This is a genomic window from Paenibacillus solani (assembly GCF_001277345.1).
Lineage (GTDB): Bacteria > Bacillota > Bacilli > Paenibacillales > Paenibacillaceae > Paenibacillus_AQ > Paenibacillus_AQ solani.
Genome location: NZ_LIUT01000006.1, coordinates 145,058 through 202,728, shown reverse-complemented (window position 1 = coordinate 202,728; position 57,671 = coordinate 145,058). Strand labels below are relative to the sequence as shown.

The following is a 57,671-nucleotide window of genomic DNA, read 5'->3' as shown; positions in this document are numbered from 1 at the left end:
CCAATACACAGGTATTCCCTATCCAGAAAGATGGCATTGACAGCGTGAGCCTGCAGTCATTCGATCAATCCGATGGAAATGTCCTGCTCCGAACGGCCATTACGTATACGGATCCTGAGATGAGCAGTAAAGGCTGGGTGCGAGTACAGGCCATCAATGACAAGGGTGAGAGTATCAAGGAAACCGAGCCTTCCTTTAATGGAGCCCCAGGTGCAGCCGGAGAATTTATAAATCAGCAAAAATTCAAGTCCGACCATTTGCTTGCAAAAGGAACTGCCTTCCAGCTTACTTATGATCGCACACTTGAAACCGCAGAGGGTACTTGGAGCTTAAATATGGCCCTGTCCAAGAAACAAATGGACAATGGAACGTTTAAGGAAACGCTGAATATCCCTGTTGATCAGCTGCCTGGTGGAACGAAGATCCATGAAATGATCATTACGCCAACCCAAGTCCGGCTGATCCTGAACCATGAAGAAAAATACACACAGGTTCCTTACATGGAATACCAACTGGATATAGGTGGAACACTACTGGGCGGAAATATAGGGTATGTTCAGGGACAACACAATAAAACGGAACTGCGCTTTGAAGTGGCCGGACTGAATGCAGCCTCCCTGTTGAACCAGCCGGTGTCCCTGGTCGCCAAGCATCGTGTTGATGACTATGAAGGAGACAACAATCCGATCCGCTTAACCGGCATTTCGGCTGAGCATCAAAGCGTAACGTCCAGCATTGCGGGTTATCCGATCACATGGACCTATTATATGAAGGACAACAATCTCTATGTGGAATCTTCGAGCTCGGACAACAAATTTGGCGGGGTTAACCGAACCTACTATCTTAACGATCAAGAACGTAACTATGGGAAGCCTGCCATGATGGGTATGCTTGGCGATGACAACAATAAACGTATGGACGTGTATGAAAATTTCGACAAGACTGAACTTGAGGTGTATATTTCGAAATATACCACCCATAAGCGAGACGATATCCTGCGCGTTCCGCTTAAGGCTGGACAATAACATATAACGCGTAATAAACGACAAAGAAACCCTCACGATGGACATGAACGGTAACCCGGAGCGGCGCTTCTACCAAGAAGCGCCGTTTCTTTTTTTAGCCTTTCCTCCCCCTCCTTTTAAGGGTTTCTTTCTTTTTTTCTCTGAAACATGTCACAATTCTGTATGGCAGACTGTCATATGGGTGAACTTCAAAAACTCACCGTAAAGGGGCAATGAACATGAAACTTCGAATGAATTACCGGTCGGCCAATCCCGATGCCTTCAAAACGCTACTTGCCTTAGAGCAAGCGGCCCAGAAAAGCGGACTCGACCACAAGCTATACGAGATCATTAAGCTCAGGGCATCACAGATTAACGGCTGCTCCTTCTGCGCAGATATGCATTCCAAGGACTTGCTCTCCATCGGCGAGAGTGTGGACCGCCTCCTCCTGCTGCCAATGTGGCGGGAAGTCCCGATCTATTCGGACGAGGAAAGGGCCGTTATCGAACTGACAGAGCATGTGACCAAGTTGTCCGAAGCCGGCGTTCCTGCAGAGGTATACGAACGTGTGCGCAAGCATTTTGACGAGAAGCAATTCGTCGATCTGATCTTGGCCATCACGACGATCAATGCCTGGAACCGGATCGCCGTCGCTACAGGGATGTTCCCTGGCTGTTTCGATTAAACATCTGCAATTTATCCGGATTCACTACAAGATAAATATGTCGGATACGGGATAAGTCAGGTTCCCACTCCACCGTCAGCACTTTCGAAACCCTGCCGTCCCGCTTCAGTAATAAACCGGGCTCTCCGTTTACGGATACAGGTTCAAAGCCTTCTCGAAACGAGCCTTTAGCAGACAATCCTTCAAAGAAAGCACGTACCCGCTCTACGCCCAGGATCGGGTTGATGGCCGCTCTCACTTTGCCGCCGCCATCCGATAGCAGCGTAACCTCTTCCTTCAAGAAAGACAGCAGCGGCTTGAAATTACCCATATCGGACGCCCGCAGGAAAGCTTCAACAAAGCGTTCCTGCTGTTCCGTCCGGGTCCCTTCCCCCACTGGCCTCTCCGAATGATGGCCCATTTTCTGCTTAGCACGGCTGAAAGTCTTGCGGCAGCTGATCTCTGTCTTACCAAGCATCTCTGCTATGGCCTGATATTCAAGACCAAGCGTATCCTTGGCGATATAAATAGCGCGCTCCAGCGGCGTTAGCCGTTGAAGCAGCACCAGATAGGCATAACCAATCGTTTCGCGGCGTTCCGCAGGATCGGACCGCGACAACATTTCAACATCCGGCAATGGCTCCGGGAGCCAGGGACCGGTGTATGTTTCGCGCTGACGTCTGGACGATTTCAACAGGTTGATGCAGCGGTTCGTTGTCATTTTGACCAAATATGCTTTCTCGTTCAAAACTTCTCCCCGATCCTTCTGCAAGTATTGAGAAAATACATCCTGCACAATGTCCTCCGCATCCGCTGCAATTCCCAGCATCCGGTAGGCCAGCCCGAACATCATCGGCTTATATTTGCTATACATTTGATCCAATCGCATCAGATACACCTTCTTGCTCTGTATATTTTCGGCATGAAAGCTGCGCCACTTATAAGACAAACGAACAATATCTACTGTGACATCTAAAGTTGTTAATCTCTACTATCTACCATATCTCCGTTCCCCAAAACCCCCTTAAAAGGGAAATACCAGGGTTAAAGAACATAAAATTTGTTATTCACTAGACAAAATTTGACAACGTTCGATAAATCTATCGACAATTGGGTAATTTTTAAATAACATATGGAATGTCCTCACTACAGCATAATAGGTTTACGAGCTTAGAAAGTAGGGAAAACATGAAAAAACCCACCCCTTTACGTCGCGTCGAACTCGGTTATTTTCTGCTGATTGCTCTCGCCATGTTCCAGCAGCTGTTTATATTTTGGAACATCTATGTAAACCAACATTTTAGCTTCACGGAATTGTTGTTCAGCGTTGGTACGCTGGCCGCGTTATTGATCGGCTTTTTTCTTCCGGTAGGCGTTTCGACGGTTGCCATTTTTGTGTACCTGGTCACTTATTTCGTATGGTTATCCACGCTGGCTCCGATCAACGCGCTCACGCTGTCCTGGATTCTGCTGCTGCCCGCCAATACCGCCGTTTCCATCTTCATTAAGCTGGCACTCGTGCGAAGTCGAAGATTCATTCGTCGTCTTGAGCAATTAAGGAAAACCAACCCGGATATCGACATCGATACCTCGCTAGGCAGCAAAGACGCATTCGAAGATACGCTGACCAAACAAGCCAATCTGGCCAATCGTTATTCCGATCAGTACAGCTTCTGCATCATGATGTTTAAGCTCGATTTTCTTCCACTGACCAGAGAATCTGTCGGCTCCCACCGTTTTGCCAAGCTAATTATGGAATTGTCTAACACGATTCAGAAGCAGATTCGTTATGAAGATTATAAATTTTCTATTGGAGAAGGACGCTTCATCATTCTATGCCCACTCACCAAGCCGGAATATCTCAAAAGCCTGATGGATCGCATCAAAGTCGCCATGATGAATGTCCCCTTCCGCGATAAAAGGGGCATGTCCCTCAAGCTTGTCGTCCGCGCCGGCGGTCTTGTGTTCCAAAAGGAACAATTCAGCCGATACGAAAATATCGATGATGTTATCTCGGCATTAGAACGGAATACCGAAACCGACCTGATCGGGGAGTATATTTAACCCATGAAACATCATGATTACACAAGGGGGCTGCTATCCTATGTCGTACACCACTTGGTTTATCCCTTTATGCATCGGGGTTAGTATCGTTTTCTTCATCGTTATTATTATTCTGACGGCTTCCACCCTAAGCTTCCGTGCGAAAGTCAAACAAAAATATGATCGGGGGAGATTCAGTGACTGACTTTCTGTTGGTTGTCTCCATCGTCAGTATATGGATTGCCGTCCTGGAATCGATCATTATTATGGCAGGCGCCATTCTGTTCATTCATAAACAAAACCGTCAGAAGCTGGTGAATCCCAGCAATCTGGAGGATTTCCCCACCGTAACGGTCATGGTTCCTGCTCATAACGAGGAATTGGTTATTCAGGCAACGGTCGAGCACATTCTGCAGATGAACTACCCGCATCACAAAATGCAGGTGATTGTCATCGCTGACAATTGCAAGGATCGTACCGCCGAGCGTCTGCGAGCACTAAAAGCCAATGAACGTTACCAGGGCCGCGATTTTCTTATTCTGGAGCGAACGGGAACTGGCGGTAAGTCGGGCGCGCTGAATGACGCGCTCAAGCAGGCAACGGGGGAATGGATCTGTGTCTACGATGCTGATGCCGCCCCGGAGAAGAATGCACTGCTGTTTTTGACCCAGAAAGCCATGGAGGAGCCTGAGCGCTACGGAGCGGTCTTCGGACGCAACAAAGCCCGTAACCGTGGGCGAAACTTCCTCTCCCAATGTATCAATCTGGAGCTGGTGACCATCCAGCGTGTGCACCATACCGGTTTGTGGCAGCTATTTAAGCTGGGCACCATACCGGGCACGAATTTCATCGTGAAAACCGCACTCATTCGGGATATCGGAGGCTGGGACGAGCAGGCGATCACGGAGGATACCGCGATTTCATTCGAAATTCTGACGCGGGGACAGCTTATTGCCCTGGCACCGCAAGCCGAGGCATATCAGCAGGAGCCCGAGGACTTGAAGGTATATATGAAGCAGCGAGAGCGTTGGGCCAAAGGAAACTACAGCGTCGTTACCGATAATATTCACCATCTGTTTGACCATTCAAGCTGGCGGATCAAGCTGCATGTGCTGTATTACGCGGCCAGTTATTTCTGGTTCATGATTGCTATCATTATTTCAGATATTATCTTTATCGCCAATATTGTATATCAAATCATCGCGCTGTTTAATCCGGCAGTCGTCTCCCCTTTTCAATTTCAAGGCGATGTGTATGTGTATCTTATTATTGCTTGGGCACTCATGTATTACATTTACGTGCTGCAGATTAATCTGGCGCTTGCGACCGATATTGGCCAGAGCAACACCCGCAATTTTATTCTATCCTGCGTATCCTACTTCACCTACGCCCAGCTGTTCCTTGTCATATCCGTTAAGGCCTTCTACTCCATGATTATGGACAAGATTACAGGCAGGGAATCCAAATGGTATAAGACGGAGCGGTTTGGATAGAAGAGCTGTGCATTTTGATTGAATAGCGATTAAGAGCGAGCAGGATTGGTCAGCCATGCGGCCACCATCACAACTCGCTCTTTTTTTCATGCATATTTACCTATGACCTGCTTATTCTTCTACAGTTATATGGAATTCTAGTTCCGGTATATACATTTTATCTCCAGAATTCTGCACATAAGGTTTAATGGTAATCGACTTCGGCTTGGTTGGGAAAGGTTCGTACATGTAGGTATTTCTAAGCACGCCATCCGATCCGTAGCCGCTTCCACCGAGTGATTGAGCCAAGTCTCCTTTTTCATTCACCACCTCGTAATCGATGTTAAGAAACCCGGTTATTTTATATTTATCAGGAACGGATTGCTCGAACTCTTTAAGGTCCTGTCCTGCTTTACCTGAGATGCTTACGATTATTTGCATGGTAGCCGGAGTGATGGTTAAGCTGTCAATGTTCATATGGATATTATCATGGATTTTAGATTCTTCAGACTTTAAACTCACACGATCTGCGGCACTGATCTTGACCGGAATGTTGAAGGTGAACGGCTCCTGCTCCTCTATATGCCACACAACAACACCTAAATCGAATGCATCTGGCAAGCCTTGCGGAGAGAAGGTCAAGATAACCGAATTCTTCTCTTCTCCCATGGCTCTGGACATTCCATAACCAAAATTCAGCTCTTCGCCGTCCGCATAGAAACGAATGGTATTCACCTCATTGTTCTTGCCCATCTGGTCCCACCAGCTTCGAAAGGCTTTACTCTTGCCATCCTTCGTTTCCAGGGACAACACCATGGATAAACGGCTTCCGTCATACATTAACTCGGAGATGCTCAGCGTTGTTTTATTCAGCGTCACGCTCTGATCAATGTCCATGGTCATACCCTGTCGGCTGGCTGTTTTGAGGCCCTCATCCCCGCTATTTAAGAAGATGCTTCCTATAAACGGTATATTTTTTAAAGCCTCCGCCATGACGGGGGAAATGTAACCTGAACCGATAATCAGCAAGACCGAGGCCACGACCGCGATCAATGCAGCAGGTAAACGCAGCTTCTTCCGAACGGGAGGCGTGTTCTCCAGAAACTCATACGTAAGATCTAATCGCGTTCGAATCGTATTCGGCAATTGCTTCGCTTCCTCCACTTCGTCCTTGGCCTGTTCAAGTTCATAATTAAGGTCATGTTTCATAGGTTAACCTTCCTTTCCCTGTGATTGGCCAGCCATTCCGACAGCGTGACCCTGGCCCGGTGAAGACGCGTCTTTACGGCACCTTCGTTCAAATCAAGCATTTCCGCAATCTGCCGCAATGGCAAGTCTCGAAAATAATGCAAAATCACAATGGTACGGGACACTTCCTCCAATCTATACACCGCTTCCCGTAAATCGATATGGACATCGATGCTCGGTGTAACGTGCCTGGCTTCCTCCTGATTATGTAACGGGACCACGTTGCTCTTTTTGCGGAGGATCCTGTTGCATTCATTAATCAGGATGCGAAACAGCCATGTTTTGAAGAACGATGCCTCTCTTAAGCTCGGAAGTGATTTATATGCTTGTAATATGGCTTCCTGCAAGGCATCTGCGCAATCCTCATCATGTCTTAGGATGGCCTTCGCTATGTTGTACATTTGCAATTCCAATGGCCTGATCAAATTGATGAATGCTTCATGGTTTCCTTTCTTGGCGAGCTTAACCTCTAATTCTTGCTCTGTCTCCGGTGCCAAAGAATAACCTCCCTTCACGCCGCGCTTTCTTATAAAATCAATCTCACTAATTAGATATCCATGACTTCCAAAAGGTTACAAACTGTATGTATTATAACGGGCTATATAAAAAAACTCCCGCAAGTTCGTAAGAACTTACGGGAGTTAATTGTTTGGATCTATATTTAGGGTGAGATACCCTGCCTAATATGATTGCGTTTATCCTTAGCTTCAGGCATCCACTGCCGTCACTAAATATCTGCATTCCTTGCTTCATCTTCTCTCAGCTTCTTCTGCTCAAGACGAAGTTTCTCAGGTGTTACATCGTTCCCGTCAGGATCGACGATGCTTAATCCGGAAAAGGTGCTCAGTACCTGTCCGCGAATCTCACGGAGATATTCCTTGCGCAACGCTTGTTGTTCTTCTTTTTCCGCAGCAGTGAGGGCTCCATCCCGCTGTTTCTGGGCCAATTCATTAATTCGGGTCAAGCTGTTGATCATGATATCCCTCTTTTCATTATTCCTGTTGTGGAATTTTATCTTAATATAAAGATACAACAATCTAAGATATTTGTCAATACTCGCCAAATTTCATCTCCCGCAGGATGAATTTGTGAGATTTGCCCTATCTAAAGTCTCTTCATTTCTTTAAACTTAGCATTTATGGTTTATTGGTTTGCAAATCTTGGTTAATGTAAGTATGGAAAACCTTGTATTTACAGCATAATAATAATGCAGTTCTTCCTCCCTTAGGAAAAAATACTTATGCCTTTCTGACAGAACTTGAAATATAATATAGGAACTTAACTTTAAACGCAACTGGGGGAACATCTATGAAGTCTCAGAACAGCAACACAGCTTCACCGGGGAAACAGGACCGTTTCTCCTCAGCCGGTTTTATTCTGGCTGCGATCGGCAGCTCCGTCGGTCTCGGAAATATGTGGAAATTCCCTTATATTACGGGGGAAAATGGCGGAGCAGCTTTCTTTCTACTTTTTATCATCTGTCTCATTGTGATCGGTTTGCCCTTACTACTAGCAGAACTGGCCATTGGACGAGCTGGACGGGGAAGCGCAGCGACTTCCTTCGTTAAAGCGGGCGGGCCCAAAGTGTTTGGTCATCTTGGGTTACTCCAGGTTATCGCACCGTTTCTCATTCTGACTTTCTATGTCATTGTGGCAGGCTGGACGCTTCATTACGCGGTCCTGTCGTTTAGCGGAAATCTGTACAACAACACCGATTTTAACGGTCAATTCACGACATTTACGGACGGGTACATGCCTGTCATATGGCAAGTCGTCGCGATTGCGATTACAGGATGGGTGGTAGCCAAAGGCATCTCGGGAGGCATCGAGAAGTTCAACAAGGTGTTAATTCCGAGTCTGATTGTTCTGCTGATCGTGTTAATGATTCGTGCGGTAACCTTGCCAGGAGCCGGCGAAGGCGTCTCCTTCTTCTTGAATCCTGACTTTTCCAAGCTCAGTCCGGAAGCGGCGTTAGTAGCGCTGGGGCATGCCTTCTTCTCACTCTCGCTGGGAATGGGTATTCTATTGACCTACGGCGCTTATGTAGATAAGCGGCAATCGCTAGGTCAGGCAACTATCGCCATTGGAGCAGGTGATCTGATCTATGCATTTATTGCCGGACTTATCATCTTCCCGACAACAGCTTCCTTCGGCATTCAGCCGGATGCTGGTCCAAGCTTGGTCTTCATAGCTCTGCCAGCTGCCTTCTCGGCCATGCCGCTGGGTGCTCTGTTCGGAGGTTTGTTCTTCGTACTGCTAGCCATCGCTGCCTTAACTTCTGCAGTCTCCATATTAGAGGTCCCTACCTCGTATATTATGGACCGCTGGCATTGGGGGCGAACAAAATCAGTGATGTTCATCAGCGTGCTGACTTTACTCGTCGGTCTGCCCTCCGTGCTGTCCTTCGGCATTGTACCTGGTCTTGAGGATATCGGCGGCAAGAGCTTCTTCGATTGGCTGGATTTCATCACATCTAACATTCTGCTTCCGATCGGTGGTCTCATCACTACCATCTTCGCAGGCTACTTCTGGAAAAAGGCAGCAGACTCGGCTGGCCTGAAAGCCGGCTGGTTCCGGATCTGGCTGTTCATGCTCCGTTATGTTGCACCAGTTCTCGTAGTGCTGGTGCTGCTCCATACCACAGGTGTAATCAAGTTCGAATAACCTGAGCAAGGCAATCCCATCGTCACACGGAGACGGTTGGGATTGCCTTTTTCTCATGCCCGCTCCTATTAAAAAAGCAGGCGATAGAATTACGAACATGATCGGCATTCCCATCACCATCTTGCAGTTTTACTGTACTCATCTGTTTGATATCCCTTAGGATGTTAATATAACATCCCTATTTAAATGGAATTATTTAGCGCAAATAACTAAATACTTCAGACAATTCGCTGAGATCAGCTATTTCCCGAGAAATAATGACACGTTATTTAGACGGTAATCGATGATTATATGTAAGTATTTATATACTGAAAACTCATTCTAACAATGAGCTGCTAGGGGCTCTGTATACAATGGAAGTAGGACATTGATAGAATGCTTAAATTATCAATAATGAAAATGGGAAAAAACAGACCTTCAGGGCGAAGATCTGTTATAGGGCACCACAAGCAAGCATGGCTCAGTTTCTAAGAGTGCCTTGCCACACTTTCCCTCTTCCGCTTCTATTTAGCGATGATTATCCTTATTGAAATGATCCTACATCTCGTGGAATGGAGGAGTCTTCAGCAAATAGCCATGTTGTCCTGGAACCTAAATATTTTTGAAGTAACAGTAGAGGTGGTACCTGAAATTACGAAGAAGACTTGGGAGGACTTTCGGGTTTGTCCTTGTCTTTGGGAGCTTCCCTTAAAAATTTATTGATGTCAATTCCAAGCTGAACACACACGACTTCTATTTCCAGACGAATAGACATACATCACCTCATGCCGATATCCTTTCCTCAGACGGACCCTCTTAAGATTATGTTTCACGTTCAATGTTATGAGACCTATCTTTTTCTATCTTAAACGTAATTTTAACCCAGGAAACATCAGAATTTGTCATCATCTACCCCGTTTCATCACAAGCTGCAGCGAATACATCGTTTTGTCCTATCAGAACGCATCATCTTCTGTCGGCATAAGCACAGCGGACACCTCACGTGCCCGCTATCGCTTAAATTCGTTATGTCACTTCCACTTTTTTGTCCTCAAAGAATCCTGTCTCTTCTACCTTATGTTCATGCTCGTATATCCAGATATCGATCTCATGAATATCCATTGGCTTGCCATAAAAGTACCCTTGCATAACATGGCACCCCAGTTCGGTTAAAAAATCGATATGCTCCTTGTTCTCCACACCTTCAGCAATGACGTCGAGGTTCAGGTTCTCTGCCATGAGCACAATGGCGTTGATGATCGCACGCTTACTGGGTGTATCCAAATCATTCGTGAACAGACGATCCAGCTTTAACGCATCAATCGGGATCCGATCAAGGAGTCCTATCGAAGAATAGCCTGTGCCAAAATCGTCCATGGAAACCTTGACCCCCAAGGCACGGATGCTACCAAGCTGACGGATGACTTCATTCACATCATGCAGTACCATGGACTCTGTAATCTCAAGCTCTAACAGATGCGGCTTCAGATTCGCCATTTCCAGCACATGCTGTACGAGCTCGATCAGATTATCGCTTTGAAATAACCGGATCGATAAATTGACCGAGACCGGCTGAATGATACCTCTCTCCTGCCAAGCTTTGGACTGTTTGCACGCTTCCTCCAGCATCCATCGGGTTATCGGGATGATGAGTCCGGTTTCCTCGGCAATCGGAATGAACTCAAGCGGAGATACCACACCTAATCGCGGGTGCCTCCAGCGGATCAATGCCTCAAACCCAACCAAGCGATCCGTCCGCACATTCCATTTGGGCTGGTATACAATGAAGAACTCCCTTAACTCCAGCGCTCTTTGCAGATCCTTCTCCAACTCCATCTTACGAACCTCTTGAATCCCCATCTCCTCGCTGTAGAGGCATTGCTGGTTCTTGCCAAGCCTTTTTGCTTTGTACATGGCAGTATCCGCATTCTTGAGCAGGGTAGTACGGTCAGAACTATGAACGCAGCCAATGCTGACTCCGATGCTGGCCGTCACATATAGTTCGTTACCGTCGATATGATATACGTTTTTTATTTTCTCGAGTACGTCCTCGGCTACTTGCTGGGCATACACGGGATCGCTCTGCTGGAGAATGATCAGGAACTCATCCCCTCCAATACGAAAGACCTGCTGCCCGTTGTGAATGAAGCGGCTCAGACGCTTACCTACTTCCTGGACCAGCAAATCCCCCACATTATGCCCCAGCGTATCATTAATCGCCTTAAATTGGTCCAAATCCACGAATAAGATACTGATCTCTTCCGTTCCGGAATGGGTCTCAAAGAATCGATTCATCTCATTTCTATTGGGTAATCCCGTAATCGTATCCTGAAAGGCCAGCTTCTCCAGCACATGCCGATCGAAGAACATAGCCCCCCAAGAGACCAGCAAAATAACAAAAATCGTTACAGTCACACTGTACAAAAGAAAGAATTCCATTGACTGTGACTGTTCCATGATCATTCCGGCATGAGATTCAAATCTCGCGGCCTTCATGCCTGTATAATGCATTCCGCAGACAGCAAAACCCATAATGACGGCCGATCCCCACTTACCAAAACTGGTCTTGCCGCGATGCCGAAAACGCAGAAACAATAATAATGCTGCGTAGGAAGCAACCAAGGCGATGATGGCGGACAACACCCAAAGACCGGGATCATACCGGATGTCTGCGGACATGATCATCGCATTCATTCCTATGTAATGCATGGTCACAATACCGCTTCCCATCACGAGCCCGCCAATAGCAATTTTGAACCAATTAATATCCTTGGGCATCGTAATATAAAATGCGATAAAGGAGGAGATAACGCTAGCCAGCATCGATATGATGGTCAGAGGAACATCGTACTTCACTTCCATATTCATGTGCATTGCCAGCATACCGACAAAATGCATGGACCAAATGCCGCTTCCCATGACCAAGGCACCGCCTAACAGCCAGAAGAACTTGGACTTTCCGTTCGCCTCCCAGATTTGAGACGTAATATTCAATGCAGAGTATGATGCAAGAATTGCAATCACGACCGAAAGCGCAACGATATATAAGTTATAAGTGCCATCCATCTGAGCTGTGTCCACTCCCTTTTGTCTGTCATTCTTAGGTCCTATTAAGTTCATACGTTTTCTATCTGTTAACGGTTCAAAAATGAAGGTTTTTTCATATTATACGTCAGCAAACTAGTCAATTTCTCAACAATCTTTATCTTAAGACGTGCCAACGAAGCGGAAATAGGGCTTGAGAACCATATAATCTATCGACGGCTGAACCGTTCTTTCTCGCAGTAAAAAGTCCTTACCGTTATTACAAAAAAGCTGCGACCCTAAATGCAGGATCTGCAGCTATACATCATTATAATTGCTCTTCTCAAGTTGAACAGGCGGTTATTATATGAAGAAATTACTCCCCTGTCATCTCTCGCAGCTCCTCGTACAACTCTTTGGTCTTCGCAGGGTCCTCTTCGTTATAAAAAATATACCCGTCATCCAGCTTGAACTGGATATAGGGAGGATTATTCTTGTACAGATACAGTCTCGATTTACCGATATCCTTCAGACGAAAATGTCCGCGGGCGTACTTATTGGTGGACTCGCCATTGGTTTTGGAGCCGGAGGGCACGCTATCCACGAGTGACAGCTGCCGAATGTCCACCATATCGAAGCTGTAGGAATACATCGGGTATTGAATCTCAACCTGATGGTCCGTATTAACGGTTAACTCAGGCGAAGTTAACTCCGAACGAATCATTAAGAACGAAGTCCCAAAGATGACTGCCGCCAATAGCGCAACTGTCCCCCATGCGATTATTTTTCCAACGAGGGTTCCTGTATTTATGGTCTCTCCGATGCCCACCCGCTTCGTTACCAAAATGCTCTTGTCGTTCGGATTATGGTAGGTAATACCGCTTGCCCAATACTCATCTTCGTCCGTATAAATGGTTTTGCCGTCACTTTCCAGGATCTCCCGCTCCCGGGATTGTATTCGGTGATAGACCGCAATCACCAGCCCTACCGGAATGGCTGTAAACAAGAGTGTGATCGTAAGCCAGACCCCATTCATGGATGGATTCTCGTTCATTATGGATAGAAACACAAGCAGGAAAAAGACATTCTCAAGGATAGCCATGAATAGCCATAGGTAAGAGACAGCCCGGCGTTTTGCCTGATTTAATACGAGATTGACTTCGCTGTCCATGCTGTATACTTTAGCTTTCGTCCTCCGCATCGCAAGTAAAATGAGGAAGAAAAGGACCGTCATCGCCATGCCGGCAACCGCTAGGCCCCACAGCTGGGAGTCTTTGGACACGGCCCAACGCATCAGCGCAATCGACATCACTGCAGGAATGAGAAACAGCCATGGCGAGGCAGAGCGCTGATTCTTCATCTGCGCAACGCGCAGGTCTCCCAGAATCATCCGCTTGGACCCGACAAACCAATCTTCCTCACGTTTTAACGCCATCGTCTGCCGGAATGCTTTCCGGAACGGGAGGACCATCATGACCATAAAGACCATGAGCCATAGCAAAAAATAGATCGTCTGATACGCAAACCATGGACGGAGAACGAAGAATGGGATATATGTGAGCAGCACTCCTAAACTCGTCTGGTTCATTCTTTTATTAAATTGTGTTTGTATGTTACGAATCCCCTCATGCTCCATCGCATGCTCCGGCAAGGTAACCGAGAATAACATGCCATTCTTGTATTTAGCCTGCGGTTTATACGTCGCAAGCAAGGCTACGTAACAGATGATGGCGTTAATGGTTAGAATTACGGTTAGCAAGTCAATCCCCTCTCTTTCTCATGATTCAGACTGCGGATAAGCCATCGTGGAGAAAATGCTGGAGCACAGCTCCTGGAAACGGGCAAGGCCGATTCCTTGAATCGATGCCTGGGCAATGATCAATTGAAGCTCTTCCATCATTTCCCGCGAAGGTTCGGAACGATGATGTGGAAGCGGGCTTACCTTAGCACCGTGACGGCGATCAATCACAATATAGCCCTCCTGTTTAAGCAGCGAGTACGCTTTGTTTACCGTCATCGTATTGATTCCCAAATCATCTGCCAGCTGGCGAACTGTGGGAAGCCTTTCCTCCGGTGCAAGGTCACCTGTAGCAATACCGATAACAATCTGGTTGCGAAGCTGCTCATACAGAGAGACATCACTATCCAATTGCAATGAAATAATCATCGTAAGATCCGCTCCTCTCCCCATAATGTTTATGAATACGTATCCTTCTCTTTATGTTCATGTATTAAGTATTATTCATTGTAATACAAATAATACTTAAATCATAGAGATATTCCAAAATTTGAAACATTTTGATGATCTTTGCCGTATATAAGCAATAAAAGAATAACGGACAGGAGGAGTGCCTTCCATGATGCCCCAGGGGCCGTCTTTTGGCGGAGGTTTTGATTTTATGTTCACGCTGGTCCCCATTATAATTGGAATCGGATTCGTGGTTGTGATTGGAGGCTTGATCTTCAATGGCGCCCGCTATGTTAAGAATGCCAAATCACCGCGCACGTCCGAGTATGCCCGGGTTGTCTCCAAACGCATGGACGTCCGGCACAATACCAATCATCACAACGACAACAATGGTATGATGCATTCCAGCAATTCATCCCGCACGTATTACTACATTACGCTCGAATTTGATAATGGAGAGCGAAAAGAGTTCCTCGATGTCAAGAATCTATACGGTCTGGTGGTAGAGGGAGACACCGGCTATGCCGCCATTCAAGGGGATTGGATTGTCGCCTTTGAGCGGGAAATGCAGCAGCCATTGTAACCATCCCTTAACAGAGAATCCATGTGGCTGCGCACGTACTCCGCATACACGGCATGATCTCTTAAGAACAACAGCCTTAGCTCCGCGGGTCCAAGCGGGACTAAGGCTGTTGTTCATTTATTGACGTGTAGGATCACCATACTAACTATCAAATAAGTTTGAGTCTGCTATTACGCTTAATTATTCGTTTTCAACGGGCTCATTCGCTTCTGTCAGTTCAACGACGGCTCCGTTTCTCAGTGTATTGCCGATAGTGCATGCACGCTCTACAACCGATTTCAGCTTCTCCTTGTAAGCGGGCTCCAGCGATGACGGCAGTGTAACAAGCACGTTGAAATGCGAGAATTTATTCGTTTTATCCTCTGCCTTTACCGATGACACTTCAATATGTATGGAAGACTTATCATAATCCACGCCGTCGTACGCCATTATTTTTTGGAGTGAGATGGACACACACAGCGCCAAGGACGCTTCCAGCAGCTCTCTCGGAGACAGGCCGCCTTCCAGATTCGGGTCATGATTTCCAGCGATCTGAAACCCAGCCTCATTGAATATTTGATCCTGGCCCGCTACGATTTTTAACGTTGTCATGGTCATGCTCTCCTTTATGGTTTAAGATGGTGCAACTCTAATCAACAAGATGACAGGCTACTTTATGACCCGGCCTTACTTCCCTCACAGCCGGTATGTCTGTCTTGCAGACATCCGTTGCATATGGGCAGCGCGTATGGAACACGCAGCCGCTAGGCGGCGATATCGGCGACGGGATCTCTCCCCGCAGTATAATCCGTTCTTTCAATCGGCTGCGATTGAAATCAGGTACAGCCGAGAACAGTGCTTTCGTATAAGGATGCAGGGGCTCATGGAATAGATCATCCGTCAATGCTTCCTCCATGATTTTCCCTAGATACATAATGCCGATCCGATCCGATATATACCGGACCACGCTGATATCATGCGTAATGAACAGCAAGGTTAGTTTCAGTTCCTGCTGGAGCCGCTTGAGCATGTTCAGAATTTGCGACTGGATGGATACGTCCAGGGCGGAGACTGGCTCGTCACACACGATAATCTTTGGATTCATGATCAGTGCGCGCGCCAATCCCAGCCGCTGGCGCTGACCGCCTGAGAATTCATGGGGAAACCGAAAAGCATGCTCCGGCTGCAATCCTACCGTCTTCAGGATACGAAATACTTGTTCCTGACGCTCCGCCTTGTCCCCCATCTTATGAATGATCAAGGGCTCCTCCAGCATCCGGCCGATCCTTTTCCTTGGATTGAGGGAAGAGAACGGATCTTGGAAAACAAGCTGAACATCCTTGCGGAATTTCCGCATCTCCTCCCTCGACATGGCCGCCACATCGCGATTCCGATATAAGACGTTCCCTTGGCTTGCCGGGGTTAACCCGAGGATGGCGCGTCCTGTCGTGCTTTTGCCCGAACCTGATTCGCCGACCAGGCCGTAGGTTTCTCCTTCGTACAATTGGATCGAAACATCCGTTACGGCGTTCACGTACGCCTTTGCACCCCATAGCTTGCCGAATGATCCATACACCGGAAACTGCTTGTGAAGGGAGCTTACTGTTAAGATGGATTGCTCATTTGCTTGTTCCAACGGTCGTCTCCCTCCCTTCCAGCTCGTTTATGGCTTCGTAATGCCAGCACTTCACGCGATGCTCTGTAGTAGCTATTCGCATGGGTGGCTCTGAGGTACGGCATAGCTCATCGGCATAAGGGCATCGTGTAGAAAAGCCGCAGCCCTGCGGAATATCCGTCAGAGACGGCACCGTTCCCTCAATGACATGAAGCGGCTCATTCCTGTCCCCTTCCAGCTTGGGGATGGATTGGATCAGCCCTTGCGTGTATGGATGCAGCGGCGTTTGAAACAGCTGATCCGTAGGAGCCTCCTCGACGATCTGTCCCAGATACATCACCTTCACGCCTGTACAGATTTCGGAGACAACGCCCAGGTCATGCGTAATAAACAGCACGCCCATACCCATTTTGCGGTTCAGGTCAGCAATCAATTCTAAAATCTGCGCCTGAATCGTAACATCTAGCGCGGTTGTCGGCTCATCCGCAATCAGCAATCGCGGCTCACAGGAAAGCGCCATGGCGATCATCGCCCGCTGCTGCATTCCTCCGGACAGCTGATGAGGATATTCGTTCACCCTCACTTCCGGGGAGGGAATGCCGGTCAACCGCAGAATCTCGACAGCTTGCTGATGGGCTTCCTTCTTGGACTTCTTCTGATGGAGCCGTATGGCTTCGCCAATTTGGTTTCCAATCGTATATACAGGACTCAGGGAGGTAAGCGGGTCCTGAAATATCATGGAGATTTGGTCTCCGCGGATCGCTCGTAATCGAGACTGTGAGAGGGAGAGCAGGTTCTCCTTCTCAAAAATAACCTCGCCCTCGTATTCGACCGCATCCGTATGATCCAGCAATCGCATGATGGATTGCGACATTACGCTCTTACCGCTGCCCGATTCCCCGACAATACCGATAATATCACCGCTGTTCATGGAGAAGCTGACGCCGTTCACGGCCGTCACTACTCCTCGCTCGGTGTGAAAATGCGTTTTTAGATTGTTCACTTTCAGTAGAGGCTCTTTACTCATGGAACACCCTCCAGCCTTTCTTAAGACTTTCTCGACTTATGCTTCACGCGGGGATCCAGCAAGTCGCGCAGCCCGTCCCCCATCAGATTTAAGCTTAGGACGGACAGAACAAGCGCAGTGCCGGGGAATACGACCATCCACCATGCTTTGTAAATCACAAGCTTGCTAGCTTGCAAAATATTCCCCCAGCTGGCTTCCGGTGCGGGAATCCCTGCACCCAAAAAGCTAAGTGCAGCCTCTGAGATAATCGCTTCAGCAAATACGAATGTCGCCTGCACCAACAGAGGAGACAGCGTATTGGGCACGATGTGCTGCCATATAATGCGCGTTGCGCTTGCTCCTTGCACATGCATCGCCTCAATGTAGGTCTGCTCGCGCACCACCAGCGCCGCGGAGCGGACAACCCGGGCAATATTCGGCGTGAATACAATCGTCAACGCCATGATGACGTTCAGGGCGGATGCGCCGAGCGCGGCCATTAAGGCGATGGCGAGCAAGATGCCCGGAATCGCAATCAATCCGTCACAAATGCGCATGAGAATATGATCCAGTGTTTTGAAGTATGTGGCATAAACGCCGATAATAAGTCCCAAGGCTGAGGACAGCAGGGCAACGGCAAGTCCGACGCTGATCGACACCCTGGCACCATACAGAAGCCGGGTTAACAAATCCCGGCCAAATTCGTCGGTTCCCAGCCAATGCTGGGCCCCTGGCGCAGTTAACCGATCCACCACCTTCATGTCATACGGACCATAGCTTGTGAAAAGCGGTCCGATTAGCGCCAGCAGTACTAAGATTGCAAAGATGGTCGCTCCGATCAACAGCCCATAGTTGGATCTCAGGCGGCGGTAGCCTAACGCACGCTGTTCCTTTTTCAGCTTCTTGCTGATTTGTGCGACATATTCTTTTTCCTGAACAGTAGCCATCCTGTTACACCTCTTCTTATTTGCGTTCCAAACGAACACGCGGATCAACCGCACCATATAGCAAGTCAATGACCAGGTTGATGGTGACGTACATGAGTGTGACGACAAGCACGACCCCTTGGATCACTGCGAAATCTCTTCTGGCGATGGAATTCAATATCAATTGACCGAGGCCGGGAATATTGAAAATCGCCTCCACGACTACCGCCCCCGTCACCAATGTGCCGAACGTTTGGCCAATGACGGTCAGAATGGGCAAAAATGCGCTGCGAAAAGCATGCTTGAACAGCACTTTCATCTCGTGCAAGCCTTTGGATCTGGCTGTTTTGATAAAATTCAAATTCAGTACTTCGAGCATCGATGAACGGGTCATCCTCGTGATAAGCGCCGCTTGGATCGTCCCAAGCGATATGCCCGGAAGGATAAGATACTTCATATGTTCCCAGAGACCGCTGCTTAGCGGCTCATATCCCGCCACAGGCAGCCACTGCAGCTTAACGCCAACAAACAGCATCAGGAATAACCCCAGCAGAAAGCTTGGCACTGCCATGCCCAGCAAGGATAGCCCCATTAACGAATAATCCGCCACGGACCCTCTCTTGTAGGCTGCGATCATCCCGAAGGGAATCGCCAATATAATCGCGATCACCTGCGCCAGAATAGCCAGTGATAGCGTGGGGCTGATATGCTCTGCAATGGCTTCGCTAACCGGCTGATCCATGAAGATTGAATCTCCCAGATCCCCCTTGAATACATGGGCTACCCAGCTTGTATATTGTTCGAGTAACGGTCGATCCAAGCCAAGGTCCTGATTCAGCTGCTCTATTTCCTCCTGCGATGCTTCGATACCGAGTATCGCAGCCGCCGGATTCCCTGGCGTTATGTGGATGATCAGAAAAATAGCGATCGTAACAACAGCCAATACGGGAATCAGCGACAATATTCTTTTGATAATATAAGCCAGCACGACAAACCCCTCATTTTTGTACATGGTCTATGAATCGAATTTCAAGAAAGGAGGGTGTTATCGAAGTTACATCGGTAACTTGCAACACCCTCCACATAGGCTTACTTCGCTACTTTCGCATTCCACACGACCGGCGCTTCGAACAGCTCAAAGCCTTCGAGCTTCTTCGTGGTAGCAATAACGCCATTGTAATGGCCGATTACGGTGGAGGAAGCATATTCATACAGGAAGCCCTGCAGCTTCTCCCATTCCTGCTTGGCGGCTTCCGGCGTAGATGCGCCGCGAATATCGATCAGCGCTTGCTTGACCGTTTCATTATCGAGTCCAGCCCAATCAGGATTTACCGCGAGCAGCTGAGGCGGCGTAAGCTGGTACCCTGTGCTGGCTACAAAGATATCCCACTTGGAGCGGTCGTTCTTCGCTTCCAGGAATGTTGGGAAATCGAAGTTTTCCACTTTTACATTCATGCCGATCTGACGAAGCTGCTCCTGAATAACCAATGTAGCGGTGTACATCTCGTTATAATCCTTGGTTGTCAGCAGCGTGATTTCTTCACCGTTATAACCAGCCTCTTGCAAGAGCTGCTTGGCCTTCTCGGGATTCGACTGGTTGTAATACTCCGCTCCGGCGTCGGTTGACCATTGAACTTGGTTCGTATTCAGGTAACCTGGCGCCAAAGAATATAACTCGGGTTTGGCAAAGCTGGCCAACATAATCTCCTCATTGTTAAACGCAGCAAGAATGGCTTGGCGAATCTTCACGTCCTTCAGCAAGCCCTCGCTGGTATTGAAGAAAGCCGTCAGCGCGCCGCCTGGGAATGACAGCAGATTAATGTTCTTGTCGGCTGCCAACTCATCATAGCTTTCGATCGGAATGCTGTCCGCGACATCATACTGTCCGGTCTTGACGCCAGCAATACGCGTGGAATGGTCCGTGACAAAATGGAAATATAGATCCTTGGCAGGAGCTTCTTTACGCCCGTCAAATCCGCTTGGCTCCGTATCTATCAATTGGTGATAGTCGTCATTTCGCACCAAATGTATGTATTGATCCTGCTTCCATTCCTGGAATTTGTAAGGCCCTGTGCCGATGTACTCCTTGACTCCGTCAGCCGGTGCAGATTCTACAATCTCTTTAGGCATGATCGAACCGAACTGCGCTTGTGATGCAATAAGAATCAACACATCCGATGTCGGCTTCTCGGTGGTCAGCTTCACGGTATACGGATCGACGGCTTCGAATTTGGCATTCGTCAGCAGCACCTTCGCACGGGACGAAGTTACCAGCCAGCGGTTCATCGAAGCTACAACATCCTCGGATGTCATCTCTTTCCCGTTATGGAACTTCACGCCTTGGCGAAGGTTGAATGTATACGTTAAACCATCCTCGCTTATTTCTACAGATTCAGCGAGAGCCGGTACAGGCTCATAGTTTGCATTCAGTGTATATAACTGCTCGAATATATTTCCTGCCGTATCCAGCGCAACGGCCGATACCGTCAAAGCGGTATCCAATGTAGGCGGCTGGGCCGTAAGCGCAATGTTCAGCTCGTCTTTATACTCCTTTTGCTCGGCCTGTTTCTCACTTCCTGTATTTTCTGCTGCACCTTCTTTCGCCTTTCCGGCGTCATTGCCGCATGCCACGATCAACATCATTAGCACGATCGACGATAAGAACAAACCTAGCTTTCTAGCATTCATTGGTATCCCCCCATGTAGTAGACAAATGCATAAGGAACTTCATACATCATGTCCTGTCCCAAACTGTGAAACGACCACTCTCTTAAAATCTTAGTTATTTGGTAGGTTTAATAAGTTATGAACATACTAATGGATTCGTTTGGGGCTGTCAATGCAATATTTGATCGTGTTAGCATTAATTTCCTGTTTGAGAAAACGATTTTTTTCGACACATTCCTACACTGCTTATTACAAACGAAGCTTTCATTCTTGAGCCAAATAAAAAAGAGTGTACGGTATGATAACCGCACACTCTTATCTCTTCTCTTACAGTCCCAGCTTCTGCCCGCGCTCCAGGCGCTGAATCTGCTCCTCACCCGTTACCGCCAGCTCACTGAACTGATTAATCGTCTCACGCATCCGCGGAAGTGCCTCCTGCTTGTAGGTGCTGATGGAATCCAGAGCGGACAGCACATCCGTGAACGCTTGCTTCATAGTGTCGACAGAAATGCTCGTTTCCAGCGCCTGCTTGTGAATAGCTGCTCCTTGATCCTTCAGCATTTTGGAGGTAGCACTGATCAGATTGTTCGTGGTTTCATTCAGCAGCTCAATTTTCTTCAGGACAATCTTCTGGTTGTAGAGAGCACTGGCCACCGTAACCGAGATTTTCAGCGCTGTGACGGTTACGTTTCTCGCCCGATCCACACCGCGAATCAGCTCCTTGTTGTTCCGGATGACCACTTCAATCGCCATGATTCCCTGCTGGTTCACGACCAGCATCTGCTGCAGATCCATCACCCGCTGACGCAGCGGAAACAGCACCTCTTCGGTAATAAACCGGACTTTGTCCTCCGACTCCTGACGGATTTTGGCGGCTTCAACCTGGGACTCGATTTCGGAGTCCATCAGCATACCTAGCTGTATTTCTTTTTGCAACTTTTTGGTGAGCTCACGGAGGGCTTGCTGCTCAATCTCCAGCGTCGTGTTGTCGTTTCTTAATACGGTTTTTCCCTTATCCAAAGAAACAATGATATCCGAAATGACGGCATCCGCCTTCTGGAACTTGGCAAAATATCGGCGCAGCGGGTTAAACACCATGCCCAGCAGCCCACTTTTCGCAAAATCCATAACGCTTGGATCCAGGTCCTTCAGCTGCAGCTGCAGCTCCGTTAACCCTTTGGCGACTTGACCGCCCTCGTCTCCGGTTTTTGATAATCTTCCCACCTGCACCTGCAGGAGCGCATTCTTCTCCGAGGAGGATCTCATCGTGTTAATGCCAAAATTGTCAATGGATTGGAGCACCTGTCTTCGCTTCTCGAGCGATTCGATATCCAGCTCCATGATCGCCTGCACATTGTTCGCCGCCAGCTCCTTCAGCTGTGTGACTTCCTCCGGCTCCGGCTTCACCTGCTCCTCAATCGCAGTCTTAATCTCTTCAGGACTAATAACTTCCATCGTAAATGACAATATAACCCCTCCTACCAGATTCTATTGAAATTAACCGTATCTATATAGAAAAATGCCCAAGATGATGCTACATCTGCACATTCAGCAGCTGGCCGATTTTGTAGACAACATCATCGGTATCCGCATTAATGCTGGCTGCTTCATTGATGCTGGAAATGCTTTGGAGCGCCTGGATATCGGCATTATAGCCAATGGTATATACCGGAATCTTATAGGCTTCGATCAATCCCCTGACCTCATCAAGGGAATGTCCCACATTCGTCTCACCATCACTCAGCACGAATATGAGCGGCTTAACATCCGGATTTACATCCATCTCATCCTGAAGCATCTTCAGTGCCACCACGATGCCGTCAAAGGTTGCGGTATGCCCGCTGGCGTTGAGACTGTTAATCGCTCCGACAAACATTGACTGCTGATTCAAATCGTACTTCCCGATAGGAAGATGGATCGTAACATCCGTGGAATACGATACAAAACCGATGCTGTTCTCCCTGCCTAAGTATTTCTGTCCCGTCAGCAGCGATTCTTTGAGACGGCTTAACGGCTCACCGTCCATGCTTCCTGACACGTCCGCTACAAACACAGCTGTAACCGGCTTATTGCTGTCCTTCTTCTCTTTCCACAGCTTCTGTGCGGACGGCAGCAGACTGCTGTCCACCATGCCAACCTCGGACTGATAATCATTTAGGCCGTTAAACCCTTTTTTCTCAGCTAACTTCTGGTATTTATCCTGCTCCACAAACGCTGCGAATTGTTTGATAATGTCCAGCTTCTCCTGCGGCAATTTTCCAAGCGCATACAGCGGGCTGTCATGTCTTACGCCAAACGGCGTAAAGACGTAGCCGCTCTTCATATCTGCTGCATTGACGTAAGTCTGGTATTCCAGAACGAAGGCGTCCAGCATGCCTGACTTAGCCGCATCGCGCATCTGAATCGTAGTGGAAGCCGTGAAGGGAACATTGGCCTGGAATTTCTCAAAACCCTGCACCGCTTTTTCACTAAGCAGATCATGGCTGTCAAATGTTTCGAGGGCCGTAATCAGGAAGTTCAAGCCCGTCGAACTTGCAAAAGGATCTGTGTAACCCATTGCCAACTCATTATTCGATATAGCATCCGTCAGCGTTTTGACATTCAGGGAACCATATTTCTGCACCAGTTCGTCATATTTCGCCTTTTTCGTTACGACTCCTGTCACGTTTCCGGTCAGACGCTTGGACACAAGCTCGGCTTTGACGCCATATACCTTGACCATCTCCCCCCATAGCTCGTTGGAAGGCGTAAAGGCATCCGGCACATATTTTCCAGAGGTTATGTAATCGGTTGCGGTTCCGGAAGCAATATTACGGATCTTCACGGATACCGGTTTACCATTCACACTCGGATTCGATTTATTAAACTCAGCTGCCACCTCGTTCAGCCATCCGTCAATGCCCGTGCCTGCTTTCTCGGGCGAGGAGAAGATTTCAACATATAAGTCCGTTGTATTCTCAACCGAGATCGGGAATTTGGATATATCCGGCAGGGAATCTGCAACCGCAACCGGGTCCAGATCAACTTGACCTTTGACGGGGTCCGCCGACGTAACCGTAATATTTTTATAAATTTTGTTTAATTTCTTCGCTGCATCTTCCGAATTAACCTCGGTCTGGCTTTTGCCCAGATTCGAGGTCAAAGTAATCCCCGCGTAGACAAGAACAAACACAACCACTGCAATCGCCACTAATACAACAAAGGCACTACCTTTGCTTCTTCGCATGCTCATCTCCCTCTCTTATTGCTTGTATAATTTAGTTTGCTTGATTAGACTATCGATTTCCTTCATGCAGGGCATCTCCTCAACTTCCCGGTAGTCGGTACTATCGAGTAACGAGATTTCCAGCAGCAGCTGATCGAGCTTGAGCATAATCTCCTCATTGGCCTCCAGATAACCCCGCACATAGGTTAGATACTCTTGATATAAAGCTGCCTTTTTCTGTGCGACTTTACTTAAGGATGAAGGAGAATCCTTGGGCTGATCGGCAATACGGGCAAAATCGGATGCGGCGAAGACGCCAAGCTTGTTCAGAATCCCTCTAATATTCAGATAGAACAGCTTCTCAACCTCATCGATGACCGCTATGAATTTCTTGTAACTGAGCTCAGTTTGTTCGAAACGTTGGGCCAGAACATTCAGCAGTGCGTCCCTCTTGATCTCAATTCGGTCCAATTGATCTAGTCCCAGAGCAATATCCTTCTTCAGCACTTTCACATTGCGGTAATGATGAAGCGCTTCTATATAATCGTCCCGAGTCTGAATCGTTTGAATCGATCTCACAGCCGGAGACTTGAATAACAATATATAGCTGCCATAAAAGAGGGCTAGTATGCTGATTACCCATACCGTGATGACCGACGCGGTCTGAAAGGCGTTGTCTCCGCCGATCTGAAATCCAAGCAGTCCTGGCGAGAGCAGCACGATATTCATAATCACGATAACCACCATGAGCAGAAATAATTTCACGAATTTCGAGCCATTCAAGAATTAACACCTCCCCTGCTCCCAAAGAGCGAAAACGGATTCGTCCTAGACAATTGGTAGGGCAATCATCCATAAATACCAGAAAAAACAAAGGACATAACACATACTACGTTTCATCTCGAAGTTAGATGCATTTTCCTCTTGTGTTAAGCTTGCCGATTCAACATTTTATTCTTCTGTTTCGGGTCATCACCTGGCTAATATGAGGCGCGCATGATCATTTCTTGTTTCCGAAAAACCATGGCGGAATGCAGAGAATCGCTGTAATAACAGAGGAGCCGAGCCGAGGCAAGCAAGATATAGAGGTAGGGTAACTATATCAAAATTACATAAATAATCCAATGGTTATGCGACAAAAGGCACAAAAAAAGTCCTTCAGAACATGGCTGAAAGACTTCTATTATATTTTGATAGGGGCTCTATCATCCGAATCGGCCACTGATATAATCCTGCGTACGCGAATCGGCTGGATTAGCGAACAGCCGCTGGGTAGGTGCATATTCAACAACCTCACCGTTCAGAAAAAACACCGTCTGCTGCGACACGCGTGCCGCTTGCTGCATGTTATGCGTGACCATGACGATAGTGTATCGGTTCTTGAGCTCATGGGTCAATTCTTCAATCTTGAAGGTAGAGATGGGATCAAGAGCCGAGGTTGCCTCATCCATCAGCAGGATGTCCGGCTCAACTGCCAGCGCGCGGGCGATGCAAAGGCGCTGCTGTTGTCCTCCGGACAAACTGAGAGCTGGCCGCTTCAAATCGTCCTTCACTTCATCCCACAGTACAGCAGAGCGAAGGCTCTGCTCAACAATTTCATCCAGCTTCTTTTTGCCGCGAACACCATGCTGCTTTGGGCCAAAAGCTACATTATCATAGATGGATTTCGGAAAGGGATTGGGCTGCTGAAATACCATTCCGATTTTCTGGCGGAGGGATTCGACATGAACCTCATCATGGTATATATCCGTCCCGCCGATGGCCACTTTACCTTCGATCCGCGTTCCGGGTATCCGGTCATTCATCCTGTTTAGGGTCCGCAGCAGCGTCGATTTACCACACCCGGACGGGCCGATAAAAGCAGTGATCGCACGCTCCGGGATCTCGATCGATACGTCTTTTAGCGCATGGTATTCGCCGTAATACAAATTCAGTTTGTTAATGTCAATGAAAGGCTGCATAAGTGAGTCCCTCCCGGCGTTTTTGTAAATGGTGTCCGTTTGCATAAGCATCTGTTGGATTCATCACCGTCATGCCTGGTTTTTCCTTGTATTCAGCCACAGCGGTACACGGAATACGATATTAATGAGCAGAGCAAAGAAGATCAGGACAGCGGTTGTCTTCTGCGCGATTTCCTGCGCATCAGGGACGATAGCTTCGGATTGAACGTACCACAAATGAACGGCAAGCGTTCCGCCCGGCGAAAACAGATTGAAATCCCACATCTCCCCGGAAGTGGATACTCCGGCTGTCAGAATAATCACGGCACTCTCCCCGAATGCGCGGCCAGCTGTCAGGCAGATACCCGTCATGATCCCGTTCATAGCTACCGGCAGCAGTACACGGCGAATCGTCTGCAGGTGGGTTGAGCCAAGTGCAAATGAAGCATTTCGTAGTTCAACCGGAACCGCCCGAATTGATTCTTCCGTTACCCTTGTCAGCACGGGCAGATTCAGGAATGCAAGACTGACGGCCGCACCCAGAATGGTAAGACCAATCTCAAAAAATTCCACGAACAGCGCAATGCCAAACAAGCCAAAAATAATGGATGGAACAGATGACAATCCTTCCACGCAAATACGCACGATCTCAATCAGTTTGTTGTTTGGAGCAAATTCCGCTAAATAGATCCCCGCAGCCAGTCCGATCGGAATGGAGATCAAGAGGGAAATGAACAGCACATAGAACGAATTAAACAGCGCCGGGCCGATCCCGCCCCCTTCTTCGATCTCGCTTGGCAGTCCGTACAGGAAGTCCCAGCTCAGCTGTGGCAGCCCCTTTTCCAGAAGCAAAAACAGAAGCCCGATAATAAATAAAATGACAACAATCCCTACACCCCATACCAGCCCAGTAAACAGCCGATCCATAAGGACGGAGGCCCCTCTGCGTTTGCCAAATGCATATGCGGGAACGGGGTTTGCCTGCTTCTTCATGCTCATGCTCATGAATTGCGTCCCCCTTTTTTCTGAAGCATCCTTACCGCTACAATCATCAATAAGGAGATGGCTAGCAGGATAAAGCCCATCATATACAAGCCGTAATTCCAAGTGGAATCAAATTCAACACTCGAAATTTGCATAACAATGTTACTGGTCAGCACCGCTGTTGGTGTAAACAGACTGTTCGGAAGCTGGGCCGTATTGCCAATGACCATAACCACGGCCATGGTCTCGCCAATCGCCCGTGCCATACCCAGGATCACGGCATACATGATGCCGTTTTTCGCCGCTGGCAGCACGACCCGGATTACAGTTTGGAAACGATTCGCACCGAGCGCATAGGCTGCATCGCGGTATTTGTTCGGCACAGCTGAGATTGCATCATCGCTGATTCGGCTGATCGTCGGAAGCACCATGATCGTCAGAACGATGGATGCCGCGAGCAGGCCGTCAGCCAGATCATGCCCGCTAATTGTTCGAAGCCATGGGATCAGCAAGGTCAATCCTAAAAAGCCGTATACTACGGAAGGAATCCCTACCAGCAAATCCAGCACGGGACGCAGCAGATTTCGCAGCCATGGCGGGGTCATTTCCGCCAGGAATACGGCCACCACAACCGAGATCGGGATCGAGATCAGCATCGTGAGGCTAGTCAGCGCCAGCGTGCCGAGAATAAAGGTCAGCGCTCCATAATGCTCATTCTCCGGGTCCCAATTAGTAGAGAAAAAGAATTCCGCCAGCGATACGTTGGAAAAAGTCAGAATACCTGTCCGGAGCATAAGGACCAATATGCATAACAAGACCAGACAAACAAACAGCGCGCTGCCAATGCAGACTATACGAAACAGCTTATTAGACCAGCGGAGGCGCATTTTCCGATCAAACTTGGCACCGGATACCTTGGCAAAGCTTTGCCCTAATTCTGACGGAGCCTTGCTGTCTGAAGGTGGGTTCATATCGATCATACAGGGTTCTTCCTTTCACATAGAGAAGCCAGCTTGGCGTCCTTGCACTGAAGCTGGCTAACCCTTTCCTATGAATTGCAGTACATGTGAATACGATAGAAATTCGTTTATTTAACAGCGGAAAGCGGAATGAATTTCAGTTTTTTCAGGGAACCGTTCTGGAATTTACTGCTTTGGATATATTCGATGAATGCTTTGGTTGCGCCGGTAGGTTGGCCTTTGGTCATGTAATACCCGATGCCCCATACCTTGTAGTTTCCGTTCAACACGTTTTTCTCAGTTGGTGCCACACCATTAATGGACAGTGCCTTCATCTTGCTGGTTACGTAAGGAAGGTCAATATAGCCGATTGCATTTGGCGTCGTTTCGATTGTCGTTTTCATATCGCCGCTGGAGCCGACTTCCTTGTAGTTGTCGCCTTTGTTCATAAACTCCTTGCCACCCAGCGCTTTCTGTTGGAAGTTAACGCGCGTGCCGGAGCCGAACTTGCGGTTAACGACAACGATTTTGGCATCCGAGCCGCCGACCTCTTTCCAGTTCGTCACTTTGCCGGAGAAGATATCCTGAAGCTGCTCAGTCGTCAAGCTGTTCACACCCACGTTCGGATTGACTACAGCAGCAAATACCGTTACCGCTACCGGATTAGCTACCAGACCGTCGAATTTGTTGAATCCCGGCACGTCCTTGGATGCATCCCAATCCACGGCACCGATATCGGCAATGCCTTTGCGTACCGACTGCGGACCTGTAATGGAGCCAGCCGCGGAAGCCGAAATTCTCACCTTCGGATTCTCCTTCTTGAATTCACTTGCAGCTTGCAGCGTAAGCGGCAGCAGTGCAGATGAACCGTTAATGACAATATTTCCTTTCAAATTGCTCTTCGCTGCCGCAGCTGACGAAGCGCCGCCTACCAGGGATACGGCCACCATAATCGCCGTCAAAGATTTCATCCATTTTTTCATCGTATATAAACCCCTCTCCTATTAGAAAATCATTGTTTACGTTTGAGAAAACATTACTTCGTAACAGCTCTCCAGCTGTCGCCTGCATTCACTTTGACCACACCATCGTGCACAATCGCGATTTGCGAACCGGCAACCGTAATGGAAGTTACGTCGGCTGGTACCGTGTACAGCTTGGTTTGTTTGCCTGTCATTGTGCTAATGGAGTAGATCACACTGCTGCTGTCATCCTGAGCTGCCAGCACATACAGAACCCCGCCAGATAGCAGCGCTTGCTCTACATCGTAATCGGCAAACACCTTGGCGGCTTTTTGGGAAGAATCCACCGACAGCAGTACTGCTTTATCATCTGTTGACGGAATGCTGACATAGAAGGCCTTCTGCCCATCATTTGAGAGCACAAAAACTTTGTCATCTGAAGATGCAGTCAACTGCACAGCCGCAGGTTTCGATTCTTCGCTGTTATATGAATAGATTTGCGTCTGGTTGGAAGAGTAATCAATGCTTACGTTGTCTTCGTCGATATTGGTTGTGTCCGAGGTTACGGTGCCCAGCGTGGTTACGGTGTAAACGAACTTCTTCCCGTCATTGGAAACACTCAGATTCTCCTTGTAATCCACCTTGTCCTCCACGATTTTCGTGATGGAACCGTCGGTAAGACTCAGCTTGGCAATTACCGTACCCTTATCCCCTTGCAGGAAAAAGATGGCGCTGCTGTCGGCTGACCACACAAGCTCCGGTTTAATACTGGCATCGCTTGTAATCAGGCGGGATGCTCTGTTCTTCAGGTCCAGTACGTACACTGCACCTTCTGCGTCCGTATAGGCTGCTTGGTCGCCGCTTGGCGATACGACCAGATCGGACCCGCCGCTTGTCGTAAGCAGGAGCTCGAACTTACCGCTAGCCGTATCAACCAAATAATCCGCTCTGCCTTGCTCATCGCTCTTGGAGAGGATCAGCTTGCCTTCACCGGCAAAACGAGGATTCTCCGCGCCTTCCAGCAACGGTACTGTGCTGATCTCCAGAACTCCTGCCCGGCTGGCAAGCGTTCCGCCAAGCCCCGTTACCAAAGGCCTTAAGGCGATATAACTTGTGCCAACCACGTTTGTGACGGGCTGCTTCAACGTGGACTTCACGCCATCCACGGTAATTTCTTTCGAATTGGACTTCAGGACGAGGGTATGTCCATTCAGCTTCACGGTTGTAGTACCGTTATGTACTTCTGCTTGCGCACCGGTGGCGCTAACCACATCGCGGAGTGATACAAGCGTCTCCCCTTGTTTCACCAGGGAACGAATCACAACGGTGCTGCCATTGATGGTAAATGTGGAGTTTTGCACCTGTGCAGTGGCAGCAGGCTTTACAGCTGGCGCAGCCGATCCTGCGCTAACGACAGAAGTACTCAGCACTGCGGCAACCATGGAAACTACGAACGTCTTTTTCATCGACATTGGCTCTTGTCACCCTTCTTTATATCATTCTATTGGTATACGTCTGCGTTCACCTGCTGCTAAAAACTCTACTATTCTTTCTATTGATGAGAGCGTATCTTGCTCATCCCCCCAAACGTCCGATTGTCCATCAAAGTATAGTAACCTTGCTTGATTGTAATTATAGGAGCAGATTGTAAACGGAAAATACTGGAATTGTTAGATGGATGTCAATATTTTATTCATTGTTGGTTGTAATTTGTGGTCTTAAATCGCCTTTATTAGTGAAGGCATTAGCCTATCAAAGTAAAGGGGAGATTCTATAATATGAAAAAAGTATTGTATGTCCCACTTGATGATCGACCAGTAAATCTGGATGATGTCATAACGCTAGGTAAAAGTGCAGGAATACATGTCATTACTCCACCCCGTAGTGATATTAGAAATCGGTTAGATTCGCAAAAGAGTACGTCAGGCACAACATTGCTAGGCACATCATCACCGTCATACGGAAATACCGCGAATATTCGTCAATTCATCCTCAATCATGCTGCATCAGCTGATGGTTTTATTATCTCGACTGATATGCTTGCATATGGCGGTTTGATCGGCAGCAGGCGACTCCGCACAAGTGGCGGGGGAACTTATCCAGACTTTGATCCAGTAACTACTAACTTGCTTGATGTTATCCGGACAGTTAAACAGTCTTACCCGAGTAAACCCATTTTCGTGATGGATACAGTCATGCGCTTGGCTACAACGACATTTGCAGGAGGTTTAACTTTTGATGCGTATACCGAATCACGCTCCTTCATGCAGCAACCGCGATTGGTAAGGACTGATTTTAATGACATACTAACAGGATACAATTTATCACCAACATCGTCTGAGTATGGCAATACCGATCAATTCAATAAAGATCAATACTATAATGCTCGTCAACACAAATTTAAATCGAATTATTATATTTTGGATCAGCTTGCGAAACAAGGTTACATTGATTTTTTGGCTGTTGGAGTCGATGATGCTAATACTCAAGGCGTACAGATTAATGAAATACGATTCATTGAAAATTTTATTAATCAGTCACTTGGTGGTAGTGGTGGTCAAAATCCTGATCGGGCCGTTATTCTTCCCGATGCGGATGGACTTGGTCATTCTTTGATGGCTAGAATGGCGAATCAACTATATCGCGGTGGGGCTAAACCAAGCTATTCTGTGCAATATTATGGGCCTCATGGCTCCACTATTACGAGTCCATACGAATATATGAACGTACACCAAAACATTCAAAGCCACGTCGATATTATTGGTGGTCAGAACGTAACCGATTCTCCAACGTTAGAAATCTTAGCTATCACGGCAGCAAGCGAAGTTTCTAATGCGGTTAGCAGGATTGTCGCTAATAGTACAAATCGAGTGCTTACCATAGTTATTGATTTTGTAGGCTCGGGCCCAGCAGACAGCACAGTTACCGAGGCACTTCTCGACTGTCAGCATTCTGGGAGCATTCTGGGCTACAGTGCCTGGAACACACCAGGAAATAAAATTGGCATTGCTCTCGGAATGGGCCAAGCACGATATGCATTTCTGGTAACCGAAACCGTACCATCTGCTTTGAATGCAGCTGTAAATGCACACGGTTCACTGCTTTTCAAAAGATTTCTGAAAGATTACTATTATAAAAAAATCGCCATCGGTGAGATTCGAACCTACTCTCGGGAGCATTCCATGTATACAAACGTTTCATCAATCGCTGATCAAAATATGGTGCTTTTTAATACAACAACTGACTATTCACACATGCTCGTGTTACTTCGAGATCGAATGCAAACACATACAGCTACACTTGCAGCAAAAGATGCATTTTTGATTGATCGTTCAGGAGCATCGTATAATATACGGCAAATTAGCGGTTCCAGCTGGTTTTTCTCAAGTTATGCCGCTGCAACATTGTCATATAGTAACCCCAATTTTATTTGGGGACGTGCATTTGAAGTTACTTTAAGTCCAATCGTAACTCTTCAATAAAAAAGCAAAACAAAATCAGCTCGACTCCATTGATACGGAGTCGAGCTGATTTTTTGGTGTTTTCCGCTAATCTAAGGATTTATAGTTTCCTTAACTAAAGAAAATGATACTCTATTTACTTTCCATCCTTAAAAGAAAGAGACGGCTATAGTTTCACAACTAAATATGGTAAAATAAATAGGAACAAATGTTCCTGTTTAGGTTGTGAATTATGTCTTGAAAACTCCTATATAGTAGACGCTTAAGAGGGAGGGAGATTTATGGACAGCCAATCATTAATGATTGAGCGTTATCGCAAAGAGGTTTATCGTATAGGATGGCGATTGCAATATCGAAACAGAAGAATACGTCAACATGAATTTTTATTATTCGATAATATCTCTGCACAACTGCATGCTCCCAGTAGAATCGACAACCGAATTTTGGTACAGGAGCTTCTTTTAAAACTGCCCGAAAAAGGGAGAATTATTATTTATAAACTTTACATCGAAGAATTAACAGAAGCCGAGGTAGCGGCACAGTTACATATAAGTCAGCAGGCGGTGAATAAATGGAAGAAAAAAATGCTTCAACAATTATCACAGATCACGAATTTTTGATGCTATTACAAGCAGCTAGACAAAAAGACTCGGGGGCAATGCTACGAATTATTGAGTTATTCCAGGGGGATATCGAGAATATCAGTAAGATGATCCGTATACCAAGAGAGGATGCTTTATCACACATTATTACGGAGTTGTTGGAATATATTCAGTCCGAGAAATACTTGTAGGTTATGAATTTTGCTAAGTGGTTATTTGATGATGATAAGCAAAGGTGGACGGTGGGTCTTGAATGGAAAACGATAACTCAATAAAAAACAATAAGGCAGCCGGTGATTGTGATCGGCTGCCTTATACATATTGATTAAATCTCACTTTTCCTTAAAAAACATAGAAGTCATATTAATATGATGATCAAATTACGATCCAATTTGTATGAAAACTTCATTGACCATATATCTGGATTTGCCATACGCGAATTGAGACGGGGCCTGGCTTATGGCAGCTGTTCCAACAGATTAAGCACGGCTTGCGCGCTTTCTGCACGAGTTGTCTTGCCCTGAGGCTCCAGCTTGCCATTGGCATGCCCTTTCATCAAACCAAGGGACAAGGCTTCCTTCACCTCTTGGACAGCCCATGAAGAAATTAACTGCTGATCCTTCAGGTCTGGTGCCTTCGCTGAAGAAGAAGCTTCCCCCGTGCTCTGGTATGCACGATAAAGCATCACAGCCAGCTCCTCGCGGGTGATTGCCGCATTCGGAGCGAAAGTGTCCTTTCCTCTGCCGTTTACCAGTCCATGCTGATAAGCTGCCGCAACGGCGGATGCATACCATGCATTGCTGTCCACATCCGTGAAGGTCGTACCTTGCGTACCTTCAAGGCCCAGAGCCCGAACGAGCATCGCCGCAAACTGGGCCCGTGTCAGCTGCTGGCTCGGGCTGAACAGCGTATCGCTCATGCCATTCACTACCTGTTTGGCGGCAAGCTCTTTGACCGCCTGCTCTGCCCAATGGCCCGTCAAATCGGCAAACGATTTGTCGTATTCCAGCACGGCATATTTGCTGAAATGGCTCACTTCTGCTGTCAACAGACCATTTACCAACCTGCTGCCCGCATAATTCAGTTGGCCTTGATCCGAGATATAATAGATGCCGGCCAGCTTATCGTTAATATTGCTATCGACTGCAAAACCGAGCAATACAGGTGCTGCAAAATGTTCCAGCTTATATGCCTTGCCGTCTTTCGTCCGGACGGACAGGTCATAATCATACATCTTGCTGCCTTGCTTCAATTTTGCCTTCTCGAAGGCAGCTGCTTTGGTTACAAGGGAGGCAGCCGTCTGCGAAGCAACCAATTCCAGTTTGAACGAAATCACCGCATCCTTAACCTGATCATCCGGTACGAGCTGGCGCAGCGCTTTAAGCAGTGCGGATGGAAGCTGAATGCTCATGCCATCCCGCTTCAGCTCCAGCGGCTTCGCTCCCAGGATGTCCGCTGCCGTCAGTGGCAAGAGAACTTCGATATCCGCAGCATCAAGCTGAATCGTCACTTTCTCTTGTCCGCTGCGCAATGACTCTTCGTTGACAAAACGCTGACCCGGATTCGATTTTACTGCCGGATCGGCAGGCGAATTCCCACCTGCTGCCCCGCTGCCGTTTCCACTACCCGGTTCGTTTACAACACCACCTCCAGCATCAGGATTGGTGCCGTTGTCCCCTCCGCTCCCTGGAACAGCTGCCAGAATGACGGTTCCGCCATCTGACATTGACGGAAGGGCTACGGTTACGGTCTGACCAGCATTTACGTTATAAATGCTGCCGCTGTAAAGATCCTTCACCTTACTGCCCGCCTTGAAAGGCACCGGCAATTTCACTTCTTTCAATTCATTCTTCACATGAATCGCGGTCACGATATGCTCTCCCTTATACTCCTTATCAAATGCGATATAACCATCGGTATTTGAAGCCACTAGGGAGGTGCGTGTTCCCTTCGAATATACTTTTGAATATGCCGCTCGAATGTTCAAGAGCTTCTGGTAATGCGTGAGCAACTGCTTCTCCGCTTCCATCTGATCCCATGGCATATCGCCACGGTTCTCACTGAATTCACCCTTGCTCATATCCCCGGCATTCTTGCCCGAGCGCCCGAGTTCTTCGCCATAATAGATGACCGGCTGGCCTTTGGATGTAATCTGCAGCGCCGCAGCCGCCATCAATTTCGCCTTGTCGCCGTCCACGAAGTGAGACAGGAAGCCATCCTCATCATGGCTGCTCAAGAATTGTCCCATCATGCGGGTGTTATCCAGCTTGGCTTCACGGTCAGCCAGGTAGGCCTCGACCGATTCCACGCTGCCGTTCACGAACTCTTGGGCTTTTCCCTTGAAGCCAAAGTCCAGCAAGCTGTCCATCTGTCCGCTTTGGAGCGTTCCACCATCGCTGTCCACTGTAGCTCCGAAGTATTCTCCGATCATCTTGAAGCTCGGGTCAAGCTGGGTCAGCGCATTCTTGAACGCCTTCCACGTCGTTTCATCGACATGCTTCACTGTATCTACCCGGAAGTAGTCAATCGTGTCTCCGCGGTCGGTTTTGGCTCGCTCCAGCCAGCCTGCCTGCCAATCGATGATCTGCTCGCGCACAGCCGGATCCTCGGTGATGAAATCAGGAAGGCCATCAAGCTCACCCTTGATCGGATCCGTATTTGCCGAAAGACCGTCGTCCGTACGGAGCATGTCTTTAAAGCGATCCTTATCCTGCTGTGTAATGCCAGGCGCGTTGTCCCCCGGTTTCAGGCCATAACCCGTATGGTTGACGACCACGTCCACCATAATTTTGATGCCTCTGTCATGGGCCTTGTCGATAAGCTCTTTAAACGTGTCCAAGTCGCCTAAATGCTCGTCAATCTTCGTAAAGTCTTTGGCCCAATAGCCATGGTACCCATACTGTTTGCCCCCAAATCCTGCACCCTGATTAAAATCGATATTATCGACAATCGGCGTAATCCACAGCGTGTTCACGCCCAGATCTTCGATGTAATCGAGCTTATCGATCAGCCCTCTGAAATCACCGCCGTGATAGGCTTCCGGGTGATCCTTGTCGACATTCTCATTATTGGAAGTATCCCCATCCATGAAACGGTCGGTCAGCACAAAATAAATGCGCGCCTCGTCCCAATCGAAATCGAGTTTGCCGCCTGCAGTTCTTGACTTCACCGTCACTGCAGCTTCGCCTGTATGCTTATTGCCGTATTGGTCGACGAGCGTAACCGGAATACGCTTGCTGCCCGCTGCGACCGTATCTTTAACAGCAATGCTCTGCTCCAGCAGCTCGGTATCGACCTTCACTTTAGCCGGACCGCCCAGCTCTGTCAGGTCGATATAGGCTTCGTTATAGTCGACGGGCTCTGACGAGGCTGCCTTTAATTTCAGAACCGCATTCTCGTTGTAAGAGATCGAGCCGGGATTCACTTCCGCCTCCACAGTTACGGTTGGTTCACGATAGATCACCTGTGATTTCCCGTTCACCGTATTTTTCGGATCAGTGACTTCCTTCGTCGTTCCGTTATGATTGACGATAAATGTGTATTCGTACGTTCCCGGAGAAACACCCTTCAGCGTATAACTGAACCATTCCTTGTCAGGAACATAAACCATCGTCTCCAGCTTCCCATTAATTTTCACTTTCACGTCCGAGATGGTATCCATCCGTCCGTCCCTAAACAATTGATCGTCTCGATAAAAGAACGTAATATTACCGTCCGCAAGTGTCGGCCCCGTAATACTCGGCAAGATGTCCATCTTATGAACCATGCTGGTCACGTTGACCTTCGTGAAAGCTTCGCCAAGCTGAAGCGGAATCATGCGGTCATCCGGGATATCCTGCTTGTTATTGCTCCAGTCCTCTCCTTTAGCAAGTACAAAACCGACACCAGTTGATTCCGTAGAGACTTCAATCATAGCGGTAGCCTTACCGTTTTCGATCGTATCAAATTTTATCCAGCCGTTCTGTGCCCCCGTATTCCAAACCCACATTTTCCAGCCTTCGTAATCCTGATCCCGACGAATATAGTTAATCTGCACATACCGTTTGTTGTCGACGGCGTCCGCTGTAACCGTGACGATAATCTCTTTCTGGTACCCTCCATAAGAAGCAGTAATGACTGCGGTTCCTTCAGAGATCCCCTTTACCAAACCTGCTGTCGTTACTGCAGCAACCTGCGGGTTGCTGGAAGTATAGGCTGCTTGCCGCGTTACGCTCCGTTTGCTTCCGTCTTCATATTGAGCGTACAGCGTGGTCTGATGTGTTTTACCGGCCTGTAAGGAATAGCTGTCCTTATCCACAGATATCGCTTGCAGTACAGATGCTGCAGCATCCGTCTTAATGACAACAGCCGTCAGAGGCTCCAGCGTGATCGAGCCGGACGTTAACGTAAACCCTGACTTCGTCTTAACGCCAGCCACGCCTGCTTCATCGTTATCGACCAAGACTATGCCGGAAGTCAGATCCTCGTTAAGCGTAAGCGTTCTCGACTGGCTATCCGCATTCACGAACACATAATAGTTGCCAGTTCCATCGGTAGCTTTATTTTTAAACGCAATGACCAGATCCTTCGACTTCACTTCAGGAATCTGAAGCAGTGTCACGTTGGAATTTACCATGGACTTATCGCCAAGGCGGAAAGCATCAGATGATTTTCTAAGCTCAATTAATCCGGTTGTATATTCCCGGGTCTTGTTATTCTCCGGGTACTTGACCTCGTTCGTTGCCTTTTCCCAATCAAACATGTTGATGGCATCGGAAGAGTCATAGGAATCATGAATGAAATAACCGAAGCTCTGTCCGTTCTCATCCTCTAACTCATGGTACTTCTGCTCAGGTACCCCTTGACCGAGCCATTGCTTGGTTCGTCCGTACTCCTGTCCTGCATGAAGGAACGAGGTTCCTTGCGAGGTCAATGTGAGCAGGTTGCCCAGGCGAATGCGCTTATGAATCTCCAGGTCATTCGCTGCAATCGAAGGATCCTTCTTGATGGACTGCGCAATGATATCGTACAGCGGCAGATTGTCATGGGCTTCAATGTATTGAACCATGTCACCCGGATCATCTTCCTTCGTATTGCTTGGCTGTGCCTTGATATTATTAAAAATCGTCTGGATATCACGTGCGCCGCCCGTAATGAATCGAGGCTCGCCTTCGTTGCCAAAGCCGGATTTCAGCTCGTTGCGGAACTCATCCGAGAAGACGCCGACGTCGTCCGTCTTATCCATCCAGTTCTGGTCCGCTCCCTTGCCTGCAAGAGAAGGATCTGACAGATGGCCGCCGAATGTGACCCATCCTTCGCCGATAAACAGGGCTTTCGGGTTGATAGCCGCCGCTGCATCATAAGCGTTCTGCACGGCTTCATACGTGGCATCGCCCATCATGTCCCAGCGCATGCCGTCGATTTTGTATTCGTCGAACCAATATTTTACCGAATCCACCATCAGCTTCTCGGCCATCTTGTGGTTGGTTGCCAGATTGTTGCCGAAGCCTCCGATGAAATTGCCGTTGGCGTCCTGGAAGGCATAATAATTAGGCACGATATCATTCAAAAATTCTGCCTTAGCCATATGAGTGTACACCACGTCCAGAACGACGCCCATGCCTGCCTCATGAATGGCATCAATCATCGCCTTCAATTCTTTAATTCGAAGCTCCGGATCCGTTGGATCCTCGGAGTAAGCACCGTCAGGCGAGAAATAGCTGTGCGGATCATACCCCCAGTTGTACTCATTATCTTTTGCCGAATATTCCAGCTCCCGATTCTTCATGGCCGCTTCGTCCCCGTAATACCAAGCCATCACAGGCAGCAGCTGGACATGGGTGACGCCCAGGGATTTAATGTATTCAAGCTTTTCTTTGAAAGCATCATACGATCCCCAAGTTGCGTTATGCAGGTCGCTTTCGATCGTTGGATCCGAGGTGAAATCTCGGACGTGAATCTCCCAGATGATAGCGTCTTCCCGCTGCTCATAACCTGGGATGTTAGCAAAATCAAAGCCGGCAGGATTCGTTTGACTCAAGTCAACGATAGCTGCTTTGCCGACGGTATCACCATCAGGTCCTGCTTCACCCTTGGTGTTCACTCTGAACTGCGCCATCGATTTGGCATACGGATCAAGCACAGTCTTCGTCACGCCATCGTTGGTCACTTCATATTGATAAAAATATCCTCTAAAGTCCTGAATTCCGAGGTCTCCAGGCTTCAATTGAACCGACCAAACCCCTTTATCGCCTTTTTGCAGGGGGACATTGCCGATTAAATTCTCTGCATTATCCTTGCTGTACAGGTTCACGGTAACACCGGTCGCTGTCGGCGCCCACAGTTTAAGCTCCGCTCCTCCAGCTTGGTATGTCGCCCCAAGGTCATCGCCATCGTAAGCATACATCTCATCCAACATTCTCCAGCCAGTTGAAGCCGATACGGTTTTTCCCGCGTAGGTTACGCTCAGCGGAATCTGATCCAGCTGGAATGAGGCAGATACTTCGATCGTAGTGTTTCCGGTGATCTTCACGTTTTGAATCGCTACCGGATTACTGGCCTTGTCCTTGATCTGAAGCTCATTTTTCAGCGTATCCGCTGCCAATCCATCGGTCATCGTAAATCCAAGTTGGATTTTACCCGGAGCCAGCACTTCTGCCGAAACTAACCCCGTAGATACTTCACCGTATGGAGATGTATAAACGGTATTGTCTCCTTCTTTGACAAACAGATGCTGATATCGGTCCACCAGGGTGAAGCCCTTGTCACCGCCGTCTTTGCCGGCATCTCCCTTAGACGGATCCAATACAAGGAAGTTGATCTTCTGCGCGTTCGGCTTCATTGCGATATCGACATAGGCCCCGTACCGATCAGTTTGACCTGGCGGGAACATCGTCGCGTCTAACGGCCAATTCTTCGAAGGCACCGCGACATCGTCGCCCCATAACCATAAGCCGTAGGAATTATAATTTTGATCCTGTCTCTGATAATGGATGCGCACAGTATCTGCCGGGAGGTCAACAGGCTCGAAGCTGTATACCGTATCAGACCCTTCCTTGAGCCATACTTCCTTCATGTCTGGTGAAGATAGTGCAAATTTCTTGTCGCCGCCGTCTTTGTTACCGCTAATGCGGTCCACGACGACAATGCCGACTTTTTGGGCCGCATCCTTTAACGGGATATCAACAAAAGCGCCATAGCTGTCCTGCTGTCCACTTGGAAATGGCGTGGCGCCTGTTGGCCAGTTTGCAGACGGAACAGCAACGTCATCAAAGATCCAAAGCCCCATGTTGCTGTAATTCGCATCAGTCCGGTTATAGTGAACCCGCAGGTGGTTAGCGGGGACTTGGGCTCCGGGATCTGTTGGTACGTTGTAATGAGCTGTTACGCCATGATTCTCGGCATTGTAGCTGAATGTAACCTTTACGTCTTGCGGTAGGTCAGCGCTTCCCGATTAGCCGGGTATACCTCGCTTGCCGCATCGCTCCCCAAAGCGATTTGATATTCATGATCACCGCCATACACATCAGCCGTGACCGTATACATGTTGTCATAATCGGAATCCTGCATGATCAACCGCGCATCCGCAGGGGACCAGTTCACAGCTTCGCCGATACCGGATTGAAAGCTGCCGATTACTCTAGGAAGCTTATCCGCTGCGAGCGGTGTATAGTATGTAGAATCTGCGATTCGATGAGTCCCGTGGTTGTAATAGAAAGTAACCTCGGAATCCTGGTCCAGTTTAATCACGATATTGTCGCCCTGATTAGAACCCTGAGGTTTCGTGTAATTGGCCGATCCGTAATTTTCCGTCCAATCACCATCTATGGCGATTTTGTATTCATACGTTCCTGCTGGTAGTAGCCCCGTAAGCGAGTATGCACCATTCCCCATATCTTTCATGGTGGTGACAGCGGCTGTCGGGTCCCACTCCAAGCTATGCCCCAGCGCAGGCTGTAAGTCGCCTACCAAGGTGACCTGTTTAGGCGCGCTATTGGCATGGACCGCCGATGGCGGAATGCCGAGCATCGACATAACTAGAGAAAAAATCATGATGATAGACCATGCTCTTTTGCTTGCTGCAATCATTCTCATTAACAAATAGCCTCCTTCTGTTTTTGAATTGCGTGCTGTTCATGCTATTTCGATACCACCTTTTGCGCAAACGCTTGCACAAATAGGATTGAGTCTCCATCCGATAATTCGTGACAATACCTGACAATAGCAGAGTAATGGTTTGAATTATAAAATAGAGTGGATAATTTGAAAGCGATTACAGTGTAAACGTTTGCACTTTTTATTGTAGTATCGCCGCATCTTGTCGTCAACCACATTTTGCCTTATTCATCAAAAAGATTTTCTAACTCGAATGAGGGATTCATCCAAACTTATTATTGATTTCCCCAGGCGATTACCCTAACATTAAACATTATAATGATATAATGTTTTTCTAATTCATGGATGCAGGGGGACTTCTAAATGAAACTTCGTTTCGAGGGCGATGTTACACATGTAATGCCCGGTATACAACTGCTGCTGGATGAACTGAATGTAACAATTGGGGAAGATGGATTTCCTGTTAAAGTGGAATCGTCGATCGAAGGCGAACTTCAGATTGGCCGGGATCAATCTCAAGCCTATATACGATACGGAAGGAAGCATCAATTTTTCCGGGGACTTGGCTTACTTATTCAACATAGCCGCAAGAGCGACTCATTCCACCTTCAAGAGAATCAGCAATTTGACCAAATCGGACCGATGTTCGATCTGTCCCGCAATGCCGTACTCACCGTGGATGGCTTCAAGCTCATGCTGAATAAGATGGCCCTGATGGGGATGAACAGCGTTATGTTATATATGGAAGATACCTATCAGATCGAAGGCGAGCCGTACTTTGGCTATATGCGGGGCCGTTATACACAAGCAGAACTGAAAGAAATTGACGATTATGCCGACCAATTCGGCATTGAGGCTTTTCCAAGCATTCAGACCTTAGCGCACTTAGAAGAGTTCTTGAAATGGGAGCCTATCCGGCATTACCGCGATACGAAGGGCGCCCTTCTCGTTGGTAGCGAGCAGACCGATTCTCTGATTGAACGGATGATCGAGACGGCAAGCGCCCCATTCCGCAGCAACAAGATCCATATCGGAATGGACGAGGCGGAAGAGCTTGGACGGGGTAAATATTTGGATTATAACGGCTATGTTAGCCGTTTTGATATTATGATTGACCATCTGGACAGAGTTCTGGCTGTTGTCCGGGAACGTGGCCTGAAGCCGATGATGTGGAGCGATATGTTCCTGAAGCTCGCCTCCGGCGGAGGCGGCGATGCGGCGTATTACGATAAAGAAACTTCCATTCCAGAGGAGATGGCCCGCCGCATTCCGAAAGACGTGGACATGGTGTATTGGGATTACAGCCATCAGGAGCCCGAGGACTATGAGAAGCTTATTTCCAATCACCGTCCGCTCGGCTGCAATCTTGTGTTTGCCGGTGCCGTCTGGATCTTCAACACCTTCGGAGTAAACTATGGCCTGTCCCTGAACGCTTCGGATGTTGCTCTGCAAGTCTGCAAGCAGGAAGGAATTCGCGAGGTATATGCTACGATGTGGGGTGATGACGGTAACGAGGGGAACCCGTTCGCTGCTCTACTTGGGCTGCAGCTCTATGCCGAGCATGCCTACTCGGAACAGAAGCCTTCCCAGGCTCAATTGGCGGAGCGCGTGAAGTTCTGTACGGGCATCGATATGGATACATTCCTGCAGCTGAAGGATTTGGACGAGATTCCCGGCCAAGAACCCAACAATGCCAAGCAGAGCAACCCTTCAAAATTCCTGCTCTATCAGGATGTACTCCTTGGGCTGTTCGACAAGCAGATTGAAGGATTGGACCTCTCCAACCACTATGCCGAGCTGGAGCAAAGCATACGTGAGAAGCGCGATTCGAGCGCGGAGCTGGATTATCTGTTTGAAATGCCAGAGAAGCTGTGCACAGTCCTCAAACGGAAGAGCGAGATTGGAATTGCGCTGAAGCAAGCCTATGACCGTCAAGATACAGATACCCTGAAACAGATGGCCAAAAATGTATTGCCGGCGATCTCTTCAGCGGTTCAGGAACTGCGCATCGCTCACCGTACACAGTGGCATCGCATGTTCAAGCCGTTCGGCTGGGAGGTCATCGATATTCGTTATGGCGGTGTCATCACCCGCCTGGATACCGCTTCATTCCGTATCCTGGCGTATACAGAGGGACGCATCGACCGAATTGATGAGCTTGAGCAAGAGCGGTTGGTATTCAGCACGACAAACCGTGACAATCACAAAGGCGTTGGCTGGTGCAGTCATTATTACCGCATGGCTTCTCCTAACGCATTCTATCATGTACTGAATCCGTTTTAAGGATAAGGATAGTCGCATATTTCAGTTTATGTCATTCACCAATCATAACGAAAAAGCCCCGGTATCGGGGCTTTTCTTAATATGACCAATAAGCCTAACTAATAAGCTCTGGTCCACACTCAGGACCCGTGACGTTGCACTTTTTCATACCAATCCTGCACACCCCGGCTAAGCCGCTCCACGATCTCAGGGTAATGTTCCGCCAGGTTGGTTCGTTCTCCCGGATCCTTCGACAGATCGGATAGATGTACTTCATCGGGAACTACCCGGTCAAAGTCGAGTTTTCCGTTCAGCACCAGCTTCCAATTTCCTTCCCGGACAGCCAATTGGCCGTGATACTCCCAGAACAATTGCTTATGCGGCGACGGCTCGCCCCTTATGAGCATCTCCTTCAAGCTGCTTCCATCAATCGCTATGCCTTGAAGCGGACCTCCCGCCACGGGATCGACACCCGCCAGATCGAGAAAGGTCGGTACAATGTCCATCATGGCCGCTACCTCATCGCGTACTTGTCCGCCATCAAATCCGTTCGGCCAGCTCAGTATGGCAGGTTCACGGATTCCGCCTTCAAACAGACTTGCTTTATGCCCACGGAAGATTCCCGCGCTCCCGCCGTAATAAATGTCCTCCGTCCCGTCCAGCCAGTTTCGGCTCTCGGAAGATGGTCCGTTATCGCTGGAGAAGAAAATGACCGTATCCTCGTAACAGCCGGCATCCTTCAGTGCCTTCACGATCTCACCGACGCCGTCATCCACCGCCGCAATCATGGCCGCCATGACCTGCCGATCCCAAGGCAAATGCGCAAACCGGTCCATATATTCCTTCGGTGCATGCATCGGGTAGTGCGGCGCGTTATACGATGCAAATAAGAAGAAAGGAGCGTCCTGCTCCCGGGATCGTTTAATGAAATCAACCGATCGTTCCGTAATCAGCTCGGTCATATACCGCCCGTTCTCCCAAACCTCCGTTTCATTTTCCCACAGATCATGCAGCGGATTGACACCATGACCTTGTCCCCAATAAAAAATATGCGAGTAGAAATCGACGCAGCCTGCCTTAAACCCGAAAAACTCGTCGAAGCCGTGTGCATTCGGACTGGTCTCCTCAGATATGCCCAGATGCCATTTTCCATACAATGCCGTTCTGTACCCGGCAGGCTTGAGCGCCTTCGCCAAAGTCACCTCGTCAGCAGGCAGTCCATGCGAACCGCGTTTCGCTCCCAGAATCTCACCGACTCCCGCTCGGGACGGATACTTGCCAGTTAATAATGAGGCACGCGAAGGAGAGCAAACCGGAGAATTGGAATACCAATTCGTAAAACGAATACCTTTCTCAGCCAATTCGTCCAGATGCGGGGTTTTCACGGTGTCCGATCCGTAACAACCAAGATCTCCATAGCCTAGGTCATCACAATAAATCACGATAAAATTTGGTTGCTTCATATCTTTTTTCACCTCTCCCTGCTCGACTTGTTCCATCATCATCGTAACCCTTAGACAGACGAATACGGAATGCTCAATTCTTGCAATTATTAAACAATATGTTGCATAGTATCCATAGCAAGAAAAATGACAGGTACAGCTGGGAGGAGGAAGTATAACAGTGCATCAAAAGCCATCCAGAGAAGAGTACTTTAACAATCCGGCTCGTTTTGAAACTCAACTGGGATTATGGATATTCAAATCGGGTATACACCCCTTCTTCACCGAAAAAGTAGGCCCCCGGTCCGTCGAATTTTATAGTATACATTTCGTTGCCAGCGGCAAGGTGCGATTTGGATGGGACGGCAGCAGCACCACTCTCTCGGAAGGCGATCTGTTCTGCCTCTTTCCCGGCTCGGTCTATACCTATGTTAAGGACGGCGACCAGCCGTCTACCACGATTACCTGGACTGCGTTTATGGGGGAGCAAGTGCCTTCCATATTGCAGCATGTCGATTTATGTCCGGAGCTTCCCTATCGGCAGCATGCCTTCGGAGAAGATACCCTGGCTGTCATTAAGGACATTCAGAGATTGCTCCGGCAGCCACAGTTGGACTCCAGCCTTCAGCTGATGTCACTGGGATTCCAGTTGATTCACAGCATCGATCCGAACCGAGACCAGCACCTCTCCGCTGTTTCGTCTGCTTCCGACTGGCTCGAATCCGTCCTAGCGTATATGAAGCTTCATTGCACGGAGAACCTGTCTGTGGAGGAGCTTGCTTCCTGGGCTGGCGTGCATCGCAGCCACTTCACCCGTGCGTTTACCCGCCGATATGGCATCTCTCCGTCCCGCTACATGCAGCAGTTAATTATGGAGAAGGCGACCCGCCTGTTATCCACTGAAGGGACCAGTATCACGCAGGCTGCTTTATCCCTGGGTTATTCGGATTTATTTACATTCTCCCGCGCCTTTACCCGGTATTTCGGCATGACGCCTAGTGCATTCGTGACAGCAAACCGCTCATCATCGATGGTAAGCGAATAACAGGGAATCGCCATACGATAAACGTAAAAAGAAACGCCACGAGCTGTCCGACCAGCCATCCAAGCATGCCCCGAACCACGCATCGTAGGCACGGAGCAGTGCGCACGATGTACAGATCCTGCATTAATAATAGAGGCCATCCGATTAGGAATGGCCTCTTGTTTTTTTTGCATTATCTTTTTTCGTTGCTATAAAGAGGACGACCTACTCCACCATCAGATCCCACAGAGTGGTGAACGCGTCCGCTTCCAATTGGAAGAACACCGGTGCATTGGCATATCGCACATATTGACCGCCTTTAAACAATCTTAACTGGACTTCCGTCCCTTCCTGCAGCTGGATATAGAGAAACTTCTGCTCGCCCGATCCGGTCTCGTAGATCCCTTGATCAAGCAAAACATCCTCTGCAACCGGCTTCGCCTCATTTAACGCCTCAACGAAGGATTGCACCGCCGCATCGTCAGCAAGCTCGCGCAGCTTGTTCTCGCCCATATTCCAGCTGTCGAAATCCTGCCATTTGACCGAAGTCATGTTCCCCATCAGATTCAGCTTGCCGATGATATCCTCGCCCTTGGTAACCGTAATCCCGTTCAAATGCTCATACAATTCGGCATAGACCTCACCCTCATGTTCCATATAGGACATGATTCTAAAATCGGTATCATACCCTTTGACCGAGAAAATATCCATTTCGCCAATCGTCGAAGCTAGCTCCGTGTAATCATCGGAGGAGCTCCATTCCGTAATTCCCGATTTCGACCGTCCGAGCTTGTCGCCCCGCAGCTGCTTGGCGGTTTCCGGCGTGATTTGCGTACCGGTTTGGGTGTAGATATTGCCTTTGTATACGACCAACCCGATCATGTCGGCTTTGACGTTGCTATCATCCGGAAGCTCGATCTTCGGAATGGTTACCGGATCATGATCGACCTTGGCTGTCGGCGGCGTATTTTCCTCAATCCCTTGCATTTGCGGATTATAGGTGGCAACGGGAATCTCTTCACGATCCAATATGATTGAAATGACCAGGGCTAGCCCTAGCATCACCGCCATACTCACGCCAACCATCCCCCATCGATTCCTTCTCGTTGTCTGACGCTGATGTTGTTTCATTCCTCTCATGATCCGCTCCTCCAATCCTTTGTCAGGTTCTATTCGATCTATCAATGATTTATAGTCCTTCCGATTCATCAATCGTCCTCTCCTTCCAAGTCCATACGCAGCAGCTTCCTGCCGCGCTGAAGACGCATCTTGACCGCAGACTCGTTAATCTGCAAAATCCCGGCGATTTCCTTAACGGAATAATCCTCGTAATAAAATAAATGGATGACGGATTTATACTTGAACGGCAAACGCATGACGTGTTCCATCAGCGTCTGTTCAGAAGGCTCGACAAAATAATCGTTCATATGCTCCATCTTGGTTACCCGCTTGCGCCACAGGCTCCCTTGCATGTTCTTGCAGTGGTTCGTAATCACCCGAATAAGCCAAGCCTTCTTATGCTCCTGATCGCTGAATTCAGGCGCTTTATATATCAGCTTCATGAACGTCTCCTGAATGGCTTCTTCGACATCCTGTTTATTCCCAAGGTACACCATCGCTATTTTAAAAAGCATATCGCCATATAATTCATAGGTTTCCGTAATATCTCCGCCCGGCCGGAGCGAATCGATCTGCATCGGTTGTGACCTCCTTTTACCTTTAACACAGTTATGGACGTGGATCGGTCACATTTTGTTTACGGATTTTTTTCGACATGCAGAAGAAGATGTCCCAAAAGCTCTCAGATCTGGTGTACCCCCTCTTTCTGTTAGGAGACGCTCCGTATACGAATCGTTCCTCCCATCGCTGCCGCTTGCCCGGAATCGTTTCCTCCTCTCCGCTAGACAGACGGTTGGCAAAAAAATGGCGGTGCTAGGGATCATCCCTAGCACCGCCATTAGAAGAAGTCAACGTACGTTAATCAAAAAAACCTCCAATACGCCTATCCTAAAGCTGGATAAACATATCAGAGGTTCTATGGGTACTGCAAGAATTGGCGATTTATCGTTTGCCTGAATCGAACGGCTCCCCTACGGCTTTCGGCGCATTCGAGGATTTGGAGAAAATCACGAGTGCGATCAGCGTGACAATATAAGGGAAGATCTTTAGAACGACGGGCGGGATAACCGCCAGCGATGGGATGACCTGCGACACATTAGCCACGGTCGTGGCAAACCCGAAGAATAGAGTAGCCAGCAGAATACCGAGCGGCTTCCATTGCCCGAAGATCAAGGAGGCCAGCGCGAGGAAACCAAGACCTGCCACATTCCCTGTAAATTCTCCGGAGTATGTCAACAGGATAATCGCTCCCCCAAGCCCGGAAAAAGCACCCGAGATCATGACGCCGACATACCGCATGGATTGAACTTTGATACCGGCTGCTTCCGCCGCATGGGGATGCTCACCGCAGGACCGAAGACGCAAGCCAAACGGAGTACGGTACAATATAAAACCACTAGCCAAGAGCAATACCAATACAAGCCATGTGGTGATATATGTTTTGGTGAAGAATAAATCCCCAATGACCGGAATGTCCGACAGCCACGGAATATTAAACGGTCTAAATCCGTTGATGCTGATTTTGCCACTACCCGTAATATTGCGGGCAAGGAAAATCGTCAGCGCTCCTGCGATCATATTAATCGCCGTACCGCTTATAATCTGGTTTGCACTGAGGTTAATGCTCGCAAAAGCATGAAGTAACGAGAATAACGCACTCGCCACAGCTGCAGCCAGCAGACCTACCCATAATACCCACGATTGGTCGGGATATTGCGCCCGCATCGTGAAGATAACAAAAGCCCCGATGAAAGAACCGACAATCATCAAGCCGTCAAGGCCGATATTCACGACCCCGCTTCGTTCACTAAATAACGCACCTAACGCGGTAATCAAAAGCGGGATCGTATAGGCGATGGCATACGGAAAAATCTGTTCAATCGTTGTCCACATATGTCCTTACTCCCCCTGCTTTTTATTTGCCGCGCGGCGCAGCTTCAATTTGTGGTAGAGACGTTCAATCAAGATGCTGGTTGCCGCGAAATAGATAATGATCGCGATAATCGAATCGGCAATTTCCGGCGGAATCTCCGTCATGGCATTCATAAATCCTCTGCCTGAATAGAGAATCCCGAAGAACAAGGCCGATACGAATACGCCGACAGGAGCATTGATGCCAAGCAATGCAACAGCAATTCCGTCAAAGCCCTGGCTCGGCATAACACCGATCTGCAAGCTGGAGGCATTACCTGCATACTGCGCAACTCCCGCGAGGCCTGCGAGTCCACCCGAGATGAACATCGACAGCACAATGCTTCGTTTGACGGCAATGCCCGCATATTCGGAAGCATGCCGGTTGAACCCGACCGCTTTCAGCTCGTATCCGAGCGTTGTTTTGTTAATGAGGAACGCTACAACCAGAACAGCGATGACCGCAATAAAAAATCCAAAATTGATATAAGATCCCTGGAACATATCGCTGAGCCATTGCTGGTGCAGCATCGCATCTGCTGGCAGCTGGCGCGACTCGGTTTCCAGACTGGTCCCTTTAAAGTAAGCTGGTATGACATAATACACAGTCCAGTAAGCCGTCCAGTTCATCATGATCGTGGACACGACCTCATGCACGTTGTACTTGGCTTTCAAGAAACCTGGAACAACGGCCCAGAGTGCGCCGCCGATAAATCCGGCCAGTACCATGACCAACAGAAGCAGTGCGCGTGGCAATTCTAGCGACAAGCCGACAGCTGTTGCACAAAAGCCACCAAACAGCATCTGACCCGCAGCTCCGATATTAAACAGGCCAGTACGGAAGGCAAAAGCCACCGACAAACCGGTAAGAATCAGCGGCGTAGCCGTGGCCAGCGTATTTCCAATCCGCTCCGGGTTCTTGAGTCCGCCCTGGATGAGATACTTATACCCTTCTACCGGATCATGACCGGTCAGAGCCATAAGCAGCGCCCCCGCAATAAGTCCGAATAGGACAGCAACCAATGATTTTACGCTGTTATTCATGTGGCGCCTCCTCTTTCTGATACCCGGCCATCATCAAGCCAAGTTCTCTTTCGTTCGTTTCGGAGGTGTTAACGATTCCTACCAGCTCACCGTTATTAATGACGGCGATGCGGTCCGACAGGTTCAGTACTTCATCAAGCTCCAGGGAAATCAGCAGTACGGCTTTTCCCTTATCGCGCTGTTCAATCAGTCTGCGGTGAATATATTCAATCGAGCCGACATCAAGGCCTCGGGTTGGCTGGACAGCAATAAGCAGATCCGGATCGCGTTCGACCTCGCGGCCAATAATCGCCTTCTGCTGATTTCCGCCTGACATGGAACGCACGATTGACCGGCCGCCCGTTCCAGACCGTACATCAAAGCTCTGAATGATATGCTCCGCATGCTTGCGGATCGCCTCAGGCTTCAGCAGTCCATTCTTGGAGTAAGGAGGGCGGTTATACACCTCAAGAATCAAATTTTCTTCGATGGTGTAATCCAGAACCAATCCTCTTTTTTGACGATCTTCAGGAATATGACTGATGCCGCTCTCATTCCGCTGCCGCACAGACAGGCCGTTCAGCGCCTTGCCGTTCAGGCTCACGGTTCCACTCTCTATAGGAAGAAGACCCGTAATGGCTTCCACTAATTCGGACTGTCCATTTCCATCCACGCCCGCAATGCCCACAATTTCACCGGCATGCAGATTCAGACTGAACGATTTGACCGCATCGACTTTTTTACTGTTTTTGACCGTAAGCGACTGGATCTCAAGCACAGCATTACCCGGACGGCCCTCCTGTTTGTCTACCTTAAAGGAGACGCTCCGGCCTACCATCATTTCGGCCATAGCCTCACGGCTCGTGTCAGCTACCTCTACGGTACCGATCGTCTTTCCGCGGCGGATTACGGTGCAGCGATTCGCAACCGCTTTAATTTCTTTCAATTTATGGGTGATCAGAATGATGGATTTGCCTTCGTTAACCAGATTCCTCATAATGCCCTGCAGATCTTCAATTTCCTGCGGCGTCAGCACGGCGGTCGGCTCGTCAAATATAAGCACTTCCGCATCGCGGTACAGCATTTTGAGAATTTCTACCCGCTGCTGCATGCCTACCGAAATATCTTCGATTTTGGCATAGGGATCCACATTGAGGCCGTATTGTTTGGACAGCTCCTCGACTCGCTTGGCAGCCGATTTCACATCCAGACCGAAGTAAAATTTGCGTGTCTCACTGCCGAGAATAATATTCTCGGTCACAGTAAACGGTTCCACCAATTTAAAGTGCTGGTGTACCATTCCGATGCCGAGCTTATTCGCTACATTCGGATTCGTGATGCGTACTTCCTTGCCGTGAACCTTGATCACACCACGGTCAGGCTGGTACATGCCGAACAGGATACTCATCAAGGTGGACTTGCCTGCCCCGTTCTCGCCGAGCAGCGCGTGAATCTCACCTTTTTTCAGCCTTATCGTAATATCGTCATTGGCCACAATCCCCGGAAATTCCTTGCGGATGCCCACCATCTCGACAACATAGTCCATGGTTTAGGGTCCTCTCCTTCTTTTTTGTTGAATATCTACCCTTATTACATAAATCGAAACCCATATTCATTCGTATAAAGCAATACAAGTGCAATCGCTTGCGCCTATGATACCGTTCTGTACCTTCAGCTTTTTAGCGGAATGCATCCTCACCTTAAAAAAAAGACGGAGAAAATCCGTCTTTTTCTTATAGGTATCGCTGTTTGTCAAAGCCAGGTATGACCACGTTATTGCAAACACTCTTTCGAGCGCCAGCTGCTATTACTTAATCAAATCGCCTTGCTCTGCTGATACTTTAATTTCGCCGCCTTTGATCTTGTTGAACACTTCGTCCACTTGCTTAAGAACATCATCGCTCAGATTCGGGTTGTTCTCAGGAAGTCCGATACCATCGTTGGTCGCATCTAGCGTGAGCGTCTGTCCGCCCGGGAATTTACCTTCCATCTCTGCCTTGATCATATCGTAAGCTGCATGGTCAATTTTCTTAACCGCCGAAGTCAGAATTACAGATTTATCGCCTTCGTAAACACCATCCTGGTATTGGTCAACGTCTACGCCGACCACCCATACATCAGATCCGTTCTGTACACGAGTTTTCGCTTCGTTAATCGCACCAACGCCAACACCGCCTGCTGCCGCAAAAATAACATTTACGCCGCGGTCATACATTTGAGCTGCCAGTTGGCTGCCTGCTGCAACGTCGTCGAAAGATCCCTGATATACAACGTTTTCTTTGTTGATGACCAGCTTCGTGCCAAGATTTTCATTAGCATAAGCTACGCCCTGCTGAAATCCCCAGTTAAATTTCTGTACAGGAGGAATCTCCAGACCACCGATGAAGCCCGCTTGCCCATCCTTCACATGAAGTGCTGTAGCAACGCCTGCCAGGAAGCCGGACTCCTGCTCAGCGAAGTAAATCGAGACCGTATTCTCCTTAACAACCGGAGGTGCATCTGGCTCGCCAGAGTTAGGTGTTCCATCGATAATTACGAACTTAGCATCTGTATATTTGTCTTGTGCCTTAAACACCGCTGTTTCAAACTTAAAGCCAGGTGTTACGATGAACTTGTATCCGGCATCGTACAGGTTTGTGATTTCTTTTGAATAATCTGCCTCTGTCTGACCGGCTGGCTTCAAGTATTTATATTTCATTTTGAAATCCTCATTGGCCTTTTTGATTCCTTCATAAGTCCCTTGGTTAAACGACTTGTCATCGATCGTGCCTGCGTCTGTAACCATCCCAACCATAAAGTTCGCTTTAGGTGTTTCTCCGCCTGCACCACCACTTGGTTCTGAAGCTGGTTTAGAACCACAGCCCGCCAGCATTGTGACAGATAATGCCAGACTGATTAAAGATAAGACCCCTTTTTTCATTAAGGATAACCCTCCTAGGTATATATGCCCGAATACTAGATTCGCGCTATATCTACAATATATTAATAAAGTAGGCCCTTTTCAACAAAAATTTGGATGATTCTGTCAAACTGCATCTTCGCCGCGGTGAACCGTGTAAGACAGGACCCCTCTCTTACAGGAAGACCTCGTATCCTCTTCACATCATAAAAAATACTATCCCCGCAACACGTTATGCATGCGTTATCATCCGCACGATGAATGATTATTCACTTGCGGTTAGGTTTCCTCATGCGATTAAACGCAATCAGTGCGGCAATAACCATCGCGATATACCCCAAGCTGCTTGCCGCATCAGGTGACATGCCAAACAAGGTAGCCAGGGTCGTAACCAAATTATTCGTAAGCAGGGCCACCGCTACCAATAGAATCGGACGCCAAATATTATACCTTCTCATTCTTGTAACACCTCCAAGCCGGTTTACAATAGCCAGATTATAGTTTCATACGATCATTAATGATCAGGTGAATTATACCATGAATAAGAATGCGTTTACATTAATGATTATTAGAATCATAGCATATTAGAACCGAGACTTGTTTGAAGGAAAATTCGATGAATGAGATGGTTGAGAGTGGGTAATAGATGCGAGGCTTTGATTGCATGAGGTTTAAAAAGATTAAATTTAAAAAGATGGGTTTTAAAGTGTGCTGCCCTGCCAGTTAAGAGATATACTGCTGGCTATAAAAGAACAGCAACCTTCACTTTGAGAAGCAAAGGTTGCTGGATTGTTGAGGATTTTCTCATCTCACATCTACAGTGATCTGAAATAGCCATCAATATATTACAGAAGATCGCATGCATATTTTGCTGCTAGATTAACATCTATAAGTACATGCCTCTCAGCTCAGCTTATAACCGCAATTCGGACAGAAGTTCGCCCCTTCATTCTTCGCGCCGCAATTCGGACAGAAATTAGGCTTCTTGCTTCCTTCGGAAGAGGATGAAGGCGCTGGTGTTGAAGTCTGCTGTCCAGCCTCTGGATTAGGGTTTGGATTCTGATTGTTCTGATTCTGGCCTTGGTTCTGGTTCATATTCTTCATCATTTCATTGGCCATGTTCATTCCCATCATCATGCCGGCCATATCCGAAGCCGCTCCGCCGCCCTTCACCTTGCCGGAAGCGATGCCGTCCGTCATGCTCACCTGCTGGTACTTCTGCAGATTGCCAATCATTTCATGAGAAGCTGTCTTCGTGATCATGTCCTGGATCTCTTGCGGGTAATTAAAGCTCATGACCTGGAAGCCGGTAATCGTCATCCCGTTGTCCATCACCTGCATATCCAGATCTTCCTGAATACCCTTCGCAATATCGGAGGCATTCGCCTGCAGATTGAACATATCCTTGCCTTCGCGGCTAATCCACTTCATGAGCAGCTGATCGAGGACCGAAGTAATCCGAATCTTCACGTCCTCAACCAGATAGCTCTCCTTCATCCCGGCAATCTTGTCAATCAGCGTCATATAATCGGTTACTTTAAAATTGAACGTACCGTTGGCGCGAATCGGCATGCCACCCGGAAGCTGCGGTGTTGGAATCAAAATCGGACTCTGCGTGCCCCAGCGCACGGTGAATTCCTTGGTGTTGACGAACAAAACCTCCACGCGCATGCCGCTGTTAAAGCCGAACTTGAAGCCCTTAAGCGTAGACAGGAACGGAATAATATCCGAATCGATATTATAAACTCCTTCCTTCTCAAAGATCCCTTCGATCTTGCCGTTGTTCACAAAGATTGCATCTTGCCCGGAGCGGATGATTAATTTACTGCCTTTTTTAATCTCCCGGTTGCTCCACTTCCAAAAAATCATATCATCTCTGAATTCTTCCCATTCCACTACATTGGAGAATTGATTCTTGAAAAATCCCATCTATTCCATCATCCTTTCAGTTAGAATTTACCGCTGCTGCTGCTGTGCGAATGACCACCTCTAGTGACTCCGCCACCGCTGCCGCCGCCCGAGCCGCTGCCCGTATTGCGCTCAATCTTCCGCTTGGTTACCGTTGTGCGAATGTAACGGTCCTGCTGATCCAGTATTCCCGAGGTGCTGTCATCCGCATAGGTCCGACTATTCACCGTCACCCGGCCGCCGGAACGGTAAGCCATAATCCCTATGGCAACAGCACCGATGGCTGCGGCAGTTCCCAATTGAAACCAAATATTAAACAGAATATTATCGGGGTTCCTGTCCGGCTCAAAGCCCATATAGCGATGAGCGGTTTTGATGTATTTTTCAAAAGCCTGTTTATAATCGCCTCTCGACAAAGCTGGGGTTATCTTGCTGCGTATTTTATCCAGTCTGCCGGGATCAAGATACTTCTCTGCTTTATAATAACCTTCCAAATGTACGTCATTAGAGTCCATTACAATAGTCAGAATAGCGGTATTGCCGTGTGGCTTATCATACCCGGGCGCATACTCGTCGTAGAAATCTTCCGTCCACTGCTTAACGCTGACATTCTCGACACGATCAACCGTCAGGATCATAAAATCCGTTTCGCGCTCGGCACCATACTTATTGGCCATGGCATTCAATTCATTGCGTTCTTCCGAACTGAGCAAATTGGCATCATCAAAAATCAGCTGCTTGTCGCCATCAGCATTTACGATCCCGGTGGGCATCATCCAGCATACAGTTAGTAAGAATAATACCATCCATAATGCATAACGTCTTCTCACAGGAATCCTCCCCCCATCGTCCAGGAGATCAGCTTCAATGATAGCAAGGAGACGCCCGAAATGCCTGCAAACCATGCAGCTACCTTCGCTTTGCTGATCGGCGGCTTGCCGACTACCTTCCCTGTCTGACCATTCATCGCAAAGGTATGCTCCATTTTATTGTAATCATAGTGGACCATCCAGACCGGGAGCAAAACATAATCCGCTTGTTTTAAGGTCGTATCGATCTGTTTGTGCGTGAAATTTACAGTCGTATACCCTGACACCGCCGAGGAGATATAGGAATCGATGAAAGATTGAATCTTATCCTTGGCCCGTGGGTATAGCTGCTCGTCATTGTAACTGTATTTCTCCGCAATATAACCGGCTAGATACGGTGTTTTAAAATCCTTCAGCTGCTGGTAGGGGAACGGCTCCAGTTTATCCATCACTTCGTCATTCATCTTCTCCGAAGCATCGATCGGTACCTTCACATAATTTAAACGAATCTTGCGGTAGATATCAAAGTGCTGCGTCTCCGTATATTCATAATCGCCCCGAGTATAGGTACTTACCTTGGTGCCATGACCATGAACCTCCACCCGATTATGTAGATCATAGAGCCAGAAGGGCACATACATCCCGGTAATTCCCTTGATCCGGTCTGCTGTCATGAAGTCGCTTGGTGTCAGAAGACCGTTTCTGCACCATTTCTTGAAAGCCTGTATGGCTTCTTCCTTCGTAATCGAAAAAGGGATAACCATCGCCGGAGCTAGTTCTCCGCTTAACCGATCGCTCAGTACAACAGCAGATCCACAGAAGCTGCAAGTTGTAGCGCTCGTCTCCGGCTCAGTCACGAGAACGGCCCCGCAGCTGGTGCAATGATACTCCTTCACTTCGTCTTCTATAAATACCTGCTGCTTCAGCGGGTCTGGAATTTCCTCGATATTATCGGTTCTGCCGCAGCTTGGGCAAGTCAGTTTCCCTGTATCCCCGTCAAAAACCATGCTGCTGCCGCAGTTTGGACATTTATATTCAATAACCGGCATTCAATCACCTCACTAACAATGAATGGACTGCTCTATTTACTCCTTCTGCTTCAGCTTTTCTTTTATGGCGGCTAATTCATCCTCCGCACGGGTGGCCTTGGGCTGAGCAGCTCCGTTCTTCTCCATGTTTTTCTCCAACTCCGCCATCAGATCATCCAGATCGTCTTCCTTCGCTCCTGCACGTAGTTCAGCCAATGCCTCGGCTTCATACAACGCGCGGCTCGCCTTCTCCTCCAATGTGTTAAAAGCCGCATTGGCTCCACTTATGGAGGAGCCGCCTGAGTTTAATTCCTGCTGGGTTTTGGCGGCGGCCATTTTCCCTTTAATCTCGGTGTATCGCGCTTCTAACTTGTTCATATCCGACTCCAGCTTATCCTGCATTTGCTTCATCTTATCAGCGTTGGCGGCAGCTGCTTCATATTCAGTCTGGAGATCGGTGAGCTTTTCGGCCTGCACCGCTTTTTTCTCCAGAAACTTCCGAGCGGCATCCTCGTCTCCTGCTTCCACCGATTTCTCGGCGTATCGCTGCAGTTTCTTAATCTCGGCTTGGCACTCATCCAGCGCCCGCTTTGATCTTCGTTCATCCGCTTGCACAGAGGCTGTCTCTGCCTTCACTGTACCCAGGTCGCTGTTCAAGCTCCGCATATAAGTGTCGATGGCCTTCTCCGGATCTTCCGTCCGTTCCAGTAATGCGTTTATGTTCACCTTCATCACATCTTTAAACCTCGATAAGACTCCCATCATGAGTTCCCCCTCGAAAAGTTTACATTTAACCTATAATACCCTATAAATCGCTAAAAGGTTTCATTTGCAATAATCCAATGGAATATATGTAAATAAATTACTATCGATTCCAAAAAAATAACCCCCCGATTGATTGGTCAAGACCCCATTTAATAGACATTGAAAAAAGACCCTAGGCTATAAACTGCTTCCGGAACTCTACCGGAGGCAG

Annotated in this window: 44 protein-coding genes and 1 pseudogene (1 of these 45 cut by a window edge); 11 read left to right on the top strand and 34 right to left on the bottom strand. The window is 48.2% G+C overall.

What is annotated here, in order from left to right; translation table 11 throughout:
• Together AM231_RS22225 and AM231_RS22220 are read left to right on the top strand one after the other, a co-directional pair.
• Positions 1–1,025, top strand: partial view of a DUF4179 domain-containing protein gene (locus tag AM231_RS22225; protein WP_054404562.1) — the 3' portion only. 622 nt of this gene lie to the left of the window's left edge; 1,025 of the gene's 1,647 nt are visible here — the last part of the coding sequence; its start codon lies beyond the left edge, outside the window; it ends in the stop codon at positions 1,023–1,025.
• A 218-nt stretch (positions 1,026–1,243) separates the two neighbouring features.
• A complete protein-coding gene (locus AM231_RS22220; RefSeq protein WP_054404561.1) occupies positions 1,244–1,690 on the top strand; it encodes a carboxymuconolactone decarboxylase family protein in 447 nt (148 codons plus the stop codon).
• Here AM231_RS22220 and AM231_RS22215 read toward each other — a convergent pair.
• Positions 1,659–2,558: a sigma-70 family RNA polymerase sigma factor gene (locus AM231_RS22215; protein WP_054404560.1), complete on the bottom strand. Its 900-nt coding sequence runs from the start codon at positions 2,556–2,558 to the stop codon at positions 1,659–1,661. The genes AM231_RS22220 and AM231_RS22215 overlap by 32 nt on opposite strands.
• Positions 2,559–2,857: 299 nt before the next feature.
• On the opposite strand from AM231_RS22215, the gene AM231_RS22210 reads away from it, so the two are divergent.
• Genes AM231_RS22210 through AM231_RS22205 form a run of 3 tightly spaced genes read left to right on the top strand, consistent with a single transcriptional unit; the run spans position 2,858 to position 5,205 of the window.
• Positions 2,858–3,733 (top strand): GGDEF domain-containing protein, encoded by an 876-nt coding sequence (locus AM231_RS22210; protein ID WP_054404559.1) that lies wholly within the window; start codon positions 2,858–2,860, stop codon positions 3,731–3,733.
• A gap of 40 nt (positions 3,734–3,773) precedes the next feature.
• Positions 3,774–3,917: a hypothetical protein gene (locus AM231_RS29245; RefSeq protein WP_165593456.1), complete on the top strand. Its 144-nt coding sequence runs from the start codon at positions 3,774–3,776 to the stop codon at positions 3,915–3,917.
• On the top strand, positions 3,910–5,205 hold the full coding sequence (locus AM231_RS22205; RefSeq protein ID WP_054404558.1) for a glycosyltransferase family 2 protein: 1,296 nt from the start codon (positions 3,910–3,912) through the stop codon (positions 5,203–5,205). Before AM231_RS29245 ends, AM231_RS22205 begins: the two co-directional genes overlap by 8 nt.
• A 111-nt stretch (positions 5,206–5,316) precedes the next feature.
• Here AM231_RS22205 and AM231_RS22200 read toward each other — a convergent pair whose 3' ends face one another.
• The 3 genes from AM231_RS22200 to AM231_RS22190 all read right to left on the bottom strand — a co-directional run bounded on the left by AM231_RS22200 (position 5,317) and on the right by AM231_RS22190 (position 7,408).
• Positions 5,317–6,393 carry a DUF4179 domain-containing protein gene (locus tag AM231_RS22200; protein ID WP_054404557.1) on the bottom strand — a complete coding sequence of 359 codons (1,077 nt, stop codon included), beginning with the start codon at positions 6,391–6,393 and terminating at the stop codon, positions 5,317–5,319.
• Positions 6,390–6,929, bottom strand: a complete 540-nt coding sequence (locus AM231_RS22195) for a sigma-70 family RNA polymerase sigma factor (protein ID WP_054404556.1) — start codon at positions 6,927–6,929, stop codon at positions 6,390–6,392. Before AM231_RS22195 ends, AM231_RS22200 begins: the two co-directional genes overlap by 4 nt.
• A gap of 230 nt (positions 6,930–7,159) precedes the next feature.
• Complete coding sequence (locus AM231_RS22190) at positions 7,160–7,408, bottom strand: DUF896 domain-containing protein (protein WP_054404555.1); 249 nt, start codon at positions 7,406–7,408, stop codon at positions 7,160–7,162.
• A gap of 332 nt (positions 7,409–7,740) precedes the next feature.
• Between AM231_RS22190 and AM231_RS22185 the strand changes: the two genes are divergently transcribed.
• On the top strand, positions 7,741–9,096 hold the full coding sequence (locus AM231_RS22185; RefSeq protein ID WP_054404554.1) for a sodium-dependent transporter: 1,356 nt from the start codon (positions 7,741–7,743) through the stop codon (positions 9,094–9,096).
• Positions 9,097–10,101: 1,005 nt separating this feature from the next.
• Here AM231_RS22185 and AM231_RS22180 read toward each other — a convergent pair.
• The 3 genes from AM231_RS22180 to AM231_RS22170 all read right to left on the bottom strand — a co-directional run bounded on the left by AM231_RS22180 (position 10,102) and on the right by AM231_RS22170 (position 14,266).
• Complete coding sequence (locus tag AM231_RS22180) at positions 10,102–12,141, bottom strand: bifunctional diguanylate cyclase/phosphodiesterase (RefSeq protein ID WP_054404553.1); 2,040 nt, start codon at positions 12,139–12,141, stop codon at positions 10,102–10,104.
• A gap of 334 nt (positions 12,142–12,475) precedes the next feature.
• Positions 12,476–13,858: a DUF5808 domain-containing protein gene (locus AM231_RS22175; RefSeq protein WP_054404552.1), complete on the bottom strand. Its 1,383-nt coding sequence runs from the start codon at positions 13,856–13,858 to the stop codon at positions 12,476–12,478.
• Between the two features lie 18 nt (positions 13,859–13,876).
• Positions 13,877–14,266, bottom strand: a complete 390-nt coding sequence (locus AM231_RS22170) for a GntR family transcriptional regulator (RefSeq protein WP_053490335.1) — start codon at positions 14,264–14,266, stop codon at positions 13,877–13,879.
• Between the two features lie 190 nt (positions 14,267–14,456).
• On the opposite strand from AM231_RS22170, the gene AM231_RS22165 reads away from it, so the two are divergent.
• Entirely contained in the window at positions 14,457–14,870 is a 414-nt protein-coding gene (locus tag AM231_RS22165) for a DUF2500 domain-containing protein (RefSeq protein ID WP_054404551.1), read from the top strand.
• Positions 14,871–15,050: 180 nt separating this feature from the next.
• On the opposite strand, the gene AM231_RS22160 is transcribed toward AM231_RS22165, so the two are convergent.
• From AM231_RS22160 to AM231_RS22095, 14 genes are all read right to left on the bottom strand, one after another.
• Positions 15,051–15,461 carry an OsmC family protein gene (locus AM231_RS22160; RefSeq protein ID WP_054404550.1) on the bottom strand — a complete coding sequence of 137 codons (411 nt, stop codon included), beginning with the start codon at positions 15,459–15,461 and terminating at the stop codon, positions 15,051–15,053.
• Positions 15,462–15,498: 37 nt separating this feature from the next.
• Positions 15,499–16,485, bottom strand: coding sequence for an ABC transporter ATP-binding protein (locus AM231_RS22155; RefSeq protein ID WP_054404549.1), 987 nt, complete (start codon positions 16,483–16,485; stop codon positions 15,499–15,501).
• On the bottom strand, positions 16,469–17,491 hold the full coding sequence (locus AM231_RS22150; protein WP_054404548.1) for an ABC transporter ATP-binding protein: 1,023 nt from the start codon (positions 17,489–17,491) through the stop codon (positions 16,469–16,471). The genes AM231_RS22155 and AM231_RS22150 overlap by 17 nt, the downstream gene beginning before the upstream one ends.
• Before the next feature lie 20 nt (positions 17,492–17,511).
• Complete coding sequence (locus tag AM231_RS22145) at positions 17,512–18,417, bottom strand: ABC transporter permease (RefSeq protein ID WP_054404547.1); 906 nt, start codon at positions 18,415–18,417, stop codon at positions 17,512–17,514.
• A 16-nt stretch (positions 18,418–18,433) separates the two neighbouring features.
• Positions 18,434–19,384, bottom strand: coding sequence for an ABC transporter permease (locus tag AM231_RS22140; RefSeq protein ID WP_054404546.1), 951 nt, complete (start codon positions 19,382–19,384; stop codon positions 18,434–18,436).
• A gap of 101 nt (positions 19,385–19,485) precedes the next feature.
• Positions 19,486–21,084, bottom strand: a complete 1,599-nt coding sequence (locus tag AM231_RS22135) for an ABC transporter substrate-binding protein (protein ID WP_054404545.1) — start codon at positions 21,082–21,084, stop codon at positions 19,486–19,488.
• Between the two features lie 306 nt (positions 21,085–21,390).
• Positions 21,391–22,530, bottom strand: a complete 1,140-nt coding sequence (locus AM231_RS22130; protein WP_054404544.1) for a toxic anion resistance protein — start codon at positions 22,528–22,530, stop codon at positions 21,391–21,393.
• 67 nt (positions 22,531–22,597) lie between these two features.
• Positions 22,598–24,289 carry a vWA domain-containing protein gene (locus AM231_RS22125; RefSeq protein WP_054404543.1) on the bottom strand — a complete coding sequence of 564 codons (1,692 nt, stop codon included), beginning with the start codon at positions 24,287–24,289 and terminating at the stop codon, positions 22,598–22,600.
• 15 nt (positions 24,290–24,304) lie between these two features.
• Positions 24,305–25,051: a hypothetical protein gene (locus AM231_RS22120; RefSeq protein WP_054404542.1), complete on the bottom strand. Its 747-nt coding sequence runs from the start codon at positions 25,049–25,051 to the stop codon at positions 24,305–24,307.
• Positions 25,052–25,473: 422 nt separating this feature from the next.
• On the bottom strand, positions 25,474–26,229 hold the full coding sequence (gene pstB, locus AM231_RS22115) for a phosphate ABC transporter ATP-binding protein PstB (RefSeq protein WP_054404541.1): 756 nt from the start codon (positions 26,227–26,229) through the stop codon (positions 25,474–25,476).
• Between the two features lie 69 nt (positions 26,230–26,298).
• Entirely contained in the window at positions 26,299–27,207 is a 909-nt protein-coding gene (pstA, locus tag AM231_RS22110; protein WP_054404900.1) for a phosphate ABC transporter permease PstA, read from the bottom strand.
• Between the two features lie 2 nt (positions 27,208–27,209).
• The gene (pstC, locus tag AM231_RS22105) at positions 27,210–28,172 is read right to left on the bottom strand and encodes a phosphate ABC transporter permease subunit PstC (protein ID WP_082341777.1); all 963 of its coding nucleotides are present in this window, start codon (positions 28,170–28,172) and stop codon (positions 27,210–27,212) included.
• Between the two features lie 107 nt (positions 28,173–28,279).
• Positions 28,280–29,134: a phosphate ABC transporter substrate-binding protein gene (locus AM231_RS22100; protein ID WP_054404540.1), complete on the bottom strand. Its 855-nt coding sequence runs from the start codon at positions 29,132–29,134 to the stop codon at positions 28,280–28,282.
• Between the two features lie 53 nt (positions 29,135–29,187).
• The gene (locus AM231_RS22095) at positions 29,188–30,579 is read right to left on the bottom strand and encodes a stalk domain-containing protein (protein ID WP_242615274.1); all 1,392 of its coding nucleotides are present in this window, start codon (positions 30,577–30,579) and stop codon (positions 29,188–29,190) included.
• A 312-nt stretch (positions 30,580–30,891) separates the two neighbouring features.
• Here AM231_RS22095 and AM231_RS22090 point away from each other — a divergent pair, with 312 nt between their 5' ends.
• Both AM231_RS22090 and AM231_RS22085 read left to right on the top strand, forming a co-directional pair.
• A complete protein-coding gene (locus tag AM231_RS22090; RefSeq protein WP_054404538.1) occupies positions 30,892–32,595 on the top strand; it encodes a DUF4127 family protein in 1,704 nt (567 codons plus the stop codon).
• A gap of 260 nt (positions 32,596–32,855) precedes the next feature.
• Positions 32,856–33,194 (top strand): sigma factor-like helix-turn-helix DNA-binding protein, encoded by a 339-nt coding sequence (locus AM231_RS22085; RefSeq protein WP_054404537.1) that lies wholly within the window; start codon positions 32,856–32,858, stop codon positions 33,192–33,194.
• Positions 33,195–33,633: 439 nt separating this feature from the next.
• Here AM231_RS22085 and AM231_RS22080 read toward each other — a convergent pair.
• Positions 33,634–41,249, bottom strand: a pseudogene (locus tag AM231_RS22080) (pullulanase).
• Positions 41,250–41,633: 384 nt separating this feature from the next.
• Here AM231_RS22080 and AM231_RS22075 point away from each other — a divergent pair.
• The gene (locus AM231_RS22075) at positions 41,634–43,553 is read left to right on the top strand and encodes a beta-N-acetylhexosaminidase (protein ID WP_054404536.1); all 1,920 of its coding nucleotides are present in this window, start codon (positions 41,634–41,636) and stop codon (positions 43,551–43,553) included.
• A 119-nt stretch (positions 43,554–43,672) separates the two neighbouring features.
• On the opposite strand, the gene AM231_RS22070 is transcribed toward AM231_RS22075, so the two are convergent.
• Positions 43,673–44,995 (bottom strand): sulfatase-like hydrolase/transferase, encoded by a 1,323-nt coding sequence (locus AM231_RS22070; RefSeq protein ID WP_054404897.1) that lies wholly within the window; start codon positions 44,993–44,995, stop codon positions 43,673–43,675.
• Between the two features lie 160 nt (positions 44,996–45,155).
• Here AM231_RS22070 and AM231_RS22065 point away from each other — a divergent pair, with 160 nt between their 5' ends.
• Entirely contained in the window at positions 45,156–46,019 is an 864-nt protein-coding gene (locus AM231_RS22065; protein ID WP_242615273.1) for an AraC family transcriptional regulator, read from the top strand.
• 204 nt (positions 46,020–46,223) lie between these two features.
• Here the strand turns inward: AM231_RS22065 and AM231_RS22060 are convergent, their stop codons facing one another.
• From AM231_RS22060 to AM231_RS22010, 11 genes are all read right to left on the bottom strand, one after another.
• Entirely contained in the window at positions 46,224–47,207 is a 984-nt protein-coding gene (locus tag AM231_RS22060) for a hypothetical protein (RefSeq protein WP_054404534.1), read from the bottom strand.
• On the bottom strand, positions 47,207–47,695 hold the full coding sequence (locus AM231_RS22055) for an RNA polymerase sigma factor (RefSeq protein WP_054404533.1): 489 nt from the start codon (positions 47,693–47,695) through the stop codon (positions 47,207–47,209). The genes AM231_RS22060 and AM231_RS22055 overlap by 1 nt, the downstream gene beginning before the upstream one ends.
• A gap of 364 nt (positions 47,696–48,059) precedes the next feature.
• A complete protein-coding gene (locus AM231_RS22050; protein ID WP_054404532.1) occupies positions 48,060–49,010 on the bottom strand; it encodes an ABC transporter permease in 951 nt (316 codons plus the stop codon).
• A gap of 6 nt (positions 49,011–49,016) precedes the next feature.
• Positions 49,017–50,072, bottom strand: coding sequence for an ABC transporter permease (locus AM231_RS22045; RefSeq protein WP_054404531.1), 1,056 nt, complete (start codon positions 50,070–50,072; stop codon positions 49,017–49,019).
• The gene (locus tag AM231_RS22040) at positions 50,065–51,597 is read right to left on the bottom strand and encodes an ABC transporter ATP-binding protein (protein ID WP_054404530.1); all 1,533 of its coding nucleotides are present in this window, start codon (positions 51,595–51,597) and stop codon (positions 50,065–50,067) included. The genes AM231_RS22045 and AM231_RS22040 overlap by 8 nt, the downstream gene beginning before the upstream one ends.
• Before the next feature lie 261 nt (positions 51,598–51,858).
• Complete coding sequence (locus AM231_RS22035) at positions 51,859–52,971, bottom strand: BMP family lipoprotein (protein WP_054404529.1); 1,113 nt, start codon at positions 52,969–52,971, stop codon at positions 51,859–51,861.
• 248 nt (positions 52,972–53,219) lie between these two features.
• Positions 53,220–53,408 (bottom strand): hypothetical protein, encoded by a 189-nt coding sequence (locus AM231_RS22030; protein WP_054404528.1) that lies wholly within the window; start codon positions 53,406–53,408, stop codon positions 53,220–53,222.
• Between the two features lie 445 nt (positions 53,409–53,853).
• Complete coding sequence (locus tag AM231_RS22025) at positions 53,854–54,879, bottom strand: SPFH domain-containing protein (protein ID WP_054404527.1); 1,026 nt, start codon at positions 54,877–54,879, stop codon at positions 53,854–53,856.
• Positions 54,880–54,899: 20 nt separating this feature from the next.
• A complete protein-coding gene (locus AM231_RS22020; protein ID WP_054404526.1) occupies positions 54,900–55,688 on the bottom strand; it encodes a TPM domain-containing protein in 789 nt (262 codons plus the stop codon).
• Positions 55,685–56,716: a TFIIB-type zinc ribbon-containing protein gene (locus AM231_RS22015; RefSeq protein WP_054404525.1), complete on the bottom strand. Its 1,032-nt coding sequence runs from the start codon at positions 56,714–56,716 to the stop codon at positions 55,685–55,687. Before AM231_RS22015 ends, AM231_RS22020 begins: the two co-directional genes overlap by 4 nt.
• 36 nt (positions 56,717–56,752) lie before the next feature.
• Positions 56,753–57,457: a PspA/IM30 family protein gene (locus AM231_RS22010; protein ID WP_207383680.1), complete on the bottom strand. Its 705-nt coding sequence runs from the start codon at positions 57,455–57,457 to the stop codon at positions 56,753–56,755.
• Between the last annotated feature and the right edge of the window lie 214 nt (positions 57,458–57,671).

Bases quoted from the DNA above. Each gene is read 5' to 3' on its own strand.
- AM231_RS22210 (WP_054404559.1), top strand. From the start codon at position 2,858: ATGAAAAAACCCACCCCTTTACGTCGCGTCGAACTCGGTTATTTTCTG.
- AM231_RS22145 (WP_054404547.1), bottom strand. From the start codon at position 18,417: ATGGCTACTGTTCAGGAAAAAGAATATGTCGCACAAATCAGCAAGAAG.
- AM231_RS29245 (WP_165593456.1), top strand. From the start codon at position 3,774: ATGTCGTACACCACTTGGTTTATCCCTTTATGCATCGGGGTTAGTATC.
- AM231_RS22025 (WP_054404527.1), bottom strand. From the start codon at position 54,879: ATGGGATTTTTCAAGAATCAATTCTCCAATGTAGTGGAATGGGAAGAA.
- AM231_RS22035 (WP_054404529.1), bottom strand. From the start codon at position 52,971: ATGAAAAAAGGGGTCTTATCTTTAATCAGTCTGGCATTATCTGTCACA.
- AM231_RS22030 (WP_054404528.1), bottom strand. From the start codon at position 53,408: ATGAGAAGGTATAATATTTGGCGTCCGATTCTATTGGTAGCGGTGGCC.
- AM231_RS22165 (WP_054404551.1), top strand. From the start codon at position 14,457: ATGATGCCCCAGGGGCCGTCTTTTGGCGGAGGTTTTGATTTTATGTTC.
- pstA (WP_054404900.1), bottom strand. From the start codon at position 27,207: ATGAGCATGAAGAAGCAGGCAAACCCCGTTCCCGCATATGCATTTGGC.
- AM231_RS22190 (WP_054404555.1), bottom strand. From the start codon at position 7,408: ATGATCAACAGCTTGACCCGAATTAATGAATTGGCCCAGAAACAGCGG.
- pstB (WP_054404541.1), bottom strand. From the start codon at position 26,229: ATGCAGCCTTTCATTGACATTAACAAACTGAATTTGTATTACGGCGAA.
- AM231_RS22100 (WP_054404540.1), bottom strand. From the start codon at position 29,134: ATGAAAAAATGGATGAAATCTTTGACGGCGATTATGGTGGCCGTATCC.
- AM231_RS22135 (WP_054404545.1), bottom strand. From the start codon at position 21,084: ATGAATGCTAGAAAGCTAGGTTTGTTCTTATCGTCGATCGTGCTAATG.
- AM231_RS22070 (WP_054404897.1), bottom strand. From the start codon at position 44,995: ATGAAGCAACCAAATTTTATCGTGATTTATTGTGATGACCTAGGCTAT.
- AM231_RS22040 (WP_054404530.1), bottom strand. From the start codon at position 51,597: ATGGACTATGTTGTCGAGATGGTGGGCATCCGCAAGGAATTTCCGGGG.
- pstC (WP_082341777.1), bottom strand. From the start codon at position 28,172: ATGATCGATATGAACCCACCTTCAGACAGCAAGGCTCCGTCAGAATTA.
- AM231_RS22160 (WP_054404550.1), bottom strand. From the start codon at position 15,461: ATGACAACGTTAAAAATCGTAGCGGGCCAGGATCAAATATTCAATGAG.
- AM231_RS22090 (WP_054404538.1), top strand. From the start codon at position 30,892: ATGAAAAAAGTATTGTATGTCCCACTTGATGATCGACCAGTAAATCTG.
- AM231_RS22185 (WP_054404554.1), top strand. From the start codon at position 7,741: ATGAAGTCTCAGAACAGCAACACAGCTTCACCGGGGAAACAGGACCGT.
- AM231_RS22050 (WP_054404532.1), bottom strand. From the start codon at position 49,010: ATGTGGACAACGATTGAACAGATTTTTCCGTATGCCATCGCCTATACG.
- AM231_RS22010 (WP_207383680.1), bottom strand. From the start codon at position 57,457: ATGGGAGTCTTATCGAGGTTTAAAGATGTGATGAAGGTGAACATAAAC.
- AM231_RS22085 (WP_054404537.1), top strand. From the start codon at position 32,856: ATGGACAGCCAATCATTAATGATTGAGCGTTATCGCAAAGAGGTTTAT.
- AM231_RS22060 (WP_054404534.1), bottom strand. From the start codon at position 47,207: ATGAATCGGAAGGACTATAAATCATTGATAGATCGAATAGAACCTGAC.
- AM231_RS22200 (WP_054404557.1), bottom strand. From the start codon at position 6,393: ATGAAACATGACCTTAATTATGAACTTGAACAGGCCAAGGACGAAGTG.
- AM231_RS22125 (WP_054404543.1), bottom strand. From the start codon at position 24,289: ATGCGAAGAAGCAAAGGTAGTGCCTTTGTTGTATTAGTGGCGATTGCA.
- AM231_RS22220 (WP_054404561.1), top strand. From the start codon at position 1,244: ATGAAACTTCGAATGAATTACCGGTCGGCCAATCCCGATGCCTTCAAA.
- AM231_RS22170 (WP_053490335.1), bottom strand. From the start codon at position 14,266: ATGATTATTTCATTGCAATTGGATAGTGATGTCTCTCTGTATGAGCAG.
- AM231_RS22150 (WP_054404548.1), bottom strand. From the start codon at position 17,491: ATGAGTAAAGAGCCTCTACTGAAAGTGAACAATCTAAAAACGCATTTT.
- AM231_RS22075 (WP_054404536.1), top strand. From the start codon at position 41,634: ATGAAACTTCGTTTCGAGGGCGATGTTACACATGTAATGCCCGGTATA.
- AM231_RS22015 (WP_054404525.1), bottom strand. From the start codon at position 56,716: ATGCCGGTTATTGAATATAAATGTCCAAACTGCGGCAGCAGCATGGTT.
- AM231_RS22095 (WP_242615274.1), bottom strand. From the start codon at position 30,579: ATGAAAAAGACGTTCGTAGTTTCCATGGTTGCCGCAGTGCTGAGTACT.
- AM231_RS22215 (WP_054404560.1), bottom strand. From the start codon at position 2,558: ATGCGATTGGATCAAATGTATAGCAAATATAAGCCGATGATGTTCGGG.
- AM231_RS22055 (WP_054404533.1), bottom strand. From the start codon at position 47,695: ATGCAGATCGATTCGCTCCGGCCGGGCGGAGATATTACGGAAACCTAT.
- AM231_RS22045 (WP_054404531.1), bottom strand. From the start codon at position 50,072: ATGAATAACAGCGTAAAATCATTGGTTGCTGTCCTATTCGGACTTATT.
- AM231_RS22180 (WP_054404553.1), bottom strand. From the start codon at position 12,141: ATGGATGGCACTTATAACTTATATATCGTTGCGCTTTCGGTCGTGATT.